Genomic DNA, 57,269 nt, shown 5'->3' on the forward strand with positions numbered 1-57,269 from the left:
GCCCGCAGACAAACGACCTTTCAGTTCGACCGTGCTTAAGCGCAAATCGGGCAAAGTCAAAGGCCCCATCGGTGTATTCACGTTCGACGGAGGCAATTCAAACTGATTGATTGTTAAATCCAAATCCATGTCTGGTTGCTCTTGGAAAGTCAGATCCGCGAGGGCTGTGGTTTGCAAGTTCAACTGCCCCTTTAACATGATCGGAAGATTTGCAAGCTCACGAATATCATTCAAAGAGATTTTCTTAGCGCTGACTTCAATACGCTGTCTTTCAACGCCATTTTCAGTGCGCGCGCCTTTGCCAACGGAAAGATCCACGTTGCCCTTTAAAAAACCTTTGGCCGATACATGGCCGTATGGCTTTTGTGCGATCAAACCAGATACTGATGGAGTGATCACGAGTTCTTGCGCGGAAAGAGCCGGAGTGCTCAAAGACTCGATGTACACTTGATCCATCGCAACCCCCGGTGTGGGAAAGAGGCTCATTTTCAAGCGCTCAAATTGCACGTACAAAGTGTTATTCGAAAGTTTTGACACTTGGGATGAAATCAAATCACTCAAATCATCAAACGGGAAAAGAACGAAAAGAAAAACAAAAGCAGAAAAGATCATCACGGCGATCTTTCCTTTGTTTTCCTTTAGCAGCTTGAAAAACTTCGCGACATTTTCCATCGATTAATCTTCCGTTTGGGTTTTCTTAGAACGACCTTTGCCCTTTGAGGGTGGCTCTTCCATCGGAGGAGCGGGCGGCGCGGGCACAGCCAAAGCTACGACTTTGTAGACAACGTCAAAATAACGACTGTCTTCGCGGTTCGCTGTGATAACCATGTCTTTCATCTTCACGCTAGGATTAATGCTTTGGAACTTATAACCGAGATCCATCACTTGGCGAAGGTTCAATTTCGCTAAGCTAATATCAAGGCCCCCTTCCATTAAGTTGGTGGGAATCAATGTGGAGGTTCCCGAGGACGTATTCGTTCCTTTGATCTGCTCAGGCAAAAGATTCGCGCTTTTGATTTGGTTATCAATATTCGCACGAATCATATCCAATGAGGGGGCTTGCGCAATTGCTGGAACGTCTGCGGACTCACGGCTGACTTTAAGAAGCTCGCGAATTGTCATGCGCTGCCCTTCAAACTCTGTCACAGAGTCTGAAGACTGAGTCAAGTTCGAGTAGGGAACAGAAAGTATTAACAACGCAATCACACCTACAGTTCCAGCGATAGCTAGTCTCTGCATTCCTGGGCTGAGGTTTTCATAGCGATCACGCAATTGGTTGAAAGCAGCACTCTCTTGAATGCGTTCCCACGTTGCACGGCCCTCAGTAATAAATCTATCCTTTAAATCGTCTAAATTCATCGGTTCGTCGCCTTTTGAACGCCGCGGTCCACGTTAAAGCTGAAAGCAAAAGCGGTGCGACCAGCAATCGGGCTTAATGTCGTGCGGTCAGCAGTTACTTTTCCGTCAGTTGTGATATTCGTCAAAGATTTCTGCAAAAGGCTCACCTCTTGCTGAGAGTTCGCATACCCCTGCATTTTCACCAAAGCATCATGAACGTCGAAGGAGCGAACATCCAAAGTCACGGCTGTTTTAGGTGGAGCGGCATCAGTCACTTTTTTCAAAACATCCAAGGCTGAATTCATATTTGCGACACTTGCCAATGTCTTTAGGTCGGCGGCGCGTTTTTTATTTTCACGGATGTATTTTTTAATGCCAGCTTCAGAAGCACTTTTACCTTTAAGGTTTGCCACCGTTTTAGCTTGGATTTTCAAAGTCTCTTGCGATCTTTCTGAAAGACTTGCCGCAAAATCAGCACGAAGAGAGGCATAGACGAAAAAGACAACCAACGCGGCTGTCGCAACTTTCGCCGTATGGCCCCATTTCTCCCAAAACATTTTCATTTGGTGGTTTTCGCGAGCGAATTCTCCACGCATGAAATTGATTGGAGGATTGCGAGGTTTTTTGAAACCTTCAATCGCGAGACCTAATGCCACGCCCACGATTGCACCTGCGCGAGGGGAGCGTTCGAATTGCACGTTAGGAATTTGATCCAAAGTGGATACGCGGTTGACTGGAACTTCCAGGATCTGAGTCAGGAAAGGTCCTAAATTTTGAATTTGCGAAGTTCCACCTGTTAAACTGATGCTGTCGATCTGTGCGTTGAACTCGCTTTTGAATTCAAGAATGGACAACTGTAAGTCGCGAGCCATCTCGCGCACGCTTTTGCCAATTGTTTCAGAGAAAGTCACCTGGTCAAATGTAGCGCCTTGTTTGTTCGTTAAAATGAAGGCTTTCGTTTGCAGCTCTTTCAAGGCTTCAACGTAAGGAATTTCATATTTCTTAGAGATAGCTTCGGCGATATTTTTACCGCCCCACAAGACCGAGCGGACCCCAATCAAAGAGTGACCTTCGAAAGCACTTACAATCGTGCGCGTATGACCCAAATTCAAAATAAGTTGGAGGTGCCGAACGGGCTTCTCCATTTCGTCAAATACGGGAGCTGAAGCAACTTGTGCGGGAGGCGCTTCATTCCAACGTTCGAAAACATTCGCAAATGCCGTTCCTTCAGCCGAAACCAAGAATGGTTCAAAGCCTGAGTCCTGAGCACGTTGAATGCAGTTTTGAACATGACTTTTTGGAGCGGCACAGGCAAGAACCTCTGCTCCGCCACCCACTGTACGAATGACTTTTGCGTCAAAGATCGCATTTTCTGAAGAGAACGGAAGATCTTCTTCAAGCTCGAAAGCCAAGCTCTTCGCGATTTTAATGCGATCATTGAACGGGAAGAATTTATTACGGATGGCCACGCGATCTTGGCGAAGACCCACGATAAAGCGAGTGCCTTCGTCATACTTCGAAGTCAGATCACGAAGATACTCGATAACTTCGAGTTCCTGATCTGAGCCTTGAATAGTACTCAAAACATGTTCGAAGAAATGGCTGACTGCAAAGCCTTTAGAAGTGGATTGCACTTCGACAATTTTGATACTGCTAGAACCAATATCTATACCGACTGATTTCACCGTTCCTCCATGAACGAGATGATGGTCTAAGTATAGAATGATGTCCCGGCGAGGTCCACTTTTAATCTTCAGTTTTCAAATAGTTAAGTAAGATAGCTAGACCTTCGGCGGCAGGAGTCCACAGTAAAGCTAGAGAGAGAAATTGCTCGCCAATTGTTATCTTTCATTCCAATACACAACGCGAGGCGGACCCTTGTCGATCGTCGTAGATTGATTGTTGGCAGCGGCTGAGCCCGAAGTTGCTCCTGATGAGCCTGTTTTAGGCTGATCTGCACCACTGCCTTGCTTATCTTTGTCGGCATAGCTTTTAAGTTTTGCGGCAGTTTTGTTAAAATCCATAACTATCGCCGTGATTTCGCGAGTGGCGCCTGCAAACTCACCGGTGCTGCGAATCTTAAAATTGAAAACAGAGTCGAAAACAAGGGGAACTTGATCCGTTCTTCCTTCAAGGCGAACATTTTTTTGTTGAACAAAGGTCCAGAAGTCTTCAGCGTTTTTAAAAGGACCACCTAGATTAGGATCGTTACGGCGCTTCATGATTTCTGCCACGGCATCATCCGTCATCCCAGGATCCAAGGATTTCAAAACATCTTTGTTGGCGATATTGGGATTGATCCCTTTCATCCCATAAATAGTAATACGGGGAGCCAGCAGATCATAAAATTCGTCAGTCATCCCCGGAATCATATGCAACTCGCCGAGGCTGCGGAAAGCACGATTGGGTGGGTAGTTGTCCCCTTGAGACTCGCGATTTAATTCTGCGAAGCGAGATTTTTTATCGCCACCATTCATGGACTGTGATTTCGCACTCATCCAATCCGCAATCGTGCCAATCAGTTCATCAAAACGAACGTTCGAGTTACGGCGAGCAAAGTCTTCATCGTCTTTCATCTTTTGAGTGAAGATATTAAGCAACTGTTGTCTCGTGACATCTTGTAAAGTTTTTGACGATGCATTCAAGTCATTGATGTCAATTTTTGAACCTTCGTCTTCGATAGTGACGATGTAACTCGCATCCATCGAAGATTCCTTGACGAGCTTCTTGAAACTGTCTTTATCGACAGCGCTCATTTCGTCAGGCACAGGGAAGGGCCAGGCAAATGGAAATTGCCAGATTTGATCTAGCATCGGATTGTTGGCGCCTAAAGTTGAACCGAATTTAGCTTGGGCCTGTTGATAGATTTTAATGCGCAAAAGACTTAATTGAACTCCAGATTTTGCCGCATAATAAGCTTTCACGCGATTCAATCCTTGGGAGTTCACCAAATACTCGACATTCGAGTCGTAAGACACTTCCATCGCGAAATACATGATCAACATCACGCAAGCGACGGCGATCATCAATGCGATACCACGATTATTATTGAGTGGGGCCGCTAGGCTGGCCGAACGAAGTCGGCGAAGAAGATTGCGCACTGGATGTATCCTCAGGGTTATTAGGGAAGTGAATAGGGACTACGACTTGCATAGAGTATTTTTTATTTTTTGTTCCTTCTTTCTTGCTGACAGTGATAGAGATCTCCACGGCCAAGGGGAATTTTCCTTTTGTCGCCGCATCACCTTGTTGGTCTGAGCGCCAATCATTCACCCAATCTTGTTTTCCTTTACCAATGTAGCGAAGCTTAAATTCAGAAATATTTTCGAGCAAAACGACTTCGTCGCCACCTTTAGTGACATCAATGTCAACGTAAGGAGTGCTGCGTCTCCAGAGACATTTTGAAGAAGAGCGATCATCGCGAAGGTTCTTGCAGTCTTTCAAAGAATAGCCGACTTCAATAAAGTCACCTTGCTGACTGTTGCGAACAGTGCGAGCGTTGTTCATCGTCACGAAATTGACAGCATCGTTGGAGCCAACCCATTGAGTTTCCGGATCAACACGAGGAACCTCGCGTTGGCTTAATCCTGCGCCAAGACCTAATGTCGCATCGGACTGAGAAATGGTTCCCGGTGCTGCCTGAATATCTTGTTGAGTCGGTGGAACGACGGCACCTGGAGTTTGCGGATTTGTCTGCGGTGTCGTTCCTGTTTTTTTCACTAAAGCTGCCATCTCTTTTTCGATGTCGCGGTAGTGATAAGCGAGATTGATGTCTCTTTCCATCAGACGAACAGCATCACGCATGCGCGATACATCGTCGATTTGTCCCTGCAATTTGGTCTTTGCTTTGATGGCCTGTTGAATAGCTTGCGCAGCGAGCACCGTCAGTGTGCCCAAGATGGCAACAACAATCATCACTTCGATCAAAGTAAAACCGGCAGCTTCTTTCTTCATGGGCCGGTTCCTCCAACAGAAGGCATTGGAATTTCTTTATCGAAGTCGACGAAATATTGAGTGGCAGAAAATTCCAAAGGTTTTTTCTTGCTGCCTTTGTAGATGATGGTGACTTTAACTTCTTTGACTGTTTTCTTGATGTGTTCAGTCAAAGTCTTCATCATTGTCAGTTGCAGTTCATTGACGCCATCTTTGCTGTTTGCAGTTAAAGAGGCAGAGATGTCAGGAATTTCAAATTCTTTCGCGGTCATCTTCCACGAGTATTGAGGATAGTCTGAGCCGAAGTCGTCTTCCTTTTCTTCGGGAATGGAATCCAGGGGTTTGCCTGCGTACTCCATTTCAACTTCGGCCATTTTTCTTTCGAGTAGGGCCGCGACTTCGGTAGAAAGCTGAGTCTTTTTAACGCGCATAAAACTTCCACCCCAGGAACTTGTTAACAACAAGATTCCTGAAGACAGGATCACCATAGCAAGCATGGTTTCGATAAGAGTAAAACCTTTGAGGTTCTTTATGCGGTTTCTAATCAACGTTGAGTGTCCTTTAACGACTGAGCTTTCTCTATGATATCAGCTTGACCCGTTAAAGGATTAAAAACAAGAGTCCAAGTTAATTTATTTCCGTCTGTAATTTGGATAGTTGAGGCTTCCACAAATCCCTCTGGAAAGAAGTGAATATAAGCATTTCCAGTACTTAGTGGCGCTTTGGAATTGACGGTTTCCACTTGGCCAAAATGAAGGCCATCAGGAAGAGTTTGCTCTTTTTTTGTGAGAGATTTATCGATCTGAAAAAGAGGGGGTGGAGCATCCTCTTTTTTGTCTTTATTTTTGCCTTCTTCACGCTCTTTCTCTTGAGCTTCTACGTCGATTGGAAGAGGGCCATTGGCTCTTTCAACCCAATATTTTTCATTGTTAGGTTCCATCTGGATGACAAGACGGTAGGTAGAGTTTGAAAGGCGCGCTTTATTGCGGATTTCGCGACTCAAAACAATAAAGTGACGTGCGACGGACTTGATATTGTTTTGTTTTTTAAAGAGGCGAGGGGCGCCCAAACCAACGATGGCTCCAAGTATAGCCAAAACGATCATCACTTCGATGAGGGTGAAGCCCCTGCGATTCATAAATTACTGAATATCTTCTAGAGTAATATCAGCGTCGAAGCCTGAACCGCCCTCGCGACCGTCTTTACCCAAGCATTTTAATTGGTACTCGTTGCCGTTCAATTCGTAAACGAAATCGTGGCCCCAAGGATCTTTAGGATCTTTTTTCAAATAAGGCTCTGGACCCCAGTTGCTGCAATTCGCATCAGCTTTCACTAGATTTTCTAGAGAAGAAGGATTTTTACCGCAATCTGTATAGTACATGGAAATCGCGTTGACGATCTGACCCATCTGAATGCGTGCTTCTTTTGCTTTGGCTTTATCCAACTGGCCCGTAAGTCTTGGTAACAGTAGCGCCATGATACCGCCCAAGATCGCAAGAACGATCATGATCTCGATCAGGGTCATACCTCGACGGTTGCTGATAGGTGACATTAAATTCTCCTTGTTAACAAGAAGGTACAATATCACCGTCCTTGTATGTCGTAAAGTCTTGCTGCGGGGGAATTTTTTAGGATTTAGTGAGTGCTTCATCGCGCTACATGAGGCACGCCTTCCGGGCTCGTTGCCGCCGCGACTGCGTCGCGGTTCGCGCCATCGTGGCGCCGGCAAAGGCCTCATTTCGGCGACGAAGCACTCACTAAATCCTAAAAAATTCGCAGCTTCGAGCGTGTGCGCAAAATGAGGTAATTGATTTACAAGAGTGAGTAGGGGTTGCGAAGTTACTTTAAGTGTTTTGAGTAGCCTAGCGAATTAAGGATGGACTTTGGTGTTGAATCACAAAGGCAGAGTTTCGCTTCCACTCAACGCAGTCCAATTCAAAAAATCTAACTTCCTTTTTTCTAATCCCACTTCCAACGCTGAATCCAAGAGCATAAAAGTAGTTTAGGGTTTGCCGAAGACGGCCTCTGTCGGCGCCACGATGGCGCGAACCGCAGCAAAGCTGCGGCGACAGTCGAGCCCGGATGGCGTGCCGACGTAGCGCAAAACCTAAACTACTTTTATGCTCTTGGATTCCCCCGAACTTGGAAAGACGGGGAATGGAACTAACCAGCCAAGTTAGTCATTTCAAACATTGGAATCATAACGGCGAATACGATCGCTGCAATAGCGAAACCCATGATAACGATAACCACCGGCCCCATCAAACCCGTCAAAGCTTCCAATTTATTTTTCACTTGGAAATCATAGGCTTCAGAAACCTGCATCAACATGTTTTCTAGATCGCCGGTCTTTTCACCGATATTCACCATGTGGATAACGATAGGTGGAAATTGACCTGATTTTTTAAGTGGACCCGAAATCGTTTCACCCTCAGAGATATTGCTTCTTGCTTCATCAATCGCGACGGCAAGAACATGGTTGTCAACGACGTTACGAACGATATCAAGTGCCGTCAACATCGGCACGCCACCACTTAGCAATGTTCCTAAAGTTCTTGTGAAACGAGACACAGCCACCATGCGCACAGTAGGGCCCATCAAAGGCAATTTCAAAGAGATCGCATCCCATTGATCTTTGCCCGCCGGAGTCGATTTCCAGTTTCTGAATAAAACCACAACCAAAAAGATACTACCAAAAATGATATACCAATAATTCACCATGATCGTACTCAGGTTAACCAAAGCTATCGTGTACCACGGAAGAACTAGATTCGGAGCAGACTCAAACACCGTCACCATTTTTGGAATCAAGAAAATAAAGAGGAACGACAGCAGGCCGCCTGTAACGACAAGCATGATGATTGGATACATCATGGCGCTGGAAACTTTCGCACGAAGTTCTGCTTGAGCTTCTGTGAACTCGGCCAAACGTAACAAAAGAACATCTAAGCTACCTGACATCTCGCCGGCTTCAACCATCGAAATAAAGATTTTGGTAAAGATGTTTGGATACTTTTGCAAAGCTTTATGGAAAGGAGAGCCCTCGTTGACCATGTTTTTACAGTCCGCAACAGCCTCTGCCAAAGTTGGATTTTCAACCTGTTCAGAAACGGCAGCCAAGGCATCCACAAGAGGGATGTTGGCTTTAATTAAAGTCGCCAACTGACGAGTCATCAAAGCCAAATCTTTTACGCCGACATTTGCAGTTTTGCGTGGACCTTTTGATTTTTTGGGATCCACTTTCTTTTTATCTTTAATATCAACGACGAAGACGCCATCTTTTTTGAGGCGAGCACGAGCCGCGCGCTGGTTTTCAGCGTCGATCGTTCCCTTAGTGTTTTTTCCGTCCCGGGTTAAACCTTTATACTCAAAAATAGGCATAAATTAGATATCCAGCTGAGTATTTGTTGTTAACTGTTCAATTGTTGTAATACCCGCAAGAACTTTCGCAATGCCGTGGTCGCGGAATGTTTTCATACCGTTTGTCACAGATTGCTTCTTGATCGTATTACCGTCTTTTCTTTGCATGATCAAAGTACGGATATCATCTGTCACAACCAACAACTCGCTGATTGTCGTACGACCTGAATATCCTTTCTGCCCACACTGGGTACAGCCCATTGCTTTGCAAATGTGATGAGATTGCGCTTCTGCACGAGTAATGCCTAACAAACTTAATTCAAAGTCAGAAGGGACGTGAGGAGCTTTGCAATGAGGACACAAAACACGCACAAGACGCTGAGCCACAACACCCATCACAGATGTTGCAATCAAGAAGGGTTCAACCCCGAAATCAATCAAACGCGGGAAAGCACCAGCCGAGTCATTCGTATGCAGTGTAGATAAAACCAAGTGACCTGTTAGTGATGCTTGGATCGCAAGTTCGGCCGTTTCCAAGTCACGAATCTCACCCACCATGATGATGTCAGGGTCTTGACGAAGGAATGATCTCAAACCCGCAGCGAAAGTCAGACCGATTTTGGCGTTCGTTTGTACTTGGCCTAAACCGTGAATACGTTGCTCCACGGGATCTTCTACTGTCAGAATGTTGACGTCAGGTTTATTTAATTTCGTTAAAGCGCCGTACAAAGTTGTGGATTTACCAGAGCCCGTAGGACCCGTGACAAGCAAGATGCCGTCGTTGCGTGATAATAAATCATCAAGACGATCCAAGTTTTCTCTCGAGAAACCGAGTTGTTCAAGTTCAAGCACAACAGTGGATCTATCTTGAATACGCATCACCAAGCGTTCACCGTGAGCCGTCGGAACTGTCGAAAGACGAATATCGATATCTTTGCCACCGATTTTTAGAGGGATACGACCGTCTTGTGGCAAACGTTTTTCCGCGATGTTTAAGTTCGCCATAACTTTGATACGAGACGTAATGGCATTTTGTAATTTCTTAGGAGGTTTGATCACGTCATTCAAAACACCGTCCGTACGAAAACGCACAACCATGTCTTTTTCGTAGGGCTCAATATGAATATCGGATGCTTTTTCTTTCACTGCGCGGAACAAAATACTATTCACAAGCTTGATGACCGGAGCGTCGTCTTCGCCGGCTTCAAGCAAGTCGACGATAGGGTCGTCCAAATCATAATCTTCTTCGTCGATTTCATCGAGGCCTTGAAGATTGGAGGTGCTTTTTTCATAAACTCTATTGATGGCATCTTGAATGCGACCTGTCGTTGTCACAAGGGGGCGCACTTTTTTGCCGAACAAAACTTTCAAGTCATCCAAAGCCTTCAAATTGACGGGATTGCTTGTCAATGCCGTCAACGTTTCAGAATCCTCTTTGTAGGGAAGAACTTGTTGTTGTTTTGCGTAATTGATAGGAACATCGCGGACCAAGTCGGCGGAGATATCTGCAACAGGAATGTCTTTGATAAAATCCAAACCCAATTCTTTGCAAAGATCTGCGACCACTTCGTCCGCCGTGGAGAATTCTTTCGCGTTCAAAGCTTCGCCTACGGTGACGGGTCTCACCACCGAAGGGTTGTTAAGCACCGACTTGATTTGATCTTGAGTCAGTGAGGTTGCTTTCGAAAGAATTGTTACGACATCCACGGAGGCCATTTATTTCTATTCCTTTTCTGTATCAGAGTCTGGTATAGCAGCTTTGCCCTGAACCTTCTGAGTAATGTCGTTCAGTCTACTGCCAAATGGATCTTTTCCGCCTTCGGACTTGATGTAGTCTAAACGTTCATCCAGCTTTTTCGAGATGATTTGGTTGGAATCTGCACTGTTTCTCACAATTGTCGGTGTCAAGAATACAACCATGTTCGTTTTGTTCTTCACACGAGTCGAAGACTTGAACAACCAACCAATGATTGGAATATCGCCAAGCAAAGGAACTTTCAATACGGACTCAGTGTCATCTTCTTTGATCAAACCACCCAGAATTGCCGTGTCACCGTTGTTAACATTGATCATTGTTTTGATCGAACGTTTCGCAATCGGTTGAGTTGAATCTTGGAACGCCTTTGGAGTTGAAGCCGTCGACAATTGCGATACCTGTTGTTTGATTTCCATACGGATGGAATTCGAAGCAGGAGAGATGAACGGCTTAATGTTCAACTTGATAGTTGCATCGTCAAATGTTGGCGTCGTGATCACAGCACCTGATGTACCGGTTGTTGTTTGTTGTTGACCAGTTACAACTTTATCACCCACTTCGATTTCAGCTTCTTGGTTATCCAGAGCCATGATTTGTGGAGTCGATAAGATGTTTGCCTTTTTCGTTGTTTTCAAGAAGTTGATGAAACCAATCAAAGAAGGAATCGTGATCGAAGTTGAAGAACCTGGAGGAGTCACAGTCACAGTTTTACCCGAGCCAAAGCCCAAGATACCACCCGTTGTGCCACCCACCGGATTCAACAAGTCAGTCAAAGAAGGATTCGAAGTGAAGCTGTTGAAACCCGCTTTACCGTAACCATTCGAACCGTATTGATAGTAACCAACGCCCCAAGTGTTACCGTCATTAGCACTCATCTCCATGATGATCGCTTCAACGTAAACTTGGTCGCGTGGGGAATCGATTTTTTCCAGGATCGTCAAAACAGTTTCGTAGTCTTGTTTGCTAGCTACGATAACAAGGCTGTTTGTTGTTTTATCAGCCGTGATTTTTACGTCTCCGCCGAAAATTTCTTGTGGAGCTGACATTTGACCCATCGGACCTAGAGGAGAAAGCAAGCTTCCGCCTGTTGCTGGTTTCGGAGTCGCATCTTTCGTCACGCCAGTCAAAGTCTGTGCAATTTTCTCTGCATCACCGTTTTTCACGTAGTAAACGTAAACGCCGCCAGAACCTTCACCATGGATTTTAAAATCCAATTGGCTAATAAGTTTTTTTACGCGAACGATGCCTGATTTATTACCAACAACGATGATCGAGTTTGTTCTGTCGTCGGGAATCGCCATAAAGAAGCTTGCACCTTGTTGAGATGAAGCACCCGTCGTACGAGAGAAACGAGGAACACCCGCAGTAAATGTGCCCGGAGCGCCTCCGGTGGATTTTTGACCTTTGTTGACAATTTTATCAACAAGGTCCGCAAGGTCTTTGGCTTTTGCGTACTTGATAGGTACAACTTCGAGTTGCTCTTCGAAGCCTGGAACGTCCAACTGACTGATGATTTTCATGACGCGGTCAATGTTTGAGCCGTAGTCGGAAATGATGATCGAGTTTGTTGGTTCATAAATGTTCATCTCACCATCTTTCGAAGGTAAGATACGAAGATCACGATTTACTTGAGAAGCAGAGATATGTTTCAAGTGAATGATACGAGTGATCATCTGATCGCTGTTAGGATAGTAAGCGCCAGAATAAGTTTCGATATTATCACGTTGTGCATTTCTTGCGGATTTAACTTTCAAGAAAGCGCCTGATGGAACCACTGTGAAGCCGTTGATAGCCAAAGCAGACAAGAATGCTTTGTAAGCCTCTGCCACAGTGATTTTCGACGGAGCGATGATTGTGATTTTACCACGCACACCTGGATCCACGATCAAGTTCTTGCCGGTCAATTCAGAAACAGCTTTGATAAGATCGCCGATTTCCACGTTCGGGAAGTCGAAAGACTCAATTGTCTCTGGGAAGTTTTCGCTCGTAATGTCCTCGATCGGAGCATTGGCGAAGCGGTCCTTTTCTTTTTTAGAGAGAACACCACTGGTATTCGACGCAGCAGATTTAGGCGAGCCACTGCGTGTGCCTCCCGCTGAAGGAGCCGGGAATGCGTCGGCCGCATTCTTGTCGGTGTTTGCATTGCTGCTGAAATCCGGTGGTGGCGGAGGAGGAGGGAAATCCTCAAACTGCGCTTTCGCCGCGGGCCCAACTAACTGAGCCGCCATCAATGAAGCAAGTCCTATGCTGACCGGTTTTTTCATTTTTCTCTCTCCTCCTGAGGAGTTAAACGTACTAGTTCAAATGTTGGAAGCTGCTTCAGCTTCCGCGACTGCCGTCGCTCCAGTGCTGCGCGCATCCGCGCTTTACTGGATGTTGTAAGTCATCGTTTCGCTTTTACCGTTACGCTCGACTTGGATGCTGACCTTCGGGGAATTCTTCAACGTGTTGTAAAGCTCCATAGCTTTCGCCGGACTGTCGACAGGCTGACCGTCTACAGATTTAATGACGTCCATACGTTGAATTCCCAATTGCTCATAAATACTTCCAGGTTGCATATCAAGAATGCGGAAGCCATTGATCGCACCTGTACCTGGTTCGCGATTTGGAACGGCACGGGCTTGCATCAAGATGCTGGAAAGGTCGTTTGTATATTTCAACAAATCAGCACGTTTGATGGCGAAAGTATTGTCGCCGGTTTTCTGTACTTCTTTTCCGCCGCCAGCGCCCACCTTAGGGCTGCTGCCAAAAGCAACTTTATTGCCTTCTTTTTTCATCTCTAGATATTCAAGACGATTTGAATTTAAATTTCTGAAAATAACTTTTTGTCGTTCGACGCGAATGATATTCGCCATGTTTTCGATGTCTTTACCAGGGGAGTATGAGATTACCTGATTTTTTCCGCGAACTTCAATAGCAGCTATGGATTTCGCGGGATTCGAATGCACCAAGGTACCAATCAAAGTCAAAGGAAGTTGGGATGGAACTGGTTCGGCTTCCTTTTGTTCTGTGCCCTTTGATTTATCGACAAGGGCATCTGGAATCACACCATTCGCTGCGAAAATATTGCGAGTAGCAATGCCATTGTAGGCGCCGCTGCTGACAAAATTTTCTGCTGCTGGAGCTTTAGGATGAGCGGGTGGAGCAGACTGAGGAAGCATGCGATCGCGATAAGAAAGAATCGCTAAGTCCGCGATGCAATAACCCACAAATGCAAACAACAAATAGGAATACCACTTTTCAAATGGCGGGCGTTGATTGGGGTTTTTACTCACGATCACAATCCTTTGCTTATCTGCACTTTGATTTCGAGCTGTTTTCCACTTCAACTTCGAGCCTGTTTGGCATTCAATAAGTGCGTTAAGACCCTAGTCCTTGGGCCTCCAATCATCCTATCAAAAAGGCGAGGGGGGTGCATCAAAAAATACATACTAGACCATGGTCCTAACGCTGAAATTTTATGCACACATTTTCAAAACTTACGTCATGATAGAAGTATGAGAATTCTCTACTTCACGGATGGAGCAGGAATTGATCTATCAGGAATTCGTGAGTCCCTTTTGCGAATCCCTGAAGTGCTTACCTCTCTTCGTCGCGGCCAGGAACAGGCTCGCTACGTCGACTTGATGCAGGTAATGGCACTTCCTGACGATGAATTTCGTCAGGTGCCAAGCGTTTTACGCACACTACTGATCAACCTCGTACAAAGAGGCTTACACCAACGATGGGTCAATCGCGATCATCGTGCGGATTTGATTCTGAGAAGAATCAATCATCGTTCTTTTGATGATATCAAGAGCGAGGTGGTGAATTTTATCCGCTCAAAACAAAATGGCAAAGATGTGAAGACTAAAGATCTTCATCTGCTTCACTTTATGAGTCACATCGAAATCACTATTATCGGCCCGGGTTACGACGAGATCGAAATCTGGTTGCGTCGCGAGATTTCAACTCGCACAGATGTAAAAGTGTTGATTAAGGATGTGATCGCCTCTGATCCACAACTTGATTGGTTCTGGCCTCAAGTGCGCGAAACGTTCTTCGACGACTCCAGCGCCAATCTTTGCTGAGGGCGGGAGTGCTGTCGGGTCTAAGGTCGGGTGAGCTCGACACTTTCTGGACCAAATAAACAACAATCACTGTCTTTTTTAAATTTTGTTAAAGCCGATGAGATCCCACAAATCTTGTGAGGAATTCTATCATGTCGGTATTCTCGAAAGTTCGCTTCTTTAACTTCTTGTCTATGTGTCTTGTCGCCGCCCTGTACGTTTGTATTGGCTCATCCTTCTATTTTCAGAAGAAAGCAAATGAAGCCCATGAAACACGCTTTAACTCGCAACGAATCGCAGATGATCTTCGCAAGAGCTCTCGCGATTTGACAGAGAACGCAAGAACCTTTGTAGTCACAGGCAATGAAAAATATAAGAACATTTATTGGGATATCGTCGCGATGCGTGCGGGTGATAAACCACGTCCGGACGGTCGCAAAATTTCTTCCAATGAAATCATGAAAGAAGCAGGTTTCTCTGATGAGGAATTTGCATTCTTAGCTGAAGCTGCAAAACGTTCTAACGATCTAATTAAAACGGAAGAGATCGCGATGAATGCAGCTCAGGGGATTTTCGCTGATGAAAAAGGTCAGTTCACAATTCATAAAGCGGCGGACACCGAGCTTGCCCGCGATCTTATGCATAATCAAAAATACCAAGACAACGTGGCTTATATCATGGAGCCGATTGGCAAGTTTGAAGAAGCTTTGAATAAAAGAACGCAAGGACTTGTGGATCGTTATACGGGCTATGCGAATACGGCCCTTGCTTCTGTGGCATTGATGATCATCGGTTTGTCATTGAGTATGTTTTTTGCGTCGTTCTCTTTGAAAGCCGGAATTCGCCAGCAGGCAGAGAATTTATCAAATGCTTATGCGCAAATCCGCGAGCTTGTATCAAATCTTTCTGGATCAAGTTCAGATCTTTCTGCTGCTTCAACTGAATCAGCGGCCTCTTTAGAGGAAACGGTCGCCTCTCTGGAAGAACTTTCAAGTATGATTAAATTAAATGCTGAAAATGCGAAGGCAGCTTCTGAGTTAAGTCTGGTCTCTCAAAGTGCTGCGGAAGAGGGTTCACGTGAAATCACTTCATTGACGACGTCCATGGAAGAGATCGTGAAGTCCTCTAAGAAAATCGAAGAGATTATTGCGGTTATCGATGATATCGCTTTCCAAACAAACTTGTTGGCATTGAATGCAGCGGTTGAGGCGGCTCGTGCAGGCGAACAGGGTAAAGGGTTCTCGGTTGTCGCAGAGGCGGTCCGCGCATTGGCTCTGCGTAGTGCGACGTCTGCAAAGGAAATTTCCGGCTTGATCAAAGCCAGTGTAGAGCAAGTTGAAAAAGGTCAAGATGTTGCACACGCAAGTTCTGGTGTTCTTAAAAAGATCGTTGATTCCGTCAATAAAGTGGCAAGCTTGAACACTGAAATTGCCACAGCAAGTACAGAGCAAAGCACAGGGGTTTCGCAAATCACTCAAGCGATGAATCAGTTGGACCAAGCGACCCAAACGAATGCAGCTTCTGCGGAAGTTATTTCCGCCGCAGCTGGAAAGCTGGATGAATCGACAACAGGTTTGACTTCGACGATTTCAAATCTGGCGATGCTAACGGGAATTAAAATAGATCCTTCGCAAGGAGTTCATGCAAGTGAATCCTACACGGCTCCCAAAGTTGTGACGAGAGTTCCGGTAAGACCCGTGGCAAAACAATCCCATGAAGATCTTTTGCCCTTAGATAAGGCAAGCTAGTTCAATTTCTTCAAGATCGAGGCGATCGTAGAGGTTTTAAATACACGTTCGCCTAGACACTGTTCAGAGGGGCAGATTTTAATCATATTGCATGAGTATTGCGGATCATAAGTGAAATCGGACTCGCCGCCAGAGAGCAGTCCGATCAATGTCTTTCCTGACTCGTCAAAAATCGGTGAGCCCGAGTTCCCTGCGAACGTATCAATCGCCATTAAATAAGTATTTGCATTCAGGTCACGACGAACTTTGCCGTGGGCATATTTCAATGCAATTCCAAGCGGGTAACCCAAAGTAAAGACACTCTCTTGGGATTTTAAAGAGCGGGTGCTTAGTGTTGCTGGTGCACGATCGGTCACCGGTCGATCTAATTCCACAATGCTATAGTCTTGGGCTGTCCATCCCACATCAGTCACACGAGCTGTGATTTTTTTGCATGAATAAACATGGGAGCGAGGCATGTGATATGTCTCTGACTCTGGCGAATAGAACCGTGTGTCGTGACGGAAATCGAAAACCATTTTGTACTGCCCGCAAGTGGCCTCGTCAATGCAGTGACCGGCTGTCAGCACATGTCGGGGAGAGATCAGGATGCCAGAGCAATTTGCGATACTCTGCTGTTCCGCATAGCGCTGATTCGAGCAAAGATTGAACTCTTGACGAAGGTTTTGTGCATGCAGGCTCACGGAATTGCCATCTTCTTGAATATTTTCTTTATCAATTAAGGCGACACTGGCTTTCGCGATTTTTTGAATGTCGGAATCAGCAATGTCGGCGATCTCTTTGCGGGAGTCATTGACATAAATTACGCCATTTGTTTCTTGAGAGGAAAGGTCTGTGGTTTCGAAGTTCTTGCGAGAGCAACTGCAACCCACCGTTATGATCATCCAAAGCAAAATCATTTTTTTCATAGGCTCAAAGAAGTAGCCGAAGCTTTCATGGCTTGGCTACTTTCAATTGCGCAATGAAGGTGTTCCTTGCTGAAAGGTCATGATCCTTAAATTGCAGTGTATTTCTAAAGTGCAAAGAATGGTTCTATTTCGATAGATCTTTCGTTGGATGGGTGAAGGAAATCAGGCAGCGGGCGTTCTGGGGGTTGTAAAAGATAAACCCCAAAAGGCATTTTTGCTGAAATCCAAGTGCGCGGACGACGATAGATGTATTCAGAGCGCTGTTGATTATAAACCAGGAATTCGTTTTCTTTCGCATCGTCAAAAGCCTTCCACAGAAGGGCTTCGAAAATATCGCCGTTTTCTGCATGCAAGAAGTTCAAATATTTGAAGTTCAAGCTCGCTTCAACTTTCAGACGTGAATACGGCTTCGTCAGAGTGCGAGTCCAACCCAACATCTTTCCGAATTTTAAGAACTGCCTGAAGTTGTGGGCTTTCAAAGAATATTGCATCGGGATGAAATCCTGCAGTCCACCAGAAGACCAAGGGGCCGTGCAGCCCACGATATTGTCGTCTTTATCAAAAGCGATAATAAAGTCTTCAAGCTTTAAGCCGTTCCAGCGATCTAACTTGTCCCAGAAACTATGGGCATCCCAGGTTGTCGCTAAGTCTTTGTCGCGGGATTTTTGCACAACATAGTAAATCAGCGCATCGACATTGGATTGATTGCCGTGACGAATCTTAAGATGCGGCAGAGGATTGCTGGCCCATGGAAGTCTGCCGTGAATGGAAACCATATTGAAGCGACGGTACAAGAAATAATTTGGCAACTTACGTTTTAATGTGCGAGGACGAACAAAGGCATTTAAAGCCTGCACTTCGCCCATACTCAAGATAGAAAAAAGGTGTTTGCATCCGAAGGTATGAAACACTTCCTCCATCACAGGCAAAAAGTGTTGAGACCATTCAAGAATCGCACGACGATTGTTTGAGATACGCAAATCGCGACCAAAAGCCACCGGGCGCACTTCGTTATTAAGAAGAACATCGCGCACAATAAAACTGGCCATGCCCTCAAGTTTTTCGTCTTCTTTCAAAACATACGTCAAGTGTTGTTCAGCTTGAATATCATACGGAGCAAAGAAGTCGCCATTGCGATCGATCTTCATTTCGACCAAACCGCGCACGGGGAAACTTTTGTAGAATTCCGCTAAGGCCGCTGTATCTTCAAGTTTGGCGACTTCTAACTGCATTAAGTCTTCTTCCAAAGAACGTCTGAGTTTCCAGCTTTGTGATTCACCCAGCGAGCGGCCACGAAAAGAAAATCACTCAAACGATTTAAATATTGCAAGCTCAAAGAATACCGATCATCTTTCACGGCGATTTCAGCAGAGCGACGTTCGCTGCGACGACAAAAAGTGCGCGCCACATGAAGGTGAGCAGCTATGGGATGACCCGCTGGCAAAATAAAATTGCGAAGTTCAGGAAGCTCTGTCGAAAGTTCATCGATGTGATATTCGATGAAAACGATTTGGTCTTCGGTAATGGCAGGTAACATCTTAAAGACTTCCTCTTTTTCTGTAGCCAAAAGAGATCCAATGTTGAACAGTTCGTTTTGAATTTTTTCAAGCAGTGGGTCGAGGCTGGCGAAAGTACTTTGGTTTATTAAAGAAGCTCGCACTACACCCAGATAGCTATTAAGCTCATCCACAGTTCCATAGGCCTCCACACGTGGGTTGAACTTTTCAACACAAGAACCATCCACAAGACGTGTTGTTCCTTTGTCACCTGTACGAGTATAGATTTTTGCTTTGGGAGGTGTCGTCATAAGAATTACCCTTTTCAAAATAATTGTCGCGATTTACGCTAATCACGTCAACAAAAGAGGTATCTCATGAGCATCACAGCACCATTGATCGTTACAATTCCTCACTCGGGAGAAAAAGTTCCCCCGCAAACTCCGTGGTTGAATTCTTTGCCTGAAGAGATCTTGATGTGTGACGTGGATCGCTATGTTGATTTTCTTTATGAGCCGACGCTGCACAAGCTCAAAATTCCTTACGTGAAAACAGAATGGCATCGTTATGCTGCGGATATGAACCGTGTGCCTGAGGATGTGGACTCTTCCTCTGTGGAAGGTCATAGCAATCCAGCGGGAATGCACAACCGTGGTTTTCACTGGGTGATTACGACTTACAAGCACCAATTGATGCCAAAGCCCATGACTGTGCAAGCTCACAACGAATTGGTGAAACTTGTGTACGAACCATTCCATGCCGGCATTCGCGATCTGTATCAAGAGTTGCACAATCAAGGTTTCAAAAAGACTTTCCACATTGATGCCCATAGTATGCCGTCGGTCGGCACAAGCGAGCATCGCGATCCAGGTGAACATCGTGCCGATATCGTAGTGAGCGACAGCAAAGGCAAAAGCTGTGATCCAAAGTTCAAAGATCTAGTGATTGCGGCCTATGTCACTGCGGGTTTCAAAGTGGCTTACAATTGGCCTTACTTTGGCGGTCGTGTCACAGAGCAATATGGAAATCCATCCCGCGATCAACACACTCTTCAAGTGGAAATGAATCGCGAACTTTACATGGACGAGAAAACTAAAAAACTTAAACCTGAAGAAGCGAAGAAAGTTCAAGATAAAGTCTTTTTCGCCCTAGATTACATCAAAAAAAACCTCCCAGCCTAGAAGGTACGCCGTACCTTTTTGCGATGCTGGTTGTTAAGTTGGGTCTGCAACTATATGTTGCATGTTTGACGGCGCGTGTTGAGCGGGAAAGTCGTGGTCATTAAGCGCGATCTAAATTATTGATAGCAGTGAAATTTTCAATGCTTAAATAAGGATGCAGCTTTGACTACACCAGGCTCGCCAAAAAAATCTCTTTTAAAAAGGCTCAACAAACCGTTGGCTTCTTTGAAGCTGGCCGTATTCATTATTCTTGCGATTGCGACTTTGACTGCTGTGGGCACCATTATTGAGGCCAAGTACGACGCTTATGCCGCAAAGAAATTAGTTTATGACACATGGATGATGTACACGGTGATGAGTCTTCTTGTGATCAATCTAATCGCCGTGATGGTGGATCGCTTGCCGTGGAAGCGTCGTCACATCGCCTTCGTTCTGGCTCACATTGGAATCATTATTCTGCTTTTAGGTGCCTCCATCACAATGAAATTCGGTTTGGATGGCTCGATGCGTGTGGCGATCGGTGATAAAAACAACTTCGTGCAAACAGGGGACACAGATCTTGTTGTGTATTCCTCTTTTGACGGAGATCGCTATTCAAAAACATTTGAAAGTGAAGTGGATTTCTTCACCAAACCTCCGACAGAACAAAAGCCATTTGAGATCCCTGCTGTCGAAGGCGCGATCAAAGTTGTCGATTACAAGAAGTACGTTTTGCCGGCTCGTAAAGTGGTGGCGGATGAGTCAGGGAAAGCAGGGGCGGGGCTTCGCTTTCAGATTCAAAATCCAAATGTGAACGTGATCGAGTGGTTGGTGCAAAGAAAATCCAACTCTCTTGAAACACATAACTTTGGACCTGCGCAGGTTCACCTGGGACCTATTCCGGCGAAAGGGCAGATGAAGAATGAAATTTATCTGAGCCCGGAAAAAGGTGGCCTTCGCTATGTGGTTTTCTATAAAGAGTCCGAGAAGCCAGGTAAAAAGGGCTTTGTGAAAGAAGGCGACGCTTTCGATCCAGGCTTTAAGATGGGTATGCAATTCCGCATTCTTCGTTTCTTGCCTTCAGCAGTTGAAGACTGGGATTTGCAAGAGTTAGAGCATCCAACTCCGCTGACAACTTCCGCTGTGAAAATTGTTTTTGAAGGCAAAGAACACTGGGTCCTTTTGAACGACATGGTGAAGCTATTTACCAATAATGCCGTCTATCTTTTGACATATGGAAACCGTCGTATTGACGTGGGTTTTCCGTTGACGCTGAAAAGTTTCGAAGTGGATCGCTATCAAGGCACGACTCGCGCGATGGCTTACAAAAGTGTCGTGTCAGTTCCCGGAATTGAAAATCACATGATTTCAATGAATGAGCCTTTGAAATACAAAGGTCTTACGATTTATCAAGCCAGCTTCCAAGAGGAAAACGGACAGCCGGTGGCGTCGATTTTCTCGGTGAATGCGGACCCGGGTCGTTTCTTAAAATATTTAGGTTCTTTGATTCTTGTTGTGGGTGTTGTTCTTTTGATGTGGTTCAAACACTTAGACTTTAAAATCGCTAAAAAAAGTGGAGATAAAGAATGAAATCCCTTTTAGCTCTTGTTCTGACTTCCATAATCTCATTGTCTGCATTTGCAAAAGCCGGTGATGCGCTGAAATACCTGCCTGTTCAAGATGGCGGACGTATTAAGCCTTACGACTCTTTCGCTCGCGAGATGCTCGAGATCGTTTATGGCAAATCACAATTCGAAGGTCGCGCCGCAACTGAAATTGTTTTGACGTGGATGCTGTCGCCTCAAGCATGGACAAATAAGAAAATCTTTGAAGTGCGCAATCATCAGGTTCTAGAGGCCATGAAGCTGCCAAAAGACCAAAGATATTTCTCTGGTGAAGAGTTGTTTGCGAGCGATCGCTTCCAAATGTTGCGCCAGGAACTTCAGTCAAAGCGTGAAACAAAAGAGAAATTAAATCCGTACTTCCAAGCTCTGCAGCGCCTTGAAAACCAGTTCTTTGTTTTCCAAGAGATTGCATCGGGTCGTATGTTGAAGATTCTTCCTCCCAAAGAAGGGAATGCTTGGATCGCCATAGGCGACATGCCAGCAGAGTTTCAGGAAAAATTCTTGGATATCACGAAGGCTTTCGTAAATCATATCGGTGCTATTGCGAAAGGGGATTCTGCAGAGTCTCTTGAGCAAACAGGCAAGGCTCTTGATGACGCGGTAAAGAAATTTGAAGATGCCGCACGTATGATCAATCCAACGGCTTATGATCACGATGTGAAAATCAAAGCGGAGGTTCATTATAACGACTTCCATCCATTCCGTTGGGCTTATGTATTCTATTTCTTGGCGGCCAGTCTGATTTTGATTGTGTGGGTATTGAATCGCGAAGGCTTGATGAAGGCTGCGTGGGTGATGCTTGTCATTGGTTTTGCTCTTCACACCTATGGCTTCGGTCTGCGTATGTATATTATGGATAGAGCACCTGTCTCTAATATGTATGAAACCGTGATTTGGGTTTCATGGGGCGTGATCTTGTTCGCTTCGATCTTAGAGCTGATCTACAAGTTCCGCATGATCCTATTTGCGGGGACTCTTGCAAGCTTGTTTGCTTTAGTTATTGCAGACTTTGCTCCAGCCGTCCTTGATCCGACTTTGACGCCACTTGAGCCGGTATTGCGCAGCAATTATTGGTTAACTATTCACGTGATGACTATCACTATCAGTTATGCGGCCTTCTTTTTGGCGTTCGGCTTGGGCGACATTGGTCTGTTCTATTACTTACGCGGTGAAGAGCAGCATAAAGAAAAAATCCGTTCAGTCGTCACAGCTATCTATCGTGCGATGCAAATCGGTGTCGCTTTCTTGGCGCCGGGAATTATTCTGGGCGGTATTTGGGCGGATTACTCTTGGGGTCGTTTCTGGGGATGGGACCCAAAAGAGACTTGGGCGTTGATTGCGCTTCTTGGTTACTTAGCAGTTCTACATGCTCGGTACGCAGGTATGATTAAAAACTTCGGGATGGTTGTTACGGGGATCGTTACATTTTCCCTAGTAATTATGGCATGGTACGGAGTGAATTTCGTGCTTGGCGCAGGGCTTCATTCGTACGGTTTTGGCGCCGGCGGTGTGGAGTATGTGTCCGCATTTGTAGCGGCACATCTATTAATGTGTGTCTACGTCGCTGTTGTGAGACAGGGGCGTCACTCAAAAAATACGGCAAAACCTTCCTAGACGATGTTGCCGAACTCTTTCGCGGACCCGGCAAATGCTGCGCTCGCGAAAGAGATCTTATCGTCTTTTCGATCTCGACTTTTTGCTTCAGAAGAGTCGAAGCTCCTCCGAAAAATCAGCGGATTTCCCTCGAGAAAGTGTTGTTTGCTGAACACAGGCTCTGAATTTTGGGAACTAAGAATCAAAATTGAATTGCTGAGTTTTTGAGCGAAGGGGCGCGGAGTCTCTTCCTTTTTCAATAGGCTTGCAAAAAGAAAATTGACCACTGGACTTTTAAGTCATTAAATAGGAGCAAATAAAAATAGGACAGCATTGTTGGCCTCAAATATTAGCGATATCGGAACGGTGTTAGAAAGTCAGAGTGGACTTGATACTGCGACGAACTCGCAGTGTAGACCAGGCTTGGCAAAGGGATGATTATGCATCGGGTATTCAAATGTACGGCGGCGGGCGCGATGGCCTTCTTGAGCGCGCTCATGGTATCAACTCTTCTAACAGGTTGTAAGTTTCAGCCGGGTTGGGGTTACAACAAAGGTTATGCTCCTGAGCAGCCTATTGCGTTCGACCACTCCCTTCATGTTGGAACGAACAAAATTCAGTGTCAGTACTGTCACAACCAAGTGGAGCGCTCTAAGCACTCAAATATTCCTGCACTTTCAACGTGCATGAACTGTCACTTGCAGGTTGCTACTGATAAGCCAGGAATTCAGAAATTGCGTGAAGCTTATGACAGCGGCGGCTCTGTAGAATGGGTTCGTGTTCACATGCTTCCTGACTTCGTTCACTTCAACCATAATGCGCATATTGCGAAAGGCGTGAACTGCCAAACATGTCACGGCCCGATTGAAACAATGAAGCGTGTTGAGCAATTCTCTGATCTTTCAATGGGCTGGTGTATTAACTGCCACCGTCAGCCAGAGAACAAAGCTCCTCTTAACTGTACAACTTGTCACTACTAAGGATTTCGGAAGGTACTATGTCTGAAATGCATCATGATCATGAATTAGAAATGAAAAAAGCTCTTCGTCCAACTATTGAGCACGACACTGAATATTGGGAGACGATCGAGCAATTGAATAACAATCCTGAATTTGCACAAAGAGCGCAAACAGAGTTCATGTCTTCTCCGCTTCGCGAAGAAGATGGCAACGATGGTTTTGCTCGTCGTGAATTCTTGAAGTTGATGGGCGCTTCTTTGGCAATGGCGACTGCAGGTTGCATTCGTCGTCCAGTGCAAAAGATTGTTCCTTACAACAAAATGCCTGAAGAAGTAACTTTAGGTACACCAAACTACTACACATCGGCCTACTTCGACGGTGTGGATCCAATCGCGGTTCTTATTAAAACTCGCGAAGGTCGTCCTATTAAAGTAGAGGCAACCCATGGTCATCCATTCAGCGGGAAAGGTTTGAACATCCGCTCTCAAGCATCATTGTTGAACCTTTACGATCCAGAGAGATTGCAAGGTCCAAGACACGATCTTTTCAATGAAAAGAAAAGCAACTCTCAAGGTGTTGATATCAAGTGGGAAGAGCTAGACAAAAAAGTTGTCGAGCAACTTGGTAAAGGCGGCGTTGTTATCTTGACGGGGCCAATCGCTTCTCCTTCAACACGCGCAGTAATTTCTGACTTCGCTCAAGGCTTCAAAGCGAAACACGTTGTTTGGAATGCACTTTCAAATGAAGACGTTGTTCTAGGTCAAAAAGCTTCTTACGGTGAAGAAGTTGTTCCCGCTTACCACTTCGACAAAGCGAAAATGATCGTTTCTGTTGATGCGGACTTCTTGGGTACTTGGGGTTCTCCAACGGCTTACACAAATCAATTTGTAGCTGGCCGTAAAGACATTAAGAACATGAACCGCTTGGTTTCTTTCGATTCAACTTACTCTCTGACAGGTGCGAACGCGGATATCCGTGTCAAAATCAAGCCTTCTCAACAGTTGGATGTTGTTCTTGGTCTTCTTCATGAAATCATCGTGAAGAAAGGGGCTTCTTCATACGCTGGCAACGGCTCTGTGAAAGCAGTTTTGGCTCCGTATTCTGACGTAGCTAAAAAATTGAACGTCGAGCCTGAATTGTTCGCGAAAGTAGCGGCTGATCTTTTGGCAAATAAAGGTCAATCACTAGTTGTTGCAGGTGGCATGGCGACTTTGACAGAAGATTCTAAAAATCTTCAAATCGCGGTGAACTTCCTGAACTCTGTTCTAGAGAACGAAGGTAAGACTGTTGATAAAGCGGGCAATCAAGCGACTAAATCTTCTTACGAAGATATGGCTCAGCTTGTGAAAGACATGGCTGATGGCAAAGTAACAACTTTGATCATCCATGGTGTGAACCCTGGCTTCGTATTGCCGGCTGAGTTTGGTTTCGGCGATGCAGTTAAAAAAGTTAAAATGGTTCTTTACACGGGCGACCGCGTTGATGAGACAGGCGCTCGCGCTGACTACATCATCCCAGACAATCATTTCCTAGAATCATGGAATGACATGGAAATCGCTCCAGGCGTCTTCACAGTCTGCCAACCAGCGATCCGTCCAATGTATGACACTCGTTCATTCCAATTGTCTTTGATGAACTGGGCCTTCATGGCGAAAGCCGGTCCACAACGTCTTCGTGATTACGAGACATTCTATGACTACTTGAGAGTTTACTGGAAAACAGACATCCATCCAAAAGTAGCTAAGGGCATGGCCTTCGAAGACTTCTGGCAAGAAGTTCTGCAAAAAGGTCACGCAGGCGAAATGGTGAAAGGTGCAGCAGCACGTTCATTTAAAGTAGATGCATTCACATCTATCAAGCCTGCAAAAGCTTCTGAAGGTTATGAACTTGTTCTTTACCCTACATCCCAAATGGGTGATGGATCTCTTGGTAACGTACCTTGGTTGTACGAAATTCCAGATCCAATCACTAAAGTGACTTGGGATAACTACGCTTCGATCTCTTTGGCGACTGCTGAAAAGCATCACTTGAAACAAGGTTCAGTGATCAGCTTGAAAGTGGGCGACAAAACGGTTGAGTTGCCAGTTTACGTTCAACCAGGCATGCACGACGATGTCGTTGCAGTTGCTGTAGGTTACGGCCGCACTAAAGCGGGTAAAGTAGGTAACGGTGTTGGTCAAAATACATTCGCATTGATGACTGTTTCTAAAGAAGGAAAAGTGACTGCGTCTGGTATGCCAGTGACATTCACAAAACTTTCTAAAACAATTCCGTTGGCGACAACTTCTGGAAACTTCACGATGGAAGGCCGTCAAATCGTAGCCTCTGCGTCTTTGAAGGATTATCAAAAATCTCCAAGAGCGGGCATTAAGAAGTATGAAGTTTGGTCGATCTGGTCAGGTCACCAATACTCTGGTCACAAATGGGGTATGGCTGTTGATCTTCACTCTTGCACAGGCTGTTCATCTTGCGTTGTAGCCTGCCAATCTGAAAACAACATCCCTGTTATTGGTAAGAAGTATGTTCTTGAAGGTCGTATCATGCACTGGATGCGTATCGACCGTTACTACACTGGCGATATCGCGAATGCAGAAGCTGTCTTCCAACCAGTTATGTGCCAACACTGTGACAATGCTCCTTGCGAAACTGTTTGTCCGGTTATTGCGACTTCTCACTCTGATGAGGGTCTGAATGACATGGTTTACAACCGTTGCGTAGGGACTCGTTACTGCGCGAATAACTGTCCTTATAAAGTACGTCGTTTCAACTGGTTCAACTACGCGAAGTTGATCGAGAAGCCAATGCACATGGCTTTGAATCCTTCAGTAGGCGTTCGTACTCGCGGTGTGATGGAGAAATGTACATTCTGTGTACAGCGTATCCACGACGCGAAGACATTGGCGCGCAATGAACAACGTCAAGTGAAAGATGGCGATGTGAAAACAGCCTGCCAAACTTCATGTCCTGCAAGCGCTATCGTGTTTGGTGATGTGAATGATCCAAACTCTGAAGTAGCTAAGATCTTCAAAACAGAAGAGCGCGGTTATGCATTGTTAGAAGAATGGCATGCAAAACCTTCAGTTCGTTATCTGTCTAAGATCCGTAACAACGATAAAGAAACTGTTGGTGGCCAAGAAGGTCACGGAACTGCGAAACAAGGTGAACACTCATGATTAAGCGCAATCCATTAGTCCTTGGAAATAAGACTTTGAAAGATGTTAGCGATGACATCTGCGCGCCATTGGAAAGATTCCCATCTAAAGGATGGGTTGGTCTTTTCCTTAGTGCGAAGACGTTGTTGTTATTTTATATCGTAATTCTTGGATGTGTCGTCGGCGTTGGTATCGGTTTGCTGGGTGTTACTCATCCGGTATTCTGGGGTACGATGATCGTTACATTCGTATTCTGGATCGGTATCGGTCACGCTGGTACCTTGATCTCTGCGGTTCTTTTCCTCTTCCGTCAGAAGTGGAGAACATCGGTCGCCAGAACTGCGGAAGCGATGACGGTCTTTGCCGTTATGACAGCGGGTCTTTTCCCACTTCTTCACACAGGTCGTCCTTGGCTTGATTACTGGTTGTTCCCGTATCCGAATCAACGTGGTCCATTGTGGGTGAATTTCCGTTCACCACTTCTTTGGGACGTGTTCGCGGTATCAACTTACGCGACTGTATCTATGGTATTCTGGTACATCGGTTTGGTTCCTGACTTTGCAACAATCAAAGACCGCGCGAAAAACAAACTTCGTCGTTCTTTGTACGGTGCTTTGTCATTGGGCTGGCGCGGTACTGCTAAGAACTGGTCGCACTACGAGATGGTGTACTTGATCCTTGCAGGTATTTCGACTCCGCTAGTTCTTTCAGTTCATACGATCGTATCATTCGACTTCGCGGTTTCTAACTTGCCAGGTTGGCATACAACGATCTTCCCTCCATACTTCGTTGCCGGTGCGATCTTCTCTGGTTTCGCGATGGTTGTGACGTTGATGACTTTGGTTCGTATCGGATTCAAAGAATTCCAAAACTACGTAACACTAGATCATATGGAAGTGATGAATAAGATCATCATGATGACTGGTATGATGGTTGGTTACGCATACGCTTCAGAATTCTTCATCGCATGGTACTCAGGCAACCCGTACGAGCGTTTCGTGTTCATCAACCGTGCGTTTGGTCCTTACTGGTGGTCATACTGGATCATGGTTTCTTGTAACGTTTTGATCCCACAAGTTTTCTGGTTCAAGAAAATGCGTCGTTCAATCCCTGTGATGTTCGTTGTTTCTATCTTTGTAAACATCGGTATGTGGTTCGAGCGTTTCGTTATCACGGTGACTTCATTGCACCGTGATTTCTTGCCGGCCAACTGGGGCATGTATCAATGGTCATGGTTCGATACTGGGGTTCTTGTTGGTTCCTTCGGTATGTTCCTGACTCTGTTCTTGTTGTATTTGCGCTTGTTCCCTGCGATTTCTATCGCGGAAGTGAAGCCCGTATTGCATGTAGGTTACGACGATAAAGGAGGGCACCACTAATGGCTTCTCAACAATATACTAAAGGTATTGCCGGTATCTGGGATGACGAAAGCAAAGTCGTGAAGGCTGCTTCAAAAACTCGTGAATCTGGCTTCACAAAGTTCGAAGCAATTTCTCCTTATCCTATCCACGGTATGGAAGAAGCTTGCGGTATCAAAAGATCATGGATTCCATGGGTTACTTTTGTTGCTGGCTGCGTAGGTTTGACTTGCGGTCTTCTTTTGACTTGGTGGACTTCAGCGGTGGACTGGGCTGTGAATATCGGTGGTAAACCGTTCTTCTCTCTTCCAGCGTTCATTCCAATTATGTTTGAGTTGACGATCCTTTTCGCGGCACTTTCATCTGTAGGCGCTTTGTTCTATGCAGTTAAAATTCCGCGTATCGATCCTCCTTCGATTGATCCTGATTTGAGTTCTCACAAATTTGCGATCTTCATTCCGTTCGGTGACACGGGATATGACGAATCGAAAATTGAGAAAATGTTCAAAGAGCTTGGCGCTCTTGAAGTTAAGAAGACGGAGTACTAAAAATGAGAAGCCTCGTGAATATCTCCATGGGTGTAGCGGCAGCAGGCTTGGCGGCGTTGGCGACAGTTAGCTTACTGACCAGTTGCGGCCCCCGCGGTAACAACCCGAACGTTGAAATTATTCAAGATATGATGGAATCTCCAGCGATTAAAGCGCAGGAGTACGATGAATCCTCTCCACACCACAGCGGAATGAGAGTTCCGCCTGAGCACACAGTTCCTGTAGGTTTCGAAGCTTACAGATATGCGACTGATCCAGAAGGTGCGGCGAAGAATTTGAAAAACCCTTACGCGGGTAAGATGGATCCAGAAACTTTGCTAGTGGGCCAAAAATACTTTGAGACAAATTGTGCAGTTTGCCACGGTTTCAAAGGTGAAGGCGGCGAAGCTGCGAAGTCAGTTGTATCTGGTAAAATGGCTTTGAAACCACCTTCTTTGTTATCTGATAAGGTAAAAGGTTGGCCAGATGGTCACGTTTTCCACGTGATCACGATGGGACAAGGTGTGATGGGTCCTTACGCATCTCACGTTCCACAACAATATCGTTGGCAAGTTGTTAACTACATTCGCTTCCTTGAGAAGCGTGATGGAAAATAGGAATTGGTATGGCTGATCACAATCATCACGACCTACATGTCTCTAAATTTGAAGCACCTGCGAAGCTAAAAACATTGAGCTTCGCACTTATTGCGATCGGTCTTTTGACCTTCGTAATCGGTTTGATGAAGAATCCAGATCGTCTTTGGACTTCTTATTTGGTGTCTTTCTTCTTCTTCTCTTGCTTGGGCCTCAGCGGTCTTTTCTGGGTAGCAATCAACAGTGCTGCGAAAGCAGGTTGGTCTGTTTCTATCCGCCGTTTCGCTGAAGCGACAACAGCATTCATCCCTTGGATCTTCGTAGGTGGCTTGGTTCTGCTTATTGGATTCAAAAAGCTTTACATCTGGGCAGACCCTGCAGTTATTGCGGCAAATCCAGTTGTAGCCGCTAAAACTGGTTATTTGAACGCAGGTTTCTTCGTTGTTCGTTTGCTTGTTTTCGTTGTGGGTTGCATGTTGTTCCGTTGGGCTATCGTTGGTAACTCTTTGAAACAAGATAAAACTGGCGATCCCGAATTGACGAATAAAATGGTAGGACCAGCAGTTGGTTTCATCATCTTCTTCGCGTTGATGTTCTCTTTCTTCAGCGTGGATTTGATCATGTCATTGCTTCCAACATGGTATTCGACAATCTTCGGTATTTATACATTTGCAGGTTTGTTCCAGGCGGGGCTTGCATTCCTTGCTATTGTGATCGTCTTGATGAGACGTTCTGGCTTGGTAAAAGGCTACGTAACTGTTGAGCATCAACATGATGTCGTGAAGTACCTAAAAGGTATGACAGTATTTTGGGCGTACATCGCGTTCTCTCAGTTTATGCTTCAATGGTATGCGAACTTGCCAGAAGAAACTGAATTCTACATCATGAGATCTATCGGCGGTTGGTTGTCTATTTCAACTGTCTTGCTAGTATTCCGCTTCATCGTTCCTTTCTTGGCATTGCTTCCTCGCGCAGCAAAACGCTCTGACAGCAACGTTATCGCGGTTTCTGTTCTAGTATTGGCTATGCAATACTTGGACATCTACTGGTTAGTATATCCAAACTTCTTCGACGGCCAGATCACATTCGGCTTCTGGGAAATCGGCATCTTCGCTGGCTTTGCAGGTCTGTTCATGCTTTGCCTATTCTCTTTCTGGAGCAAAAACAGCTTGGTTCCAACAAAAGACCCACGCATGCACGAAGCTCTAAACCACCACGTCACATACTAAAGGTACATACTAAAGGTACGCCGTACCTTTCTGCGATGCTGGGCATAAAAAAAGCCACCCAACCGGGTGGCTTTTTTATTTTACGCTTCTTCTTGTCGAAAGTTTTCAACAGTCAAAACCTCTGCACCTCAAATGACATCATGCATCTCAAAAAGGTACGGCGTACCTTTTGTTTTTTCGGAGGGGGGATTGATGCTGGTGTTGAAGGCCTGTGAACTATTTGTGGAGGGTTTATGGGTAGGGTTGTTTCTTTGGTGGTTGTTTTACTTTTTTCTTGTTCGGGAATGGCGGCTAGTTCGGAAAGAATTCAGAAATTGGTGGGGGAGTTTGAACACTTTCAAGTTTTGAAGATGTTAACTCGACAGGGGCCTCAACCGTTGCCGGATGACCCTGGCCATCCTTATCCAAATCCGCAACCACCATCGCAACATCAGCCTCCACCGCAAGAATGTCCTCCGTCGGGTGGGCCTGTTTCTAAAAGCTGTGTGGAGGCTGTCTGCAATCACTTGAGTCCGTTTGATTGCAACTCGCAAAGTGGTCTTGCTGATATCACACGAAATTGCCGCAATGTTAGTGGGGTTTGTGTGAACTCGATCTGCAATCGGGTGAGTCATTTCGATTGCGACGAAAAAAGTGAACTCTTCACTGTGACCAACATGTGTCGCGGAGTGGTCGACATGTCCTGTGTTGACTACATATGCTCGCGACTTTCCTATTTTGACTGCAACGAACTCGATAAGCTTCGCAAGATTGTAGATCAATGCCGTTAAGGCAAAAGAGGACACTAGGAATATTGTCGCAAGGTTGATGTCTTAGAATCCCTCCAATTCCTGCTATTTTGGTTCTTCGTTAGCCCTGTCGTCCAACTGGCCAGGGGCATTGTCCATATTCTTCAAAGATTTTTTGGCTTTGCCCTTAGCTTTTTTAAAGGACTTCTTTGCTGACTTTTTGGCCTTAGCAGTTTCCTCTTTGGCTCTTTCACCGGTTGCATTGGCCTCGGCTTTGACATCTTGGCTGGCTTTATCCAAAGAAGTCTTTGCATCTTTGCCGGATTCATCTGCCTTTTGAGAAGAGTCGTGAACACCTTGCTGCATTTTCGCTGAGCCCTCGTCGGCTTGTTTTTGAAGCTTATCCATATCGTATTGCGCAAGAGCGACGGAGCTGCAAATGAGCGTGGCGATAGTTAGAACGACTGCTTTCATTTAAATCTCCTTTACGAATATTCTTTGTCCTTTGATGGTGGACTTTGGGATAGCTAAGGTAAATCAGTAATTTGACAATGTTGTTTAAAGCTTTGTTTGCATGTGTCCACAGGCTTAACAGCAAGATGTAATCTGTTGGAGCTGACGGGTGGGCTCAGGTTTGCAATAGCTTAAAGGTAAGATGCAAGATTCATTTCGAGACATCATTTATCTCAGTCCGAGTCAGGAGCTGCCACACTATTTGACGCAGTTGCGTGGTGTGCGTTGGCGCTGGGCTCAGTCGACTGAAAAGCTAAAGCAAGTTCTAAATACTCAACAAGGAGAAACCTGCGTGATCGTACGCTCAGAATTTCTAAACATCCGCATTGTTCAAGCTTTCCTAAGCTGGGCCCAACTTAAGGGCAGAATGTCCTTCATCTTTATTGCGCAAACTATTGAAAACTCTGTTTATCAGTTGGGTTTTGGAAATTCCCGCGTGCTTTTCGTTCACGAATCAGAAGGTTCACGTATCACTGAATTGGTTCATCGCTGCTTGAGCGGTTTAGGGGTGAAAAGTCGCAAGGCCGAACGCCTGCCAGTTCAGTCTCCAATCATGTTAAAGAAGTCGATGATGGCCCTTCAATCTCCAACAGGTGTTGGGGTCCAGTTCCTGCGTGAAGGGGCGATGAAGGATTTCTCGCAAGGTGGAGCCCAAATCGAGATTTCCACGGCTTCGGTATCAGTTAAGGACTTTGTCAGCCTCATGTACCAAGACCAGCAAGGGAAGTGGGTGTCGATTGAGTCCCAAGTTCGCTGGATAGCATCATCAGTGGCTGGGAACCAGATTATTGGTGTGCAATTTCTTGCGGTGAATGCTTGACCCTCTGGCGGTGGCGGATTACTAATAATGTGATGCAAAATTTGCTTATTCTTTCATCATATTCGATTAACGTAATTCGCTTCAGCGATATCATCTACTCTGGTGAAGCCAGAGTGCAGAACAGCTAATGTCACAAGTTACAATTATTTTGCCTGATAACTCTACGAAGGTGTTCGACCACGAACCAACGGCGCTAGAAGTGGCGCAGTCTATTGGTCCTCGTTTGGCCAAAGAAACGTTGGGAGCGAAACTCAACGGTTCAGAAGAAATTTCTGACCTTCGCACAAAACTTAAAGATCAAACTAAAGTAGCCTTGATTACTACGAAATCGCCAGAAGCGGTGGATGTGATCCGTCACTCTGCAGCCCATATCATGGCGCAAGCGATTCAAGATATTTGGCCTGAAGTTAAAGTTACGATCGGTCCTGTGATCGAAAACGGCTTCTATTACGATTTTGATTCTCCGTTTGCATTTACCGAAGAACACTTTGCTCAAATCGAAAAGAAAATGGGCGAGATCGTTTCTCAAGACCTGCCAATTCATCGTGAAGACTGGCCTATCGCAAAAGCTATCGAAACATTCCAAGGAATGAAAGAGCGCTTTAAGGTAGAGCTTATCGAAGATCTTGCAAAACGTGGCGAAACAAATGTCGGTATCTACTACAATGGTACAAGCTGGTTTGATCTTTGCCGTGGACCTCACGTCCAGTCCACAGGACAAATCAAAGCGTTCAAACTTTTGAGCGTGGCGGGTGCCTACTGGAGAGGCGACGAGAAAAACGCGCAACTTCAACGTGTCTATGCAACAGCCTTCGGCGATAAAAAAGACCTCGATCTTTACCTGCACAATTTGGAAGAAGCGAAAAAACGCGATCACCGTAAGTTGGGTAAAGAGCTGGGCCTTTTCATGTTCCATGAGTTTGCTCCGGCTTCTCCGTTCTTCACGGGCAAGGGCACAGTTGTTTACAATCAACTGGTGAACTACATCCGCGAACTTTACATGGAATATGATTACCAAGAAGTGATCACTCCGCAGGTTTTCGATGTGGAGCTTTTCAAAACTTCTGGTCACTACAAAAACTACAAAGACAACATGTACTTCACGAAGCTGGATGAGCGTGACAACGCTTTGAAACCGATGAACTGTCCATGTCACTGTTTGATGTTCGCAGCGGAAAAGCACTCTTACCGTGAGCTTCCGTTAAGAATGGCTGACTTCGGTCGTTTGCATCGTTATGAAAAATCAGGTGCCATCCACGGGATTACTCGTGTGAGAACATTCTGCCAAGATGATGCTCACATCTTCTGCGCTTTGGATTCTTTGAAAGTTGAGATCTCAAGCTTCATTCAAATGTTGAACAAGATCTATCACACTTTGGGAATGCCAAACTACAAGATCTTGCTAGCGACTCGTCCAGAAAACCGCATGGGTTCTGACGAAGTTTGGGATCGTTCTGAAGGTGCTTTGGCGTCGGCTTTGACTGAGTTGAACATTCCATTCACATACTCTCCGGGGGAGGGGGCCTTCTATGGTCCTAAACTTGAGATGCATTTCGTGGATGCCTTGGGTCGCTCTTGGCAAACAGGTACGATCCAGGTGGACTTCAACCTTCCGGAAGCTTTCGATCTGAAATACACCGGCGAGGACAATAAAGAACATCGTCCAGTGATGCTTCACAGAGCTGTCTTGGGTTCTTTAGAGCGCTTTATTGGAGTTTACCTGGAACATACAGCGGGTCACTTACCACCATGGTTGTGCCCGACTCAGGTGGCGATCTTGAACGTCACGGACCGCGTGAACGTTTTCTGCGAAGAACTTATGAAATCTCTAAAAGATGCCAAAGTTCGCGTTGAATTTGACCGCCGAAGTGAGAAATTAAATTATAAAATTCGTGAAGCTCAACTTCAAAAAATCCCATACATGATTATCGTAGGGGATAAAGAAGCTGAGACAAAAACGGTTTCATTGCGTTTGAGAGACGGTTCAGAACACAAAGGTCTGACTGTGGATCAAGTGATGAATTTGATTACGACAGATATTAACACAAGAAGTCTGCAGAGCTCTCTTGCGAAGGCTGCAGCAACGAATGAATAAACCTACGGAGGTTTCCCATTAGCAAGTTTGAAGGTAATTTTAGAGGTGGTAACAGTGGCGGTCGTTTTGATCGTAACAAAAAAGACTCTAAAGATTCTTTGAGAGTGAATCGCGAGATTCGCGCCCAGCAAATCCGTGTCATCGACGACGAAGGCACAATGTTGGGAGTTATGACAGTCCCTGAGGCGTTACGTATTGCTGAAGATAGAGGCCTCGATCTTCTAGAGATTGCCCCGACAGCAACTCCTCCAACTTGTAAAATCATGGATTACGGCAAGTGGAAGTACGAGAAGAAAAAGCAAGCGACAGCCGCTCGTAAAAAGCAAACTGTTGTGACAATCAAAGAAGTGCAAATGCGTCCTCGTACGGATCAACATGACTTTGAAACAAAGATGAACCACGCTCGCCGCTTCCTTTTGGATGGCGACAAAGTAAAAGTGTCATTGCGTTTCATGGGTCGTGAGTTGGCCCATCAGGAACTAGGTATGGAAGTGATGCAAAAGGCGATCGCTTTCGTAAATGACCTAGCTTTGATCGAATCGAATCCAAAAATGGAAGGCAAACAGATGTTTTTGATGCTGGCTCCAGATCCAGTAAAAATCAAAGAGTATCAAAGAGCCCATCCCAACAAGTCGAAGCAGGACACTAAAGAACTTGCTGAACTTGAAGAAGTTGAAGAAGACGACGAAGAATAGAAACTTAAAAGGCAGCGGAAACGCTGCCTTTTTTTACCAAAGCGGTGTCTTGGGCTTGTGGCCTTTTAAAACCAGCTCGATATTTTCTAAACACAAATACCCCATGTCGTCACGAGTCTCTACCGTTGCACTAGCCATGTGCGGAGTTAAAAACACATTGTGATACTCAAGCAAACGTTTGTTGAAGTTGGGCTCTTCTTGAAAGACATCGAGACCGGCGGCAAACAGATGCTTTGACTCTAAAGCGCGAATCAACGCGTCCTCATCCACTAAAGTTCCACGAGCGACGTTCACAAGAACAGCTCCTGGCTTTAACTTTCCGAAAGCCTCATCATTCATAATATTTTTAGTTTCCGCAGATCCCGGTGCGTTCAAAGAAAGAATGTCACAGTGGGGGAGCATGTCGTGAAGGCTCTCAAAATACGTCGCATCTTTTTCTAAATCCGTCGTCAAACGTTGGCGATTGCAATACAAAATCTTCATGCCAAAACCACGAGCGCGATCTGCAACGGCGCGACCGATGCGGCCCATGCCGTAAATTCCTAAAGTCTTGCCGGTGACTCGCACGCCGAGCATTTCCGATTGACCGTAACTATGACCCCAACCTTGCTGCATGATCTCTAGATATTCACGACCGCGGCGGCAAGCATTCAGCATCAAAAGCATTGCAAGATCCGCAGTACAATCTGTCAAAACATCTGACGTATTTGTTAAATAAATACCGCGAGCTTTGGCGGCTTGAATATCAAGATTGTCAAAACCAACACTGCATGTGGAGATGATCTTCACGGTATCAGGTAGTTGCGCGATCGTTTCAGCGTTGATCTTTTGACGGTGTGAGACCATCAGAGCTGAAGCTTTTTTCGCGTTTGCGATTTTCAAAATCTCTTCTGTTGAGCATTCATGATCAGAAATCACAGCTGTGAATTTTTCTTGCGCTTTTTTTACGACGTGAGGTGGGGAAAGAAAAGTGATGAAGACTGAATTATTCATAGGAAATGCCTCTTAAGGTTAGTGTCTTCCCGTCAAAGTACCTGCGCAAGATTTTTTAGACTTTCATCCACTGAGAAATTGTGAGAAGGTCGCGCTATGACAAACTCGACAGCATGGATTGTATTAGTGATTGCGGGAATTTTGGAATTCGTATGGGCTACAGGCTTGAAGTATTCCGAAGGCTTTTCCAAATTGGTCCCATCGATTTTTACTTTGGTCACTATGGCCATCAGTTTTTATCTCTTGTCATTGGCGATGAAAGTTCTGCCGGTGGGCGTGTCGTATACAGTGTGGACGGGGATTGGTGCTCTAGGTGCAATCATCATTGGAGCCATCGTTTTTAAAGAGCCGCTGTCGCTCACCAAGGGAATTTGTCTGCTGATGATTCTTGGCGGAATACTGGGCTTAAAATTTCTGGAAAATTAAAAGCGCCAAGGTTATGGCGCTGGCAAAAGATTTGGATCTAATCTGTTCTGATAGAACTACTCGCAGTGTTCTTTCGCGAATTTTACCAGATCTGGTGAAGTTGATTTGATCGGATCCAAACCTCTTTCGTTAATCAATGTGTAAGCATAATCGTTGATGTAGGCGTTAAAGCGGGCCTCATAGTTAAGTCCATCACAAATACCCCAAAGACCGGTGTCATTACCAAAGTAAGTCTTCTGATGATGCCCGCGAATTTGAACTTCTCCGTCGCGTGGGGTTGTGCAGGTGTATTCACAAGACCAAATGCGTTTACCGCCCCACCAGTGATTGACGACGCCATTTTCCGCATATTGCTTTGAATATGGATCGACGTGGCAGTAGCACTGCGAAGCCTGCGCTACGGATAAGCCCAAAATAATGAGCCCCAGCCATAAGCTAAACACCGTGACAATAAACGACAGACCACGCATGGGCCACCTCGCATATAGTAAAGTTCAGGAAATAAGATCCGCTTTATTATCTACGAAAGCAAACGGTGAGCCATTTCCACACTTCAGGGCGGCGTTCTCCAATGTCAAAGTGGTTGCCATCAAATTCGACAAAATCGTGAGAGATTTGATGGCCCTTTAGTAATGCAGAAATCTGACGAGTTCCATACTGCAAATTAAAATTGTCTTTCGTGCCGACATCCAGATAGATGGCATTCAGTTTTTTCAAATGAACTGCGCGTTTCGCGAGAAAATGCAGAGGATCTTTCTCTAAAAACTCATTCCAGATCGCAGGAATTTTTTCACCTGTCTTTGTGTCCAGAGGATATTTGAAATCACCGTGTTCACCTTGAGCCGCGTAGCATGCTGACATGCCGAAGGCGTTTAAGAGCGAATGCCAGTTGCGATTTTTCATCAGGCGTCCATTGCGAAGTTCTTCCAAGGCGCGAAGGCCTGATTGGTATTTCTCCCAGAAGGGTAGAGCTTGATAGAGATCAGGAAGTAAACTGGCTTCAAAGAATGAGTCCGGTGCCACCGCTGCAACTACAGAAAAAATATCGGGATGCTTTGATGCCAAATGAAGGGCGCCATAGCCGCCACTAGAGCCGCCCATCACGCACCAGTCAGAAGATTTTTTTGAAACATCATAATGCTTTTTCAAAGCGGGAACGATTTCCTGAATGATGTAGTCTTCATAATTTCCCACTGCCGCGGAATTCAGAAACTGCGAGCCACCCCAAGTGCTCAAAGCATCCACGAAAACATAAAGAGCCTCTGGCGCTTCTCCGCGAGCGCAAGCTTGATCGATACCTTGAACCGCGTTTTGCTCATTGAATTTGCCATTAAAATAAAATGGCGCGTTGCCGCTGAAGCCTCCTAAGACAAAAACAACCGGCCACGGTCCTTGAGACTTAGGAACCAACAAGGGATTGTAACGGACAAAGGGATCTTTTAGGGGATTGTTCCTTAAGGCGTCGCTAGTGATTTTTAAAGTTTCGATTTTGAAGTGAGTCACTTCAAAGGCCTGTAGATTTGAAAGCACTTCGTTATTCATCATGAAGTGATGATGACATTAGGTTTTGTTCAATTCAACTCGTGATGCTCTGCCAAGGCCTGTAGATTAAGGATTCTTTTTAGAGGTCGCATCCAAATGAATGATCTTTTCAAACTCTTTGCTGTAGGAATGCAAATCTGCCCGTTGAAAACCATTTTCTTTTAAGAATTCTATCAACATCGGATTTTTAAGATTGATCCCTTTGATGATGACAACTTTAACTTCGGGATGAGACAGCGCGAGTGCAGACGCTGACTTCAGAAAAGCTGTCATTGTTTTGACAAATAAAGTATTGATGCTGTTGGCGCGTTTGCCCAGGCCGACGCCTCCGTCTTTTTCGTAAGTGCGGATGTGTACCAGATCAAGGAAAAGATGGTCCTCCATAAGGGTGGTGCGCGTGATGAAATCGCCTTGGCCCGAAATTTCATAACGTTGAGATTCTCCGCCCAGTTTCTGCATCAGGTTTCTTTGAATTTCATAAGTGACAGGGTCATTCCAATAACGTTTCCACATTGCTGTGGGGACGCGGGGAATCGCCGTCATAAGATTCTGAAAGGAAGGCATCGCGGAAAGTTCCGAAAAATTGTAGAGGATATTGATCGCGTCCACATTGAAGAGGCTTTCACATTTCACCGGCGCTGAAACAGAGCTATCAGCCACAGCCGAAAATGGCAGCGCAGCTGTCAATGAAATGACGACTAGAAATGTTGAGATCGACTTAAGATCCATGCTTTTTTTAGAGAGCAAGCTCAGTGCCCAGTAAGATGTCTCAAAACAAAACGCAAGAGTGTCTCAAGGTGAGTTTCCTATTAAGTGCACTCGCCACCTCTATTTTCATCGCGAAAAATGCCGAAAATAAATTATCGAGGTTGTGATGAAGTTTTTGGGATTCCCGTATTTTCTTCCCGTATTGATTCTATCTGTTGCTATTTCTGCGGGAGCGACCGGACTTGGTCGAAAAATCAACGACGTCACGGTGCAGTCGAAAGCGGAGGCATCTTCTTCGCAAAAAATGAAAATCACTGCGAAAACTTCATCGTTAGGCGCGGCTTATTCAGTTCGCGAAATAACTACCAGCGCAAGAACTGTAAGAGAATTCGTCAATGCTGACGGAGTCGTTTTCGCTGTGGCATGGGTTGGCGAAGGCCGCCCTGACTTTACCGACGTTTTTGGCGACTACTACAGTAAATATAAAACAGCCTTGGCTCAGTCGCGTCTCACGCAACCTCGGGTTCGTAACCATCTTGCCATTAATACCTCAGACATCGTCGTTAAGAATTCAGCGATGGGTTCGATGATGAAAGGTTTTGCCTATATTCCTAACTTACTTCCTTCAGGCGTTGCGGCTGAGGATCTTAAATGAAACAAATCCTTCTCATCTTAGCTTTTTCATCTTTGCTGGTTTCATGTAGCGGCAGCGGTGGGTCGACCGCGATCCCTTTTGACGACGGAACTGCAGCCGCTGCTGCGACCATGTCGGGAAATAATGTCGTCCCATTGCAAATCGGAAGTTCGGGCACTCTGAATGTGCCGGTGGCCACTGTCACTGTGTGCAGTCTGGGAAACACTAGCCAATGCGTGACTATTCCCAATATTCTTATCGATACGGGCAGCAGTGGTCTTCGTGTTTTTAGTTCTTTCCTGACGGGCTTGTCTTTGACTCAAGTCACAGATGGATCCGGCAATAGCATTGCTCGTTGCGTGAACTTTGGCGATGGAACCAATCAGTGGGGCCCAGTCAAAAAGGCCACAGTCATTATTGGTGGTGAGACAGTTTCATCCGTCAATATTGAAGTCATCGATGCTTCATATAAGACAGTGCCCAGTCACTGTAATGGAGCTGAAAGCAGCCCTTCTGATTACAATGGCATCTTAGGTGTAGGAACGCGAGATCAAGATTGCGGAAGCAGTGCTGATTGCACGCAAGCTAATAATAACGGATGGTATTTCACTTGTACGTCTGGATCTTCAACTTGCACGGACACGGGGGCAGCTCTTAATCTTCAAGTTGAAAACCCAATTGCCTTGATGGATACGACAGCGAATGTGGATGGAATTGATGATAGCGGTGGTTCTTCGATCATCTTGCCATCGATTCCCGATAGCGGTGTTTTGTCGGCATCGGGTTATTTAGTTTTTGGTATTGGAACTCGCTCCAACAATACTCCTTCAAATTCTGCGAAAGTTTTGACGACGAATTCAGAGGGATATTTCTACACCACCTACGATGGCACCAGCTTTATTCCGTCCTTGCTGGACAGCGGATCGAATGCCTTTTTCTTTCCGGCAACATCGAGCTCTCCAAACACTTGCAGCGGTGGTTGGTACTGCCCGGATTCGACTGTAACCTTGAATGCAACTCACAAGGCCTACACGGGGGGGGCTTCTTATAGCACCTCTTTTGATGTCATAGATATGAGACGAGCTTTTGTAAGCAACAACAGCGCATATCCATCGGACGGCGCCGAAGAGGATTCTATGTTTATCTGGGGGCTGCCTTATTTCTATGGCCGTCAGGTCTACACCTCGATTTACGGAAAAACCGTGACCATCAACGGAACCACCTATACGACAAGTCCTGTGGTTGCGTACTAAATGCATGAAATTACGTGCTTTTTTGTTATATCCACGGGTTTGGTCTAAGAAATAGGCTAAGCCCTTAAAAAGCTTGATTTTCCCGTCACTTCCACCTAAAACAGTGAGTCCATAATTATAACTGTCTAAGGCATGACTAAGAGCTGTCCTATCCAGGAGAGACGCCTTATCGGTAGAAGGTAAGTATTATGAAAATGCGCACACACTCTGGCGCTAAAAAACGCATGAAAGTTCTTTCAAGCGGTAAAATCAAAAAGAAAAGCACTCGCATGCGTCACTTGAACTCACACATGAGCTCAAAAACTAAAAGACAACTAGGTAAGACATCATACGTTGAAGATGCAAACATGCTTCAAGCTCGCCGTTGCTTGGTATTCTAAGCACTGGTCTGACGTAATTAACTCTCTTAATTTATAGATATTGTCTGAGGTAGAAAATGGCTCGTGTAAAAAGTGGTAAAACAAATCGTGCTCGTCACAAAAAAGTTCTAAAAAGATCAAAAGGTTATTATGCAGCGGGTTCTCGCTCATACATCCACGCAGTTGAGAAAAATGACCGTGGTATGGCTTTCGCTTACCGTGATCGTAAAGCTAAAAAACGTTCGTTCCGCACTTTGTGGAATCAACGTATCAATGCAGCTGCTCGTTTGAACGGCACTACATACTCTCGTTTGATTGGTGGTTTGATCAAAGCTGGTATCCAAGTTGACAGAAAAGTTTTGGCTGACTTGGCTATCACTGATGCAGCGGGCTTCACAGCTCTTTGCAAACACGCTTTGGCGTAGGTCTACACTTCAACTTTGTTGTCGTGTTTACACTTCAACGTTGTTGAAGTAAGGGTGCCAAGGTTATGAAAGAGTCCAATCAACAGTTTGAACAAAGAAAGCGCGATCATATCAGAATCGCGCTGGACCCAAGGACACAAGCCGAGGGACAAAACGGGTTGGGCTCTGTAGAGTTAATCCATGAGGCTTTGCCTGATTTGGATTTTAAAGAGGTCGACATTTCGACCTCTTTCTTTTTTTCTGGCGCATCTTCACTTCAGAAGGATGCGATTTCTTTAAAGCTTTCCTCTCCGATTTTTATCTCATCAATGACTGCGGGACATGAAAATGGCCGTCAGATCAACGAGGCTTTGGCGTGTCTTAGTGATCGCCGTCAAATTTTAATGGGTGTTGGATCGCAACGTCGTGAATTGGATGATTCCAATGCAGCCGAAGAGTGGGCTCAGGTGCGCAGAGTTGCACCTAAGGCACGTCTTTTGGGAAATATTGGAATCACTCAGTTGATTAAGACGCCGATTGATAAGATTCAAAAGTTGATTGATGCCACAGAAGCCGTCGCGCTTTTCGTGCATTTAAATCCACTTCAAGAGGTTTTGCAGCCTGAGGGGACACCTTCTTTTAAAAACGGCCTAGAAGCTATTGAGAACTTAGTTCGTTTTTCCAGGGTCCCCATCATCGTCAAAGAGGTCGGCTGTGGTTTTTCCGTTGAAACTTTGAAACGGTTAGAGAACACCGGCGTTTTTGCGGTTGATGTTTCTGGGAAGGGTGGTACTCATTGGGGACGTGTCGAGGGTTACAGATCCTCTGAAAACGACATGCTTTACCAAGTGGCGCAGACTTTCCAAAATTGGGGTGTCAGCACCGTGCAAAGCATGCTGAATGCCACGGAAGCACGGATTTCTTATGAAGTATGGGCCTCTGGCGGAGTTCGAAATGGTCTTGAAGCGGCCAAATTGATCGCCTTGGGTGCGAAAAAAGTCGGAATTGCGAAGCCCTTCCTTGAAGCGGCTCTACAAGGCGATGCAGCACTAGAGGCATTGCTCAATAGACTTGAGACCGAACTTAAGATCACAATGTTCTGTACTGGTTCTCGAACGCTTCAGGATTTGCAAACGAAGAAGGTGATTCTATGAAAAAACAACTGCAAGATGTTTTTAAAGGTTTCTCCAAACTTTCCCGTGAAGAAAGATTGAAGGCTTTGCGCGAAGTGGGCGCTTTGCATGACTCTGATATCGAATATCTTTCTAAGGGTGGTCTTCGCGATACAACTCTTGGTGAAAAATTCATCGAAAACGTTATTGGTTATTTCCAAATGCCTTTGGGCGTTGCTACGAATTTCCGTATCGACGGCAAAGACTTTGTGATTCCTATGGCCGTAGAAGAAACCTCTATCGTGGCTGCGGTTTGCAAAAGTGCAAAATGGATTCGCGAATCAGGTTCTATCACAACAGAGGTTGTGGGTGCAGAAATCATCGGTCAAATTCAGTGCGCAAAAATCAAAGACTTCACGCATTTTGAAAAACAAATTTTATCTCAGAAAAACTACATGATCGAAATCTCGAACCGCGAAGTGGCTTTCGGCCTTGTTCGTCGCGGTGGCGGAGTTCGTGATATTCAAGTTCGTCGCGTACCTCGCGGTGACGGCAGTGACATGGCTGTGGTTCACGTTTTAATGGACCCTTGCGATGCCATGGGTGCCAACATCATGAATCAAGTGTGCGAATTCTTGAAAGAGCCGATCGAGCAATTTACTGGTGAAAAAGTAACGATGTGTATTCTTTCAAATCTTGTCGATACGAAAATCACAAGAGCTGTTGTGCACGTCAAAGACATCGATGCTGATTTGGCTGAAAAAATTGAAGAAGCTTCTTTATTCGCACAACAGGATCCTTACCGTGCAGCGACCAACAACAAAGGTGTACTGAATGGTATCGATCCGGTTCTAGTTGCGACAGGTAATGACTGGCGCGCCGTGGAGGCGGGCATTCATGCTTATGCTTGTCGTGATGGTCAGTATCGCTCGATCACTCGTTGGTACCGTGAAAACGGTGGTTTGACGGGTGTGTTTGAAGCTCCCCTAGTTGTGGGCACAGTCGGTGGTGTGACGACTCTTCACCCAACAGCGATGATGTGTATGAAAATGCTTGGCACTCAATCTGCGAATGAACTTTCTCGCGTGATTGCGGCTGTGGGCTTGGTACAAAATTTAGGTGCTCTGAAGGCCTTGACGACAGTTGGTATTATCGAAGGTCACATGAAGCTTCATACGAAAAACCTAGCGTTGGGTGCTGGTGCGGAAGAAAAAGAAATTCCAATGGTGCAAAAGAAACTAGAGGAAATTTTGGCGATTCGTAAGCGCATTTCATTAAGCAATGCCATCGACGTCCTCAAAGAACTTCGTGCTGGTCAGCCTGCGACGACGGCAACAACGACGACTCATCATCACTAGGAGTCGTCCTTGGCCATCGTCTTTTCAATTCCCGGCAAAACTTTTCTATTGGGCGAATACCTCGCTCTTCAAGGTGGGCCCACATTGCTGGGGCTGACACAGCCGTGTTTTGAATTGATTGTAAAGTCAGGGACGGGTGACCTGGGCACGATTCATCCGGACTCTCCAGCGGGGAAGTTTGTTTTCACTCACCAGGATTATTTCTCTAAATACGATTTTGAATTTAAAGATCCTTATCAAGGTCGTGGTGGGTTCGGCGCTTCAACCGCTCAGTTTTTAGGTGTGTATTCGTTATGGCTTTATAAAGAAGATGCTCAACGAGATATGGAAAAGCTTTTCGATATCAAACACATGCTTGAGACTTACAATTCGGTCGCGTGGAATGGCCAAGGTCTTCCTCCAAGTGGTGCAGACCTTGTGGGTCAGTTGAAAGGCTCTTTGACGTTCTTTGAAAAACGTCGTGGATATTTATCTGTGGCAAGTTGGCCGTTCACAGACTTGGAGTTTTATTTGATCCACACGGGCAATAAAGTTCAGACCCATGAGCATCTAAAAACTTTAGGCGAATTTGATTCATCAGGCCTTGAGAAAAGCTTCAATATGGCGAAGGAATCCTTTGAAACACATCAAAGCAGTTTGTTCGTCGATGCTGTAAATTTGTATGCAATGAATTTAAAAGCCTTAGACTTCACTTGTGAACCTACTTTGAAACTTTTAACGGACATTCGCTCTCTTGCTGGAGTGAAGGCGGCTAAAGGTTGTGGAGCCTTAGGGGCCGATGTTCTTTTCGTGCTGACAGCGAAAGATCAATCTTTGGAATTGAAAACATACTGTCAGAAACACGGTCTTGCGATCGTGGCTTCCCAAAGCCAAATCTCTGCGGGTTTGTCGGTGGGAGTGAAAGGTTAGTCATGGATTCAGTTTTAGTTTCTGCTCCTTCAAATATTGCATTGATCAAGTATATGGGAAAGATCGAAGGCACTGGCAATAAGCCAACGAATGGATCATTGTCATATACTCTTGAAAATTTGCGTACGTTTGTGCGTTTGACGATGATTGATGGTAACCAGGATCAATGGAGGGCCTTTGTACGTGAAGATCTTCAGCCCTTGGATTTATCTGAAAAAGGTCAGCACAGATTTTTGAAGCATCTTGCGAATCTAAAAACAAGATGGGGGATTGAAAAATCGTTCCTTGTCGAATCAGCGAATAATTTTCCGTCGGACTGCGGTCTTGCAAGTTCTGCTTCAAGTTTTGCTGCTTTGACTTTAGCTGCGGCAGAGATGTTTCAAAAAATAAATCCGCAGCCATGGGGCGCAGACAAGAAAACTTTGTCTGAACTTTCTCGTCAGGGTTCGGGATCCTCTTGCAGATCTTTGTTTTCGCCGTGGGCATTATGGCAGGCGGAATATGCAGAGCCAATGGGACTTGAAATCACTCATATGCATCACATTGTAGTGGTTGTGGAGGATTCTAAGAAGGAAGTTTCTAGTTCTGACGCTCATAAACTTGTGACGACAAGCCCTCGTTTTGTCGGTCGTCCAGAGCGCGCCGAAATTCGCTTAAAAGATCTTGTGCACTCTTTGCGTTTTAATGATTGGCATATGGCTCGCCAAATTGTTTGGGACGAGTTCATTGATATGCATCGCTTGTTTGAGACGAGCACACCAGCGTTTACTTATATGACAGAGGGCTCGAAGAAAGTTTTAGAGGACTGTCAAAAACTCTGGAACCGCTGGCAAGACGGTCCTTTGGTAACAATGGATGCCGGCGCTAATGTGCACATGCTTTTCCGAAACGATCAGAAAAAATTCTTCGCTGAATACCGTGAGCATTTTGGGAAGGACTTTAAGGTCTTAGCCTTTGAAGGGGTTAAAGACGATGTCCACTAACTTTTCCTGCAAGTCATTTGGTAAATGCATTCTGGTCGGAGAACACTCCGTCTTGCGCGGAAAGCCTGCCTTGGTCGTGCCAATTCGTTCACGCAGCCTTGAGCTTGACTATCAAGCGGGATCTCAACCGCTCGAACTTTATTTGTCAGGCGATCATGGTCAAGAACTGCAACTTCTGGTTTGGGGAGTTCTTGAAAAAGCCTGCGAGATGCAGAAATTTTCTCGTAGCGAATTGAAGGGCAAGCTTACTATCGGTTCAACGATTCCTGTAGGTGCTGGAATGGGCGCTTCCGCAGCCCTGTGTGTGGCACTGACTCGTTGGTTGGGCTTCTTGGGTTATGTTCAGGAGACTGAATATTATGAATTTGCACGCAATCTAGAAAATCTTTTCCACGGTGAAAGCAGTGGTCTTGATATCGCTGTCGCGTTGTCAGGGTCAGGCCTCCGTTTTGTCCGAAATGGCGAGCGCCATACTTTGGAAATGAAGTGGAAGCCTCGTTGGTACATCTCTTACACCGGCAAACGTGGCGTGACAGTGGATGCGGTTAATAAAGTGAAGGACTTCATCGCTAAAGACCCAACTCGTGGTCACCGAATTGATGATGAAATGCACGAAGCGGTGGATCTTGCGCAGAAGGCTTTGCTTTGGGATTCACCCGAAGCTCAGGGACAGTTGATTGATGCTATTAATAAAGCAGGACAATGTTTTGAGCAGTGGGGCTTGAATGAAGGCGCGCCAGCTCGTCATATTCAATGGCTTCGTGATAACGGGGCTATAGCTGTGAAGCCAACGGGTTCCGGCGGCGGTGGCTATGTTTTATCTGTGTGGGTGAATGAACCGCCAGCTGAAGTTCTTAAAGAACTGATTCCTTGTTAGTCAATGAAACCCCTGAGAAGGGCTTTTAGAATAGATTTACAGTGGCGAAAAGAGCCACATTGGTTCGATCAGCTCTATAAGAAAACATTGTCATGGCGATGTTTTAAAGTTCTTGTTGCTAACTAATTTCGACCTATTTTCAATTTGTGATTCAAAATTTCTTAATGATTGGTTCGTAAGATTTTCGAATGGCTAAACGTATCGAGAAAAGTAAAACCCAAGATGTTGTAAGGGGCTTGGGCTTTACTTCTTTGAAAAAACACTACGAAATATTTCGGAGCGCCGAATGAACGTCTTGCTTGTAGAGGCGCCAAAGAGGAGGAAGGCTGGCGATGGCGATGGCAATCAAAGCAAGAACGCCTGTCACAAAAATCATCCATGGCGGCCAATTCGAAGAGTTCACCGCAGGCAATTGTGCTCCAGCAGTGGAGAGAATCACAGGGCTCATTACGAATTCGATGAGAGCCGCTAAGACAATCGAACTTAATCCCATCCAGAAACCTTCGACCAACAGAAGTTGGGTCAAGTCGCTGCGGGCATAACCTAAAGCGCGAAGTACCGCAAGCTCGAGGGAGCGCGCCTCAATTCTTGTGAAGAAAACAGCAAGAACCGTCAGTGTGCTTAGAACAAGTAGAGCTCCTACGATCAGGAACTGCAATTCTTTACTAGAGCCGGTAAGCTCTTCCAGATGTTTCTTTTCCTTATCAACAAAGACCAACTGCGATACGGTTCTTTGGTTAATCAGTGTTGCTAATGAAGATTCACCACCAGGTTTGATATTGATCAAAAAATAGCTCAGAACGTGGGGACCCCAGATGGTCTGATATCCGGGTGTTCCTATAACAGCTTGTTGGGCCGTTTCTAGATTTGTGTAAATCCCCTTATCCCAGATTTTGCCGGTGTGCTTAAGGATGCCTACGACTTTCAAATCCAAAGCGGCGCTCTCTTGAGTGGAGTCATGAATACGTGCATGCACGTAAAGACGATCGCCTAATTTAACATTTTCTTTTTCGGCGACATCAGAACCTATCATGACTTCTTTTAAAACAGTGGGGAAAAGACCCTCTTGAAGTTGCGGTGCTGTTGAGTTCGCCGGTTGCAGATTTAAGAAACTCGGTTCCGTTCCGATCAGTGTGAAGTCATGATAGCGACCGAACACTAAGATGGGAGCGATTTGCGAGATCACAAAAGATTCATGATAAGTAGATTGATCTTCAAACTGGATATCTTTTTTGGCTTTCAGTGTTTCGTACAGGTTTTGGGGAACGTACGCCGGGATGTCACCTTCGAAATTTAAAGCTCCAAGTAAGATATCAATGCCGCCAGATTTGGCGCCTACGATAGCGTCACTTTGTTCAGCCAAAGTATTAAAGCGTGAATGCGATAGAATTTCCAGCTTAAGTAAAATCGTTACTGCAGCAATGGCCAGCGCCAAAGCAATGACAGTGATTGAAGTTGCAAACAGATGGCGACGCAAATACAGAAACGAAAGCCGAAATGCGTTCATCGCAGCAACTCCTGAACAGGAAGGATTTCATCGAAGAATTTTTCAATGCGATGATCATGACTGACCATGACCAGGCTTTGATCTTTTAGATCGCCCCCAAGAAGGTTCATCACTTGGTCGGCATTTTTATCATCAAGGCTTGATGTGGGTTCATCGGCCAGAATCACCTCAGGCTTTTGCGCCAAAACTCGAGCTACGGCGACGCGCTGCTGCTCGCCCAAGCTTAATTGCTGTGTGCGGCGTGCGGCCTTATCGCCCAGGCCTACTTTCGTTAAAAGTTCTTGGGCTACAGGTTTGGAAGCTCCGCAAAGTTCTACATTTTCTTCGGCTGTAAGATAGCTGAGCAGATTCAGGTTTTGAAAAACCAGTCCCATTTTCTGTCGACGAAGATGAGAAATTTCCTTTTCTGAGAGGGAACTCAGGGCCTTTTGATCCCAGTGGATTTCCCCTGCACTTGGCGTGTACAAGCCTGCCAAGAGGTGCAGGAACGTTGTCTTTCCGGTGCCACTAGGGCCTTTGATAAGCAATCGCTTGCCGGGGAAGAGCCGGAAGTCTGAGACTTTAAAGAATGGTGTCTGAATGCCTTGAAGATGAAGTTCCATGCCCCCATGCTAAGCTCGCGATTTTAAAATTGCAAACTTCAATAACTGGGGTACGCTTTATCTCAGGTCCTCGAAAAACCTGGGAGTTTTGTTTTTGGAAATACTGGCAAGTAAGCCTCAATTTCAAATGAAGTGGTGCAAAGACGCAGACAGCCTTCGTGACGTGCTCAAGCTTCGCAAAATCTGCTTTCCCGCAATGAGAGAGTTTTTATCAAAGGCCGACATCACGGCCCGTCACCTGATTGTTCGAAATGAGCAGGGAATAGTAATCGGCGCTTATCGAGTGACTCTTTCCACTCAAGTCGATCGTTTTGAAACAGAAGACGATTTTCTTTTAGAGGATTTCAAAAAAAAGCCGGGAGTTAAAGCTGAGCTTGCTTGGGCTTGTGTACATCCAGATTACCGCGATGGCCGAGTGATCCATTTATTATGGCGAGGGCTCAGCGATTTCTTTAAAGAGCATAAAGTTCGCTATGTTTTCGGTCTTGCCAGCATCACGACACAAGGATCTGAAGAGGTTCTTGATATTATCGGCTTCTTAAAAAAACAGAACTACATCATCTCGCAAAATGCCATTCATGCAAGGAATGGCTATTTCTCTGAAAAGTCCTTAGTGCTAGAGCGACCAACATCTTCAATGCGAAAGCGTCTGCTTCCGGGGTTGCTTCGCGCTTATTTAATGGCCGGAGCTTTGGTTTGTTTGCAGCCTGTGTTTGATCCAGATCTGGACTGTTTCGACTTCATGACTGTTCTTGATGTGGACAGTGCAAGTCCCCTGTTAATGGCTCACTTCAATTTCAAATAGTACTCGCGGATTTTCGGTGGAAACTTTTCGATAGCATAACGCAACTGAGTGCGTGGCATTTTCGTTGCGTATTTGTCTAAGAACTTTTTTAACGTCGATTCATCGCGCTTGCCAATTTCACGAAGCATCCATCCGCAAGCTTTGTGAATCAAATCGTGCTCATCTTTCACAAGAATTTCGATAATTCGTAGACTGTCCTTAAAGTCTTTTTGACGAATAAAATAAAAGGTCGAAAGTATCGCAATTCGACGCTGCCACAGGTTCTTTGATTTCGCATATTTAAAAAGCAAACTGCGATCGCGCTCAAACAGGTAAGGCCCCGAGATATATGGAGCAGAGCTATCCACCAAATCCCAGTTGTTCACATTTTTAGAGTGTTTGATATAAAACTTAAAAATCTTTTCTTGAAGCTTGGCATCTTTCGCTTTGCGGAATTGTTCGACCAAAATGGCTAATGCGAGGGAACGTTCTTCATGAACTTTGGATTTCAAAAGCGTACTGATATCCGGTAGGGACAGATCCGAAAACTTTTTAGCAAGCACGCGCAATTGCGGTGTTGTCAGGCCATAGAAAATATCGCCTTCACCATATTCACCGGGGCCCGTTTTGAAAAAACGCTGAAGAGCCACAGCGCGGGCAGGGTCCTTTAGTTTTAAAACTTCTTTACGTACTTGCATCAGTTGATTGTTAATTTGAAAACTTCGTTTGTCATTTCCTAGTTTTGGGGCGACGTCCAGTGTTTTACAACAACGGCAAAGTTCTTCCATAGAGTTTCTGGAACGTTCTGCCTACCATCGGCTTCTAACGTGGATGCAGATCCCAAATTCTAAAGGATGGTTATAATGAAAAGACTTATGATGGCGGCATTGGTTGTGGTTTCAATGGCAGGCTCTATGGCGATGGCTTTCGAAGGGCCCGCTCAGTTGAATGACGACGGCAGTGTGACGCTGATTCCGATTCAAAGAAATTGCGGTACGACTCCTCAGCCTGCAAGTACAGATGTCATTCCTGAAGCTTGCAACAATGGCGACACGCCTCAATGTCCTCCATACATGAATCCGGTAGCAAAATATTGCTGGGGAGGATGGGGCGAGGGTTTCTATCGTTGTGGTTGGTCATGTCGTCCTGAAGGTGGTCGCGGTGGCGATCATGGCGGAGGCAATGGTGGATCCGGAGGATCAGGCGGTGGTAACGGCGGCGGTCGTCACTAGTTTATTTGGTTGAGTTTGCATAAGTGAAGAGGGCGATGGAAGCAGCCACTGTGGCATTCAAAGATTCAACTCCTTGAGTCGGAACTGAAAGTCTTTGGAGGCCCTTTGTGCCGCTGAAGCCGGGACCCTCTTCGCCTATAACAAGCTGCAAGTTTTTGGGCCATTTGAAGTTTGCGACATTTTCGCCCTTCATATCCAAGGCCCAAATCCTTTCATTGCCAGTCACGTAGTCAGTTAATTTGCCAATTTTGTACAAAGGTAATTTTAGCAAAGCACCCGCAGAAGCTTTGATCGCCTTCGGGTGATAAGGTGAACAGCTTTCATCAGTCAAAAGTAATTTGCTTACTTTAAATGCTAAAGCCGAACGAGCGAGGGCCCCTAAATTTCCAGGATCACCCAATGGGCAAATCAGTTCAAGACCTTCTGCCGTGTGACCTTCTGGCAAATTTTCGATAGCTTTGGGCTCAAGAACCAAGAGATTGTAGTGCGTGCCGACGACATCCAATTCATTAAATAGACCTTTAGGTAATTTGAAAACAGGAATACGACCAAATTTGGCGGCTGCAGAAGTAGGCGTCACAGAGCGAAGATCTTCGTGAATGATCTCGGCCTTTACCTTGAAGTTCGGATTTTTCAAGAATTCTTCAATCAGCTTTTCGCCCATCAAGATAAATTCATTGTGCTTCTTAATTCCACGGGAAGAGGAAAGATCACTCCATCTTTTAAAATGTTCATTTGTTTTTGAAGTGATCTCGTTCACGGGGCAAATCCTTAGTTGTTCTGTTCGCGTCTATAGAGTTTCAAATCGTAATATGAATCGTGAGCAGCTGCAATGCGAAGCTTTGTCCCCTCATAGTCGCGGAAGATCATAACTTTCACAGAATGTTGGCCGTCGAAGTTCAGCTCTCCAGAAAGAGAGTTTTCTTGCGGAGCCAACCAGCCGTCAACTTTGTGAGTGCGAATGGCGTTGCTTTGCATGTGAATGGAAGCAAGACCTCTGCCGTTGGCATCAAGTTCGATTTGGATGAACCAAATTGTGTTGTGATCGTAGGCAATCCATTCGCCAGGCAGATCTTCAATAATCAGGGGTTGAGTTGAAATGCTCACAGGCCACGGAGGAATCACCGGACCACCGGGATGAGTATGGCCAATGGATGCGATGGCTAAAATGAATAGACTTAGGAAAATCAGTAAGCATTTCATGCTTTCGTCTCCTCACGATTTTTAATTTGGACCTGTGTTTGCGCTGTCAGGTAGTAACCTTTACGGTCCCGCAGGATATATTTCGGGCTTTCAGAGTTCGGTTCCAGCAAAAGACGCAAGCGTTTGATGGAAACATAAATCAAGTTGTCATGGATATCAGGATCATAAGCTTGCTTCCAAATGATCTCGATCAAATCTTCTTTGCTAAAACGGGTCCCTGGATTTTTTAGGAATAAAATCGCAAGTTCGAGCAGAATGTGCTGATTGCGGAAATCCAGATAGCCTTTTTCTTTTTCGTGCAATTGGTTTTGAGCCTCATCCAAAACAAAATCAAACGAGTGGATCGCTTTTGCCGGAGTGAAAGTGCAGTATTGAGAAATTTCGCGATGCAACCGTGGATGACGAAGTTCATTTATACCGCGCATCGCAAGTTCAGCGTACATTTGATATAAATCCAAAGCGCCTTGTTCGCGATGAAGGTGAGCAATTTGCGCCAGGATCGATGGAATTGCCAGCTGATGGCCATGTTGACCGGCGCGCTCGTAGGCTTGCCAGATTAACTCTTGGGCGCGATCAAATTGACGACGACTGCTGTGTGCGTAAGAGCGGACTACCAGGGATGTGATCAGCAAATCATCTAAAGATAATTCCTTGATCATAATGTCGAGTTTGTCCAAGTACTCCAGTGCTTTTGGAATATTGTCTTGGCGTGCGTGCAGGGTCGCCGCTAAAGCAAAGCAGCGAGCAAGGCATTCCAAATTTTGGCTCAAAGTGCTTAGCGCCATAGCGTAGGAGAGAGTTTTTTCTGCATCCTCGTTGCGCTTTAAAATCTGGTAGTGAGCAATCAAGTGATGAGCCGAAGCCTTCAAAGAATTGTCCGAAGTGCTGTCATTAAACTGTTGAAGGGGAGTCATCCAAGTTTCGAAGTGGCACAAGGAATCAAGCTCAAAACAGCATTGCAGAAGGATACGCAAGGCCTCAAGCCAATCGGCGAATTGTCCCTGTGCCAGGGTTTCTTGCGCGGCTTTTTTCGCAGACAACGACGCCTCTACAAAGTCACCTTTGTGATACTCAAGCTTCGCAATTTTAAGTTGAGAATTGTCTGTTTTCGCCATGTGAGGGGGCAGAGATAATCCTGGCCCCGAAGGGTGTCAAATCTTAAAAAGGCTTACAAGAAATATTACCTGTAGGCAGACCAACGGCGTTTTTCATCCCCAGAAAGTTCGTCCATCAAAAGCTCTTCGCCTTCGTCATCTTCTGGCAATGGCATGTGCTTAATTTTTTCATAAACAACTAAGCGACGCTCGTGAGGGGTCTGTGGCAAAGTGTAAGGAACGTTTTGTACGAGCTTGTAATACTCGCCCCAGTTCTTTTTCGCCATTTCGATCTCGGGATCAACCCCAGGACCCTTCATGAAATAAACCCGACCGCCAATATTTAGACAGCTAATCACATTGCCTAAAGTGTTTCCAATATCTTCCACCGCACGAGTGATGACGCCATTCACAGGGTAAACGAAGTGCTTATTGATATTGCGACCGATAATATCAAGGTTTTTGAGTTTCATTTCAGAGCGCACGTGTTTCAAAAACTCCACACGTCTTTGCACTCCCTCGCCCAATAAGATTTTCTCTTCAGGGAACATGATTTTCAGCGGAATGCCTGGGAATCCTGGGCCTGTGCCCACGTCGATCAAAGGAAATTTCAGTTCGGTGTGCTTCAAGATGATGATGCTATCGATGAAGTGCTTAATGGCAATATCACGAAGTTTTAGCAGGCGAGTGAAGTTCTCTTTTTCCTGATTCAGCATCAGCAAACGATAAAAGTGCGCAAGTTTTAAGCGTTGTTCATGGCTAACCATATCGAAGCCATGATTACGGAAGACATCTGCCAAGCGATCGTTGGCCTCATGAAGTTCATAGATAGTTTCAGGTTTTTTATGGCGTCCCTGATTAGAAGGTGCTTGGGCAGCTGATTTGCCGTCTTTTTTACGGGCTTCCTGCCTTGCTTTATAGGGACTGTAGTTATTTTGGTTCTTGTGCGCCATAGAGGGGGCGAAGATAGAGTTAAAGCCCTTAAAGCTCAAGCCTTTTTTGCGCTGTGTGAAAAAGCTCAAGTCCTTGAAAAGCCAGTCTTTTCAGGCCACTATGAACGCCTATGTCATTAACGAAACTAGATTCCATCAAAGAGAGCGCCCTGGCGGCTTTTAAAGCGGCTCCGGGCACCAAGGAACTTTACGATCTGAAAGTTCAATATCTTGGTAAAAGTGGTTCCCTGACAGAGATCATGAAAGAAATGGCTTCTTTGCCAAAAGAGGAAAAACCTCTGTTTGGTAAAAAGGTCAATGAAGTGAAGCAGGTTCTTGAAGCTGCCTATACCGAAGCTGAGGAGTCTCTGAAGAAATCAGAAATCTCTGCGAAAATGGCAGCGGAAGAGTTGGATATGACTTTGCCGGGCTTTGTTCGCAACAAAGGCTCGCAACATCCGGTGCACATGGTGATCGACGAGATCTTTGGAATCATGTCGCGCATTGGTTACAGCGTTCGCACGGGACCTGTGATCGAAAAAGATTACTACAACTTTGAAGCGTTGAATATTCCTGCGGATCACCCTGCGCGTGATATGCAAGATACTTTCTTCATCGATAAAACTCACGTCTTGAGAACTCACACATCGCCAATTCAAATTCACTCGTTGGAAACTGAAGAGTTGCCACTTCGTGTGATCGGCACGGGCCCAGTGTTCCGTTGTGACTCTGATATTTCTCACTTGCCGAACTTCCATCAGATTGAGGCTTTGTGCGTGGATGAGAAAATCTCGATGGCAGATTTAAAAGGCACCATCAGCTTCTTCGTGCGCGAGTACTTCGGACCTGGTTTGAAAACTCGTTTCCGCCCAAGCTTTTTCCCATTCACAGAACCTTCTGCGGAAGTGGATTGCTCTTGCCCAATTTGTAAAGGCAAGGGGTGCAGTCTGTGTAAACAGTCTGGTTGGATTGAAATCGGTGGTTGCGGTCTTGTGAATCCAAAGGTGTTCCAATCTGCTAAGATTGAGTATCCAAAATACCAAGGTTTCGCATTCGGATTTGGTGTCGAGCGTATGGCCATCATCAAGTACGGCATCGAAGACATCCGTTTGTTCCCTGAAAATGACGTTCGTTTCTTAAGGCAGTTCATCAAATGAAAATTAGCTTAAAGTGGCTTCAAGATTATGTAGATGTGAAAGAGTTCTTCACTAAGCCAGAAGAACTCGCGGAAGCTTTGACTCGAGCAGGTCTCGAGGTTGAAGAAATCACAAACCTAGCAAAAGATTTCAATCACGTTGTGGTTGGTCACATCTTAGAAAAAGATAAACATCCTAATGCAGACAAGCTGTCCTTGTGCCGGGTTTCTACAGGCGATGTTGTTCATCAAATCGTGTGTGGAGCACAAAACCACAAAGCGGGCGATAATGTGATCGTTGCTTTACCAGGAGCGGTTCTTCCAGGAAATTTCGCGATTAAAAAATCCGCGGTTCGTGGTGTGGATTCTGCAGGCATGCTTTGCTCTTTGAAAGAGTTGGGCTTGGCGAAAGAATCTGACGGTATCGAGATTCTGCCGAAGGAGGCTCCTGTGGGGAAACCTTACGCAGAGTATGCAGGCTATGACGATATCACTTTCGAATTGAAGGTGACTCCGAACCGTGCGGATTGCTTGAGTCACTTCGGTCTTGCCCGTGAAGTTGCAACTTTAACAGGCAAAGAGTTAAAGGCTCCTGAATCTGCACCAAAAACTTCAACGCAATCGACGAAATCTGCCATTGCCCTTGATGTGAAAGCTTTTGATTTGTGTCCTCGTTATACGGGCCGATTCATCAAAGGTGTGAAGGTAGGACCTTCTCCGGCTTGGTTGAAGAAACGTATCGAAAGCGTTGGACTTAATTCCATCAATAACATCGTCGATGTGACGAACTATGTGATGATGGAATTAGGACAGCCATTGCATGCCTTTGATGCGAATTTTATCGGCGGCAAAAAGATCGTTGTGGATCGTGCTGTTGCTGGTGAATCGTTCATTACTTTGGACGGCACTGAAATTAAATTGACTGGTGAAGAACTCACAATCCGTGATGCTTCTCATCCGGTTTGTTTGGCGGGTGTTGTCGGTGGCAAAAACTCGGGTGTGAGTGAAGCGACTGCTGATATCTTCCTAGAGAGCGCTTACTTTATTCCAATGAGTGCCCGTAAGACATCTCGTTCTCATGGTATCGATACTGATTCTGCTTACCGCTTCTCTCGCGGTGTAGATCCGGACGGAGCTTTGCGCGGTTTAAATCGTGCGACCGCTTTGATTTTGGAAGTGGCCGGTGGCGAGGCCTTCGGCGACCCTCATGACTTCTATCCAAACCCAGTGAAGAAAAATCCCGTGACGATCTCTGTGCAAACAGTCTCAGATCGCTTGGGTTATGAGGCTTTAGAGGACAAGTTCGTAGACTTCATGAAGCGTTTGGGCTGCCAAGTGACGGCAGTCAGCGGTTCTGGAGCAACTTATTCAATCCTTCCACCGACATTCCGCTTTGACCTTGAGCAAGACATGGACTTGGTTGAAGAGTATGCGCGTTTGAATGGATACGAACACATTCCAGAAACGTTGCCGACATTTGCGAAAGCTCCGTCAAATCACGACAAAGTTTTCATGCTGAATCGCTCGACAAGTGATGTGGTTCGTGCGGAAGGTTATCAGCAAGCGTTCAACTTTGCCTTTGTT

The 57,269-nt window shown here is 45.5% G+C and carries 56 protein-coding genes (1 of these 56 running past the window's edge); 29 read left to right on the forward strand and 27 right to left on the reverse strand.

Annotated elements, in window-relative coordinates; genetic code table 11:
- The 12 genes from gspN to gspC all read right to left on the reverse strand — a co-directional run.
- A partial coding sequence (gene gspN / locus VF412_RS07445; RefSeq protein WP_331338593.1) for a type II secretion system protein GspN occupies positions 1-672 on the reverse strand: 672 nt, incomplete at its 3' end.
- Positions 673-675: 3 nt separating this feature from the next.
- On the reverse strand, positions 676-1,359 hold the full coding sequence (locus VF412_RS07450) for a hypothetical protein (protein WP_331338594.1): 684 nt from the start codon (positions 1,357-1,359) through the stop codon (positions 676-678).
- Positions 1,356-3,023 carry a pilus assembly protein PilM gene (gene pilM / locus VF412_RS07455; protein WP_331338595.1) on the reverse strand — a complete coding sequence of 556 codons (1,668 nt, stop codon included), beginning with the start codon at positions 3,021-3,023 and terminating at the stop codon, positions 1,356-1,358. Before pilM ends, VF412_RS07450 begins: the two co-directional genes overlap by 4 nt.
- A gap of 156 nt (positions 3,024-3,179) precedes the next feature.
- Positions 3,180-4,439 (reverse strand): general secretion pathway protein GspK, encoded by a 1,260-nt coding sequence (locus VF412_RS07460; RefSeq protein ID WP_331338596.1) that lies wholly within the window; start codon positions 4,437-4,439, stop codon positions 3,180-3,182.
- Entirely contained in the window at positions 4,384-5,292 is a 909-nt protein-coding gene (locus VF412_RS07465; RefSeq protein WP_331338597.1) for a type II secretion system protein GspJ, read from the reverse strand. Before VF412_RS07465 ends, VF412_RS07460 begins: the two co-directional genes overlap by 56 nt.
- The gene (locus tag VF412_RS07470) at positions 5,289-5,819 is read right to left on the reverse strand and encodes a type IV pilus modification PilV family protein (RefSeq protein WP_331338598.1); all 531 of its coding nucleotides are present in this window, start codon (positions 5,817-5,819) and stop codon (positions 5,289-5,291) included. Before VF412_RS07470 ends, VF412_RS07465 begins: the two co-directional genes overlap by 4 nt.
- Positions 5,816-6,409, reverse strand: coding sequence for a prepilin-type N-terminal cleavage/methylation domain-containing protein (locus tag VF412_RS07475; RefSeq protein WP_331338599.1), 594 nt, complete (start codon positions 6,407-6,409; stop codon positions 5,816-5,818). The genes VF412_RS07470 and VF412_RS07475 overlap by 4 nt, the downstream gene beginning before the upstream one ends.
- Positions 6,410-6,412: 3 nt before the next feature.
- Complete coding sequence (gspG, locus tag VF412_RS07480) at positions 6,413-6,823, reverse strand: type II secretion system major pseudopilin GspG (protein WP_331338600.1); 411 nt, start codon at positions 6,821-6,823, stop codon at positions 6,413-6,415.
- Between the two features lie 611 nt (positions 6,824-7,434).
- Positions 7,435-8,652, reverse strand: a complete 1,218-nt coding sequence (gene gspF, locus VF412_RS07485; protein WP_331338601.1) for a type II secretion system inner membrane protein GspF — start codon at positions 8,650-8,652, stop codon at positions 7,435-7,437.
- A gap of 3 nt (positions 8,653-8,655) precedes the next feature.
- Positions 8,656-10,347 carry a type II secretion system ATPase GspE gene (gspE, locus tag VF412_RS07490; protein WP_331338602.1) on the reverse strand — a complete coding sequence of 564 codons (1,692 nt, stop codon included), beginning with the start codon at positions 10,345-10,347 and terminating at the stop codon, positions 8,656-8,658.
- 6 nt (positions 10,348-10,353) lie between these two features.
- Positions 10,354-12,651, reverse strand: coding sequence for a type II secretion system secretin GspD (gene gspD / locus VF412_RS07495; RefSeq protein WP_331338603.1), 2,298 nt, complete (start codon positions 12,649-12,651; stop codon positions 10,354-10,356).
- A gap of 102 nt (positions 12,652-12,753) precedes the next feature.
- The gene (gene gspC, locus VF412_RS07500; protein WP_331338604.1) at positions 12,754-13,662 is read right to left on the reverse strand and encodes a type II secretion system protein GspC; all 909 of its coding nucleotides are present in this window, start codon (positions 13,660-13,662) and stop codon (positions 12,754-12,756) included.
- Positions 13,663-13,884: 222 nt separating this feature from the next.
- Here gspC and VF412_RS07505 point away from each other — a divergent pair, with 222 nt between their 5' ends.
- Both VF412_RS07505 and VF412_RS07510 read left to right on the forward strand, forming a co-directional pair.
- Positions 13,885-14,457, forward strand: a complete 573-nt coding sequence (locus VF412_RS07505; RefSeq protein WP_331338605.1) for a hypothetical protein — start codon at positions 13,885-13,887, stop codon at positions 14,455-14,457.
- Between the two features lie 131 nt (positions 14,458-14,588).
- Positions 14,589-16,184 (forward strand): methyl-accepting chemotaxis protein, encoded by a 1,596-nt coding sequence (locus tag VF412_RS07510; RefSeq protein WP_331338606.1) that lies wholly within the window; start codon positions 14,589-14,591, stop codon positions 16,182-16,184.
- Here the strand turns inward: VF412_RS07510 and VF412_RS07515 are convergent.
- The 3 genes from VF412_RS07515 to VF412_RS07525 all read right to left on the reverse strand — a co-directional run bounded on the left by VF412_RS07515 (position 16,181) and on the right by VF412_RS07525 (position 18,899).
- A complete protein-coding gene (locus VF412_RS07515; protein ID WP_331338607.1) occupies positions 16,181-17,092 on the reverse strand; it encodes a serine protease in 912 nt (303 codons plus the stop codon). The genes VF412_RS07510 and VF412_RS07515 overlap by 4 nt on opposite strands.
- A 104-nt stretch (positions 17,093-17,196) precedes the next feature.
- Positions 17,197-18,324, reverse strand: a complete 1,128-nt coding sequence (locus tag VF412_RS07520; protein ID WP_331338608.1) for a hypothetical protein — start codon at positions 18,322-18,324, stop codon at positions 17,197-17,199.
- The gene (locus VF412_RS07525) at positions 18,324-18,899 is read right to left on the reverse strand and encodes a cob(I)yrinic acid a,c-diamide adenosyltransferase (RefSeq protein WP_331338609.1); all 576 of its coding nucleotides are present in this window, start codon (positions 18,897-18,899) and stop codon (positions 18,324-18,326) included. The genes VF412_RS07520 and VF412_RS07525 overlap by 1 nt, the downstream gene beginning before the upstream one ends.
- A gap of 66 nt (positions 18,900-18,965) precedes the next feature.
- On the opposite strand from VF412_RS07525, the gene VF412_RS07530 reads away from it, so the two are divergent.
- From VF412_RS07530 to VF412_RS07575, 10 genes are all read left to right on the forward strand, one after another.
- On the forward strand, positions 18,966-19,769 hold the full coding sequence (locus VF412_RS07530; RefSeq protein ID WP_331338610.1) for an N-formylglutamate amidohydrolase: 804 nt from the start codon (positions 18,966-18,968) through the stop codon (positions 19,767-19,769).
- Between the two features lie 162 nt (positions 19,770-19,931).
- Positions 19,932-21,338, forward strand: a complete 1,407-nt coding sequence (locus tag VF412_RS07535) for a cytochrome c biogenesis protein ResB (RefSeq protein ID WP_331338611.1) — start codon at positions 19,932-19,934, stop codon at positions 21,336-21,338.
- Positions 21,335-22,987 (forward strand): cytochrome c biogenesis protein, encoded by a 1,653-nt coding sequence (locus VF412_RS07540; protein ID WP_331338612.1) that lies wholly within the window; start codon positions 21,335-21,337, stop codon positions 22,985-22,987. The genes VF412_RS07535 and VF412_RS07540 overlap by 4 nt, the downstream gene beginning before the upstream one ends.
- A 419-nt stretch (positions 22,988-23,406) precedes the next feature.
- Complete coding sequence (locus tag VF412_RS07545) at positions 23,407-23,946, forward strand: cytochrome c3 family protein (protein ID WP_331338613.1); 540 nt, start codon at positions 23,407-23,409, stop codon at positions 23,944-23,946.
- A 17-nt stretch (positions 23,947-23,963) separates the two neighbouring features.
- Positions 23,964-27,098 carry a TAT-variant-translocated molybdopterin oxidoreductase gene (locus VF412_RS07550; protein ID WP_331338614.1) on the forward strand — a complete coding sequence of 1,045 codons (3,135 nt, stop codon included), beginning with the start codon at positions 23,964-23,966 and terminating at the stop codon, positions 27,096-27,098.
- Positions 27,095-28,456 carry an NrfD/PsrC family molybdoenzyme membrane anchor subunit gene (nrfD, locus tag VF412_RS07555; protein ID WP_331338615.1) on the forward strand — a complete coding sequence of 454 codons (1,362 nt, stop codon included), beginning with the start codon at positions 27,095-27,097 and terminating at the stop codon, positions 28,454-28,456. The genes VF412_RS07550 and nrfD overlap by 4 nt, the downstream gene beginning before the upstream one ends.
- Positions 28,456-28,983 carry a DUF3341 domain-containing protein gene (locus VF412_RS07560; RefSeq protein WP_331338616.1) on the forward strand — a complete coding sequence of 176 codons (528 nt, stop codon included), beginning with the start codon at positions 28,456-28,458 and terminating at the stop codon, positions 28,981-28,983. Before nrfD ends, VF412_RS07560 begins: the two co-directional genes overlap by 1 nt.
- Before the next feature lie 2 nt (positions 28,984-28,985).
- Positions 28,986-29,579, forward strand: a complete 594-nt coding sequence (locus tag VF412_RS07565) for a cytochrome c (protein ID WP_331338617.1) — start codon at positions 28,986-28,988, stop codon at positions 29,577-29,579.
- 8 nt (positions 29,580-29,587) lie between these two features.
- Positions 29,588-30,787, forward strand: coding sequence for a molybdopterin oxidoreductase (locus VF412_RS07570; protein ID WP_331338618.1), 1,200 nt, complete (start codon positions 29,588-29,590; stop codon positions 30,785-30,787).
- 233 nt (positions 30,788-31,020) lie between these two features.
- Entirely contained in the window at positions 31,021-31,557 is a 537-nt protein-coding gene (locus tag VF412_RS07575; RefSeq protein WP_331338619.1) for a hypothetical protein, read from the forward strand.
- Between the two features lie 63 nt (positions 31,558-31,620).
- On the opposite strand, the gene VF412_RS07580 is transcribed toward VF412_RS07575, so the two are convergent.
- A complete protein-coding gene (locus tag VF412_RS07580; RefSeq protein ID WP_331338620.1) occupies positions 31,621-31,989 on the reverse strand; it encodes a hypothetical protein in 369 nt (122 codons plus the stop codon).
- A gap of 181 nt (positions 31,990-32,170) precedes the next feature.
- Between VF412_RS07580 and VF412_RS07585 the strand changes: the two genes are divergently transcribed.
- The 3 genes from VF412_RS07585 (at position 32,171) to infC (ending at position 35,638) form a co-directional block, all read left to right on the forward strand.
- Entirely contained in the window at positions 32,171-32,848 is a 678-nt protein-coding gene (locus tag VF412_RS07585) for a PilZ domain-containing protein (protein WP_331338621.1), read from the forward strand.
- 127 nt (positions 32,849-32,975) lie between these two features.
- Positions 32,976-34,943 carry a threonine--tRNA ligase gene (gene thrS / locus VF412_RS07590; protein WP_331338622.1) on the forward strand — a complete coding sequence of 656 codons (1,968 nt, stop codon included), beginning with the start codon at positions 32,976-32,978 and terminating at the stop codon, positions 34,941-34,943.
- A gap of 104 nt (positions 34,944-35,047) precedes the next feature.
- Complete coding sequence (gene infC, locus VF412_RS07595; RefSeq protein ID WP_331338623.1) at positions 35,048-35,638, forward strand: translation initiation factor IF-3; 591 nt, start codon at positions 35,048-35,050, stop codon at positions 35,636-35,638.
- Positions 35,639-35,671: 33 nt separating this feature from the next.
- On the opposite strand, the gene VF412_RS07600 is transcribed toward infC, so the two are convergent.
- Positions 35,672-36,631 carry a D-glycerate dehydrogenase gene (locus tag VF412_RS07600; RefSeq protein ID WP_331338624.1) on the reverse strand — a complete coding sequence of 320 codons (960 nt, stop codon included), beginning with the start codon at positions 36,629-36,631 and terminating at the stop codon, positions 35,672-35,674.
- Positions 36,632-36,727: 96 nt separating this feature from the next.
- Here VF412_RS07600 and VF412_RS07605 point away from each other — a divergent pair, with 96 nt between their 5' ends.
- On the forward strand, positions 36,728-37,057 hold the full coding sequence (locus VF412_RS07605; RefSeq protein ID WP_331338625.1) for a multidrug efflux SMR transporter: 330 nt from the start codon (positions 36,728-36,730) through the stop codon (positions 37,055-37,057).
- A 56-nt stretch (positions 37,058-37,113) separates the two neighbouring features.
- Here VF412_RS07605 and VF412_RS07610 read toward each other — a convergent pair whose 3' ends face one another.
- The 3 genes from VF412_RS07610 to VF412_RS07620 form a co-directional block, all read right to left on the reverse strand.
- Entirely contained in the window at positions 37,114-37,527 is a 414-nt protein-coding gene (locus VF412_RS07610) for a hypothetical protein (RefSeq protein ID WP_331338626.1), read from the reverse strand.
- Between the two features lie 46 nt (positions 37,528-37,573).
- Positions 37,574-38,602, reverse strand: coding sequence for an alpha/beta hydrolase (locus VF412_RS07615; RefSeq protein ID WP_331338627.1), 1,029 nt, complete (start codon positions 38,600-38,602; stop codon positions 37,574-37,576).
- 63 nt (positions 38,603-38,665) lie between these two features.
- Positions 38,666-39,328 carry a hypothetical protein gene (locus VF412_RS07620; RefSeq protein ID WP_331338628.1) on the reverse strand — a complete coding sequence of 221 codons (663 nt, stop codon included), beginning with the start codon at positions 39,326-39,328 and terminating at the stop codon, positions 38,666-38,668.
- 145 nt (positions 39,329-39,473) lie between these two features.
- Here VF412_RS07620 and VF412_RS07625 point away from each other — a divergent pair, with 145 nt between their 5' ends.
- The 9 genes from VF412_RS07625 to VF412_RS07665 all read left to right on the forward strand — a co-directional run bounded on the left by VF412_RS07625 (position 39,474) and on the right by VF412_RS07665 (position 47,196).
- Complete coding sequence (locus VF412_RS07625; RefSeq protein ID WP_331338629.1) at positions 39,474-39,962, forward strand: DUF2844 domain-containing protein; 489 nt, start codon at positions 39,474-39,476, stop codon at positions 39,960-39,962.
- Positions 39,959-41,194, forward strand: a complete 1,236-nt coding sequence (locus tag VF412_RS07630) for a DUF3443 family protein (RefSeq protein ID WP_331338630.1) — start codon at positions 39,959-39,961, stop codon at positions 41,192-41,194. The genes VF412_RS07625 and VF412_RS07630 overlap by 4 nt, the downstream gene beginning before the upstream one ends.
- Positions 41,195-41,382: 188 nt before the next feature.
- On the forward strand, positions 41,383-41,574 hold the full coding sequence (rpmI, locus tag VF412_RS07635) for a 50S ribosomal protein L35 (protein WP_331338631.1): 192 nt from the start codon (positions 41,383-41,385) through the stop codon (positions 41,572-41,574).
- Between the two features lie 56 nt (positions 41,575-41,630).
- Positions 41,631-41,978: a 50S ribosomal protein L20 gene (gene rplT, locus VF412_RS07640; protein ID WP_331338632.1), complete on the forward strand. Its 348-nt coding sequence runs from the start codon at positions 41,631-41,633 to the stop codon at positions 41,976-41,978.
- Positions 41,979-42,043: 65 nt separating this feature from the next.
- A complete protein-coding gene (fni, locus tag VF412_RS07645; protein ID WP_331338633.1) occupies positions 42,044-43,111 on the forward strand; it encodes a type 2 isopentenyl-diphosphate Delta-isomerase in 1,068 nt (355 codons plus the stop codon).
- Positions 43,108-44,427 (forward strand): hydroxymethylglutaryl-CoA reductase, degradative, encoded by a 1,320-nt coding sequence (locus VF412_RS07650; RefSeq protein WP_331338634.1) that lies wholly within the window; start codon positions 43,108-43,110, stop codon positions 44,425-44,427. Before fni ends, VF412_RS07650 begins: the two co-directional genes overlap by 4 nt.
- 9 nt (positions 44,428-44,436) lie before the next feature.
- Positions 44,437-45,336 carry a hypothetical protein gene (locus VF412_RS07655; protein WP_331338635.1) on the forward strand — a complete coding sequence of 300 codons (900 nt, stop codon included), beginning with the start codon at positions 44,437-44,439 and terminating at the stop codon, positions 45,334-45,336.
- Positions 45,337-45,338: 2 nt separating this feature from the next.
- Positions 45,339-46,319 (forward strand): diphosphomevalonate decarboxylase, encoded by a 981-nt coding sequence (locus VF412_RS07660; protein WP_331338636.1) that lies wholly within the window; start codon positions 45,339-45,341, stop codon positions 46,317-46,319.
- Positions 46,309-47,196, forward strand: a complete 888-nt coding sequence (locus tag VF412_RS07665; RefSeq protein WP_331338637.1) for a hypothetical protein — start codon at positions 46,309-46,311, stop codon at positions 47,194-47,196. Before VF412_RS07660 ends, VF412_RS07665 begins: the two co-directional genes overlap by 11 nt.
- A gap of 262 nt (positions 47,197-47,458) precedes the next feature.
- Here VF412_RS07665 and VF412_RS07670 read toward each other — a convergent pair whose 3' ends face one another.
- Both VF412_RS07670 and VF412_RS07675 read right to left on the reverse strand, forming a co-directional pair.
- The gene (locus VF412_RS07670) at positions 47,459-48,703 is read right to left on the reverse strand and encodes an ABC transporter permease (protein WP_331338638.1); all 1,245 of its coding nucleotides are present in this window, start codon (positions 48,701-48,703) and stop codon (positions 47,459-47,461) included.
- Entirely contained in the window at positions 48,700-49,305 is a 606-nt protein-coding gene (locus VF412_RS07675) for an ABC transporter ATP-binding protein (RefSeq protein ID WP_331338639.1), read from the reverse strand. The genes VF412_RS07670 and VF412_RS07675 overlap by 4 nt, the downstream gene beginning before the upstream one ends.
- A 94-nt stretch (positions 49,306-49,399) precedes the next feature.
- Between VF412_RS07675 and VF412_RS07680 the strand changes: the two genes are divergently transcribed.
- Complete coding sequence (locus tag VF412_RS07680; RefSeq protein WP_331338640.1) at positions 49,400-50,110, forward strand: GNAT family N-acetyltransferase; 711 nt, start codon at positions 49,400-49,402, stop codon at positions 50,108-50,110.
- Here the strand turns inward: VF412_RS07680 and VF412_RS07685 are convergent.
- Complete coding sequence (locus VF412_RS07685) at positions 50,092-50,787, reverse strand: DNA alkylation repair protein (protein WP_331338641.1); 696 nt, start codon at positions 50,785-50,787, stop codon at positions 50,092-50,094. The genes VF412_RS07680 and VF412_RS07685 overlap by 19 nt on opposite strands.
- A gap of 165 nt (positions 50,788-50,952) precedes the next feature.
- On the opposite strand from VF412_RS07685, the gene VF412_RS07690 reads away from it, so the two are divergent.
- Positions 50,953-51,321 carry a hypothetical protein gene (locus tag VF412_RS07690; RefSeq protein ID WP_331338642.1) on the forward strand — a complete coding sequence of 123 codons (369 nt, stop codon included), beginning with the start codon at positions 50,953-50,955 and terminating at the stop codon, positions 51,319-51,321.
- 1 nt (position 51,322) lies between these two features.
- On the opposite strand, the gene VF412_RS07695 is transcribed toward VF412_RS07690, so the two are convergent.
- From VF412_RS07695 to rsmG, 4 genes are all read right to left on the reverse strand, one after another.
- On the reverse strand, positions 51,323-52,081 hold the full coding sequence (locus VF412_RS07695) for an RNA methyltransferase (RefSeq protein WP_331338643.1): 759 nt from the start codon (positions 52,079-52,081) through the stop codon (positions 51,323-51,325).
- A gap of 11 nt (positions 52,082-52,092) precedes the next feature.
- On the reverse strand, positions 52,093-52,524 hold the full coding sequence (locus VF412_RS07700; RefSeq protein WP_331338644.1) for a hypothetical protein: 432 nt from the start codon (positions 52,522-52,524) through the stop codon (positions 52,093-52,095).
- Positions 52,521-53,639, reverse strand: a complete 1,119-nt coding sequence (locus VF412_RS07705) for a helix-turn-helix domain-containing protein (protein ID WP_331338645.1) — start codon at positions 53,637-53,639, stop codon at positions 52,521-52,523. The genes VF412_RS07700 and VF412_RS07705 overlap by 4 nt, the downstream gene beginning before the upstream one ends.
- A gap of 65 nt (positions 53,640-53,704) precedes the next feature.
- Positions 53,705-54,571, reverse strand: a complete 867-nt coding sequence (rsmG, locus tag VF412_RS07710; protein ID WP_331338646.1) for a 16S rRNA (guanine(527)-N(7))-methyltransferase RsmG — start codon at positions 54,569-54,571, stop codon at positions 53,705-53,707.
- Between the two features lie 110 nt (positions 54,572-54,681).
- Between rsmG and pheS the strand changes: the two genes are divergently transcribed.
- Together pheS and pheT are read left to right on the forward strand one after the other, a co-directional pair.
- Positions 54,682-55,707 carry a phenylalanine--tRNA ligase subunit alpha gene (pheS, locus tag VF412_RS07715; RefSeq protein ID WP_331338647.1) on the forward strand — a complete coding sequence of 342 codons (1,026 nt, stop codon included), beginning with the start codon at positions 54,682-54,684 and terminating at the stop codon, positions 55,705-55,707.
- Positions 55,704-57,269, forward strand: partial view of a phenylalanine--tRNA ligase subunit beta gene (gene pheT / locus VF412_RS07720; protein ID WP_331338648.1) — the 5' portion only. 885 nt of this gene lie beyond the right edge of the window; only the first 1,566 of its 2,451 coding nucleotides appear in the window; the start codon lies at positions 55,704-55,706; its stop codon lies beyond the right edge, outside the window. Before pheS ends, pheT begins: the two co-directional genes overlap by 4 nt.

This window comes from Bdellovibrio sp. (genome assembly GCF_036384735.1).
GTDB lineage: Bacteria > Bdellovibrionota > Bdellovibrionia > Bdellovibrionales > Bdellovibrionaceae > Bdellovibrio.

What these genes read in the sequence shown, in the direction of transcription:
- VF412_RS07620 (WP_331338628.1), bottom strand. Translation starts at nt 39,328, where the DNA reads ATGGATCTTAAGTCGATCTCAACATTTCTAGTCGTCATTTCATTGACA.
- VF412_RS07610 (WP_331338626.1), bottom strand. Translation starts at nt 37,527, where the DNA reads ATGCGTGGTCTGTCGTTTATTGTCACGGTGTTTAGCTTATGGCTGGGG.
- VF412_RS07565 (WP_331338617.1), top strand. Translation starts at nt 28,986, where the DNA reads ATGAGAAGCCTCGTGAATATCTCCATGGGTGTAGCGGCAGCAGGCTTG.
- VF412_RS07545 (WP_331338613.1), top strand. Translation starts at nt 23,407, where the DNA reads ATGCATCGGGTATTCAAATGTACGGCGGCGGGCGCGATGGCCTTCTTG.
- VF412_RS07615 (WP_331338627.1), bottom strand. Translation starts at nt 38,602, where the DNA reads ATGATGAATAACGAAGTGCTTTCAAATCTACAGGCCTTTGAAGTGACT.
- VF412_RS07605 (WP_331338625.1), top strand. Translation starts at nt 36,728, where the DNA reads ATGACAAACTCGACAGCATGGATTGTATTAGTGATTGCGGGAATTTTG.
- VF412_RS07660 (WP_331338636.1), top strand. Translation starts at nt 45,339, where the DNA reads ATGGATTCAGTTTTAGTTTCTGCTCCTTCAAATATTGCATTGATCAAG.
- VF412_RS07685 (WP_331338641.1), bottom strand. Translation starts at nt 50,787, where the DNA reads ATGCAAGTACGTAAAGAAGTTTTAAAACTAAAGGACCCTGCCCGCGCT.
- VF412_RS07625 (WP_331338629.1), top strand. Translation starts at nt 39,474, where the DNA reads ATGAAGTTTTTGGGATTCCCGTATTTTCTTCCCGTATTGATTCTATCT.
- VF412_RS07540 (WP_331338612.1), top strand. Translation starts at nt 21,335, where the DNA reads ATGAAATCCCTTTTAGCTCTTGTTCTGACTTCCATAATCTCATTGTCT.
- VF412_RS07585 (WP_331338621.1), top strand. Translation starts at nt 32,171, where the DNA reads ATGCAAGATTCATTTCGAGACATCATTTATCTCAGTCCGAGTCAGGAG.
- VF412_RS07700 (WP_331338644.1), bottom strand. Translation starts at nt 52,524, where the DNA reads ATGAAATGCTTACTGATTTTCCTAAGTCTATTCATTTTAGCCATCGCA.
- VF412_RS07510 (WP_331338606.1), top strand. Translation starts at nt 14,589, where the DNA reads ATGTCGGTATTCTCGAAAGTTCGCTTCTTTAACTTCTTGTCTATGTGT.
- VF412_RS07515 (WP_331338607.1), bottom strand. Translation starts at nt 17,092, where the DNA reads ATGAAAAAAATGATTTTGCTTTGGATGATCATAACGGTGGGTTGCAGT.
- VF412_RS07580 (WP_331338620.1), bottom strand. Translation starts at nt 31,989, where the DNA reads ATGAAAGCAGTCGTTCTAACTATCGCCACGCTCATTTGCAGCTCCGTC.
- gspE (WP_331338602.1), bottom strand. Translation starts at nt 10,347, where the DNA reads ATGGCCTCCGTGGATGTCGTAACAATTCTTTCGAAAGCAACCTCACTG.
- VF412_RS07550 (WP_331338614.1), top strand. Translation starts at nt 23,964, where the DNA reads ATGTCTGAAATGCATCATGATCATGAATTAGAAATGAAAAAAGCTCTT.
- gspF (WP_331338601.1), bottom strand. Translation starts at nt 8,652, where the DNA reads ATGCCTATTTTTGAGTATAAAGGTTTAACCCGGGACGGAAAAAACACT.
- VF412_RS07570 (WP_331338618.1), top strand. Translation starts at nt 29,588, where the DNA reads ATGGCTGATCACAATCATCACGACCTACATGTCTCTAAATTTGAAGCA.
- VF412_RS07450 (WP_331338594.1), bottom strand. Translation starts at nt 1,359, where the DNA reads ATGAATTTAGACGATTTAAAGGATAGATTTATTACTGAGGGCCGTGCA.
- VF412_RS07575 (WP_331338619.1), top strand. Translation starts at nt 31,021, where the DNA reads ATGGGTAGGGTTGTTTCTTTGGTGGTTGTTTTACTTTTTTCTTGTTCG.
- VF412_RS07665 (WP_331338637.1), top strand. Translation starts at nt 46,309, where the DNA reads ATGTCCACTAACTTTTCCTGCAAGTCATTTGGTAAATGCATTCTGGTC.
- rpmI (WP_331338631.1), top strand. Translation starts at nt 41,383, where the DNA reads ATGAAAATGCGCACACACTCTGGCGCTAAAAAACGCATGAAAGTTCTT.
- fni (WP_331338633.1), top strand. Translation starts at nt 42,044, where the DNA reads ATGAAAGAGTCCAATCAACAGTTTGAACAAAGAAAGCGCGATCATATC.
- VF412_RS07465 (WP_331338597.1), bottom strand. Translation starts at nt 5,292, where the DNA reads ATGAAGAAAGAAGCTGCCGGTTTTACTTTGATCGAAGTGATGATTGTT.
- VF412_RS07690 (WP_331338642.1), top strand. Translation starts at nt 50,953, where the DNA reads ATGAAAAGACTTATGATGGCGGCATTGGTTGTGGTTTCAATGGCAGGC.
- VF412_RS07505 (WP_331338605.1), top strand. Translation starts at nt 13,885, where the DNA reads ATGAGAATTCTCTACTTCACGGATGGAGCAGGAATTGATCTATCAGGA.
- gspG (WP_331338600.1), bottom strand. Translation starts at nt 6,823, where the DNA reads ATGTCACCTATCAGCAACCGTCGAGGTATGACCCTGATCGAGATCATG.
- VF412_RS07560 (WP_331338616.1), top strand. Translation starts at nt 28,456, where the DNA reads ATGGCTTCTCAACAATATACTAAAGGTATTGCCGGTATCTGGGATGAC.
- VF412_RS07525 (WP_331338609.1), bottom strand. Translation starts at nt 18,899, where the DNA reads ATGACGACACCTCCCAAAGCAAAAATCTATACTCGTACAGGTGACAAA.
- rsmG (WP_331338646.1), bottom strand. Translation starts at nt 54,571, where the DNA reads ATGGCGCACAAGAACCAAAATAACTACAGTCCCTATAAAGCAAGGCAG.
- VF412_RS07600 (WP_331338624.1), bottom strand. Translation starts at nt 36,631, where the DNA reads ATGAATAATTCAGTCTTCATCACTTTTCTTTCCCCACCTCACGTCGTA.
- gspD (WP_331338603.1), bottom strand. Translation starts at nt 12,651, where the DNA reads ATGAAAAAACCGGTCAGCATAGGACTTGCTTCATTGATGGCGGCTCAG.
- VF412_RS07475 (WP_331338599.1), bottom strand. Translation starts at nt 6,409, where the DNA reads ATGAATCGCAGGGGCTTCACCCTCATCGAAGTGATGATCGTTTTGGCT.
- pheS (WP_331338647.1), top strand. Translation starts at nt 54,682, where the DNA reads ATGTCATTAACGAAACTAGATTCCATCAAAGAGAGCGCCCTGGCGGCT.
- VF412_RS07520 (WP_331338608.1), bottom strand. Translation starts at nt 18,324, where the DNA reads ATGCAGTTAGAAGTCGCCAAACTTGAAGATACAGCGGCCTTAGCGGAA.
- thrS (WP_331338622.1), top strand. Translation starts at nt 32,976, where the DNA reads ATGTCACAAGTTACAATTATTTTGCCTGATAACTCTACGAAGGTGTTC.
- VF412_RS07670 (WP_331338638.1), bottom strand. Translation starts at nt 48,703, where the DNA reads ATGAACGCATTTCGGCTTTCGTTTCTGTATTTGCGTCGCCATCTGTTT.
- VF412_RS07675 (WP_331338639.1), bottom strand. Translation starts at nt 49,305, where the DNA reads ATGGAACTTCATCTTCAAGGCATTCAGACACCATTCTTTAAAGTCTCA.
- VF412_RS07705 (WP_331338645.1), bottom strand. Translation starts at nt 53,639, where the DNA reads ATGGCGAAAACAGACAATTCTCAACTTAAAATTGCGAAGCTTGAGTAT.
- VF412_RS07650 (WP_331338634.1), top strand. Translation starts at nt 43,108, where the DNA reads ATGAAAAAACAACTGCAAGATGTTTTTAAAGGTTTCTCCAAACTTTCC.
- VF412_RS07530 (WP_331338610.1), top strand. Translation starts at nt 18,966, where the DNA reads ATGAGCATCACAGCACCATTGATCGTTACAATTCCTCACTCGGGAGAA.
- VF412_RS07630 (WP_331338630.1), top strand. Translation starts at nt 39,959, where the DNA reads ATGAAACAAATCCTTCTCATCTTAGCTTTTTCATCTTTGCTGGTTTCA.
- nrfD (WP_331338615.1), top strand. Translation starts at nt 27,095, where the DNA reads ATGATTAAGCGCAATCCATTAGTCCTTGGAAATAAGACTTTGAAAGAT.
- rplT (WP_331338632.1), top strand. Translation starts at nt 41,631, where the DNA reads ATGGCTCGTGTAAAAAGTGGTAAAACAAATCGTGCTCGTCACAAAAAA.